Source organism: Sphingobium sp. B11D3B (genome assembly GCF_025961735.1).
Classification (GTDB): Bacteria; Pseudomonadota; Alphaproteobacteria; order Sphingomonadales; family Sphingomonadaceae; genus Sphingobium.
This window is the reverse complement of sequence record NZ_JAOQOF010000001.1, coordinates 1-56416: the sequence shown is the minus strand read 5'-3', so window position 1 is coordinate 56416 and position 56416 is coordinate 1. Positions and strand designations below refer to the sequence as shown.

54 protein-coding genes are annotated in these 56416 nt (G+C 64.9%); 30 read left to right on the top strand and 24 right to left on the bottom strand.

Going from position 1 to position 56416, the window contains the following annotated elements; translation table 11 throughout:
* Positions 1-28: 28 nt before the first annotated feature.
* From M2333_RS00275 to M2333_RS00255, 4 genes are all read right to left on the bottom strand, one after another.
* Positions 29-1039 (bottom strand): alpha/beta hydrolase, encoded by a 1011-nt coding sequence (locus M2333_RS00275; protein WP_264610467.1) that lies wholly within the window; start codon positions 1037-1039, stop codon positions 29-31.
* A gap of 121 nt (positions 1040-1160) precedes the next feature.
* Positions 1161-3302 carry a PQQ-dependent dehydrogenase, methanol/ethanol family gene (locus tag M2333_RS00270; RefSeq protein ID WP_264610466.1) on the bottom strand — a complete coding sequence of 714 codons (2142 nt, stop codon included), beginning with the start codon at positions 3300-3302 and terminating at the stop codon, positions 1161-1163.
* Between the two features lie 114 nt (positions 3303-3416).
* Positions 3417-6557 (bottom strand): TonB-dependent receptor domain-containing protein, encoded by a 3141-nt coding sequence (locus M2333_RS00265; RefSeq protein WP_319801288.1) that lies wholly within the window; start codon positions 6555-6557, stop codon positions 3417-3419.
* A 227-nt stretch (positions 6558-6784) separates the two neighbouring features.
* Positions 6785-7045: a hypothetical protein gene (locus tag M2333_RS00255; protein ID WP_264610465.1), complete on the bottom strand. Its 261-nt coding sequence runs from the start codon at positions 7043-7045 to the stop codon at positions 6785-6787.
* Between M2333_RS00255 and M2333_RS00250 the strand changes: the two genes are divergently transcribed.
* The 3 genes from M2333_RS00250 to M2333_RS00240 all read left to right on the top strand — a co-directional run bounded on the left by M2333_RS00250 (position 7028) and on the right by M2333_RS00240 (position 10365).
* Positions 7028-7501 carry a Fur family transcriptional regulator gene (locus M2333_RS00250; protein ID WP_264610464.1) on the top strand — a complete coding sequence of 158 codons (474 nt, stop codon included), beginning with the start codon at positions 7028-7030 and terminating at the stop codon, positions 7499-7501. The genes M2333_RS00255 and M2333_RS00250 overlap by 18 nt on opposite strands.
* A gap of 132 nt (positions 7502-7633) precedes the next feature.
* The gene (gene dxs / locus M2333_RS00245) at positions 7634-9562 is read left to right on the top strand and encodes a 1-deoxy-D-xylulose-5-phosphate synthase (RefSeq protein ID WP_264610463.1); all 1929 of its coding nucleotides are present in this window, start codon (positions 7634-7636) and stop codon (positions 9560-9562) included.
* The gene (locus tag M2333_RS00240; protein ID WP_264610462.1) at positions 9559-10365 is read left to right on the top strand and encodes a DUF72 domain-containing protein; all 807 of its coding nucleotides are present in this window, start codon (positions 9559-9561) and stop codon (positions 10363-10365) included. Before dxs ends, M2333_RS00240 begins: the two co-directional genes overlap by 4 nt.
* Before the next feature lie 9 nt (positions 10366-10374).
* On the opposite strand, the gene M2333_RS00235 is transcribed toward M2333_RS00240, so the two are convergent.
* From M2333_RS00235 to ileS, 4 genes are all read right to left on the bottom strand, one after another.
* Positions 10375-10848: a pyridoxamine 5'-phosphate oxidase family protein gene (locus M2333_RS00235; protein WP_181560471.1), complete on the bottom strand. Its 474-nt coding sequence runs from the start codon at positions 10846-10848 to the stop codon at positions 10375-10377.
* 99 nt (positions 10849-10947) lie between these two features.
* Entirely contained in the window at positions 10948-11364 is a 417-nt protein-coding gene (locus M2333_RS00230) for a DUF3035 domain-containing protein (protein WP_181560472.1), read from the bottom strand.
* Between the two features lies 1 nt (position 11365).
* Positions 11366-11884 carry a signal peptidase II gene (gene lspA, locus M2333_RS00225; RefSeq protein ID WP_264571159.1) on the bottom strand — a complete coding sequence of 173 codons (519 nt, stop codon included), beginning with the start codon at positions 11882-11884 and terminating at the stop codon, positions 11366-11368.
* Positions 11881-14961 (bottom strand): isoleucine--tRNA ligase, encoded by a 3081-nt coding sequence (gene ileS / locus M2333_RS00220; RefSeq protein WP_264610461.1) that lies wholly within the window; start codon positions 14959-14961, stop codon positions 11881-11883. Before ileS ends, lspA begins: the two co-directional genes overlap by 4 nt.
* A 286-nt stretch (positions 14962-15247) precedes the next feature.
* On the opposite strand from ileS, the gene M2333_RS00215 reads away from it, so the two are divergent.
* The 6 genes from M2333_RS00215 (at position 15248) to M2333_RS00190 (ending at position 21528) form a co-directional block, all read left to right on the top strand.
* Complete coding sequence (locus M2333_RS00215; protein ID WP_181560474.1) at positions 15248-15436, top strand: Thivi_2564 family membrane protein; 189 nt, start codon at positions 15248-15250, stop codon at positions 15434-15436.
* Between the two features lie 78 nt (positions 15437-15514).
* On the top strand, positions 15515-15847 hold the full coding sequence (locus tag M2333_RS00210; protein WP_181560475.1) for an entericidin EcnAB: 333 nt from the start codon (positions 15515-15517) through the stop codon (positions 15845-15847).
* A 215-nt stretch (positions 15848-16062) separates the two neighbouring features.
* A complete protein-coding gene (locus M2333_RS00205; RefSeq protein WP_264610460.1) occupies positions 16063-18507 on the top strand; it encodes a TonB-dependent receptor in 2445 nt (814 codons plus the stop codon).
* Positions 18508-18537: 30 nt separating this feature from the next.
* Entirely contained in the window at positions 18538-19443 is a 906-nt protein-coding gene (locus M2333_RS00200; protein ID WP_264571162.1) for a VOC family protein, read from the top strand.
* Positions 19444-19459: 16 nt separating this feature from the next.
* Entirely contained in the window at positions 19460-20575 is a 1116-nt protein-coding gene (locus tag M2333_RS00195) for an FAD-dependent oxidoreductase (RefSeq protein ID WP_264571163.1), read from the top strand.
* On the top strand, positions 20575-21528 hold the full coding sequence (locus M2333_RS00190) for a fumarylacetoacetate hydrolase family protein (RefSeq protein ID WP_264571164.1): 954 nt from the start codon (positions 20575-20577) through the stop codon (positions 21526-21528). Before M2333_RS00195 ends, M2333_RS00190 begins: the two co-directional genes overlap by 1 nt.
* Here M2333_RS00190 and M2333_RS00185 read toward each other — a convergent pair.
* Positions 21525-22160, bottom strand: a complete 636-nt coding sequence (locus tag M2333_RS00185; protein WP_264587753.1) for a TetR/AcrR family transcriptional regulator — start codon at positions 22158-22160, stop codon at positions 21525-21527. The two genes, M2333_RS00190 and M2333_RS00185, sit on opposite strands and share 4 nt — an antisense overlap.
* Before the next feature lie 97 nt (positions 22161-22257).
* Between M2333_RS00185 and M2333_RS00180 the strand changes: the two genes are divergently transcribed.
* From M2333_RS00180 to M2333_RS00155, 6 genes are all read left to right on the top strand, one after another.
* A complete protein-coding gene (locus tag M2333_RS00180; RefSeq protein WP_264610459.1) occupies positions 22258-23247 on the top strand; it encodes an MBL fold metallo-hydrolase in 990 nt (329 codons plus the stop codon).
* Entirely contained in the window at positions 23219-24529 is a 1311-nt protein-coding gene (locus M2333_RS00175; protein ID WP_264610458.1) for a fumarylacetoacetate hydrolase family protein, read from the top strand. The genes M2333_RS00180 and M2333_RS00175 overlap by 29 nt, the downstream gene beginning before the upstream one ends.
* Positions 24526-25581 carry an amidohydrolase family protein gene (locus M2333_RS00170; protein ID WP_264610457.1) on the top strand — a complete coding sequence of 352 codons (1056 nt, stop codon included), beginning with the start codon at positions 24526-24528 and terminating at the stop codon, positions 25579-25581. Before M2333_RS00175 ends, M2333_RS00170 begins: the two co-directional genes overlap by 4 nt.
* Before the next feature lie 82 nt (positions 25582-25663).
* The gene (locus tag M2333_RS00165; protein WP_264610456.1) at positions 25664-26953 is read left to right on the top strand and encodes a spinster family MFS transporter; all 1290 of its coding nucleotides are present in this window, start codon (positions 25664-25666) and stop codon (positions 26951-26953) included.
* Positions 26950-28140: an MFS transporter gene (locus M2333_RS00160; RefSeq protein WP_181560485.1), complete on the top strand. Its 1191-nt coding sequence runs from the start codon at positions 26950-26952 to the stop codon at positions 28138-28140. Before M2333_RS00165 ends, M2333_RS00160 begins: the two co-directional genes overlap by 4 nt.
* Positions 28141-28267: 127 nt before the next feature.
* A complete protein-coding gene (locus M2333_RS00155; RefSeq protein WP_181560486.1) occupies positions 28268-29083 on the top strand; it encodes a MipA/OmpV family protein in 816 nt (271 codons plus the stop codon).
* 15 nt (positions 29084-29098) lie between these two features.
* On the opposite strand, the gene M2333_RS00150 is transcribed toward M2333_RS00155, so the two are convergent.
* From M2333_RS00150 to purE, 5 genes are all read right to left on the bottom strand, one after another.
* Positions 29099-29695, bottom strand: coding sequence for a GNAT family N-acetyltransferase (locus M2333_RS00150; RefSeq protein ID WP_181560487.1), 597 nt, complete (start codon positions 29693-29695; stop codon positions 29099-29101).
* A gap of 60 nt (positions 29696-29755) precedes the next feature.
* Positions 29756-30682, bottom strand: a complete 927-nt coding sequence (locus M2333_RS00145) for a bifunctional riboflavin kinase/FAD synthetase (protein ID WP_264573490.1) — start codon at positions 30680-30682, stop codon at positions 29756-29758.
* A 68-nt stretch (positions 30683-30750) separates the two neighbouring features.
* The gene (locus tag M2333_RS00140) at positions 30751-31248 is read right to left on the bottom strand and encodes a dihydrofolate reductase (protein ID WP_181560489.1); all 498 of its coding nucleotides are present in this window, start codon (positions 31246-31248) and stop codon (positions 30751-30753) included.
* A 2-nt stretch (positions 31249-31250) separates the two neighbouring features.
* Positions 31251-32339 carry a 5-(carboxyamino)imidazole ribonucleotide synthase gene (locus M2333_RS00135; RefSeq protein ID WP_264610455.1) on the bottom strand — a complete coding sequence of 363 codons (1089 nt, stop codon included), beginning with the start codon at positions 32337-32339 and terminating at the stop codon, positions 31251-31253.
* Positions 32340-32347: 8 nt separating this feature from the next.
* Entirely contained in the window at positions 32348-32824 is a 477-nt protein-coding gene (gene purE / locus M2333_RS00130; RefSeq protein WP_264586054.1) for a 5-(carboxyamino)imidazole ribonucleotide mutase, read from the bottom strand.
* Between the two features lie 225 nt (positions 32825-33049).
* On the opposite strand from purE, the gene M2333_RS00125 reads away from it, so the two are divergent.
* Together M2333_RS00125 and M2333_RS00120 are read left to right on the top strand one after the other, a co-directional pair.
* Complete coding sequence (locus M2333_RS00125; RefSeq protein ID WP_264585657.1) at positions 33050-33670, top strand: GGDEF domain-containing protein; 621 nt, start codon at positions 33050-33052, stop codon at positions 33668-33670.
* Between the two features lie 10 nt (positions 33671-33680).
* Complete coding sequence (locus tag M2333_RS00120) at positions 33681-33959, top strand: GNAT family N-acetyltransferase (RefSeq protein ID WP_264610454.1); 279 nt, start codon at positions 33681-33683, stop codon at positions 33957-33959.
* Between the two features lie 22 nt (positions 33960-33981).
* Here the strand turns inward: M2333_RS00120 and M2333_RS00115 are convergent, their stop codons facing one another.
* Positions 33982-35028 (bottom strand): aromatic ring-hydroxylating dioxygenase subunit alpha, encoded by a 1047-nt coding sequence (locus M2333_RS00115; protein WP_181560494.1) that lies wholly within the window; start codon positions 35026-35028, stop codon positions 33982-33984.
* A gap of 75 nt (positions 35029-35103) precedes the next feature.
* Between M2333_RS00115 and M2333_RS00110 the strand changes: the two genes are divergently transcribed.
* Positions 35104-35646, top strand: coding sequence for a TetR family transcriptional regulator (locus tag M2333_RS00110; protein ID WP_264610453.1), 543 nt, complete (start codon positions 35104-35106; stop codon positions 35644-35646).
* Between the two features lie 82 nt (positions 35647-35728).
* Here M2333_RS00110 and ykgO read toward each other — a convergent pair whose 3' ends face one another.
* The gene (ykgO, locus tag M2333_RS00105) at positions 35729-35854 is read right to left on the bottom strand and encodes a type B 50S ribosomal protein L36 (protein ID WP_008069451.1); all 126 of its coding nucleotides are present in this window, start codon (positions 35852-35854) and stop codon (positions 35729-35731) included.
* A gap of 229 nt (positions 35855-36083) precedes the next feature.
* Between ykgO and M2333_RS00100 the strand changes: the two genes are divergently transcribed.
* On the top strand, positions 36084-36761 hold the full coding sequence (locus tag M2333_RS00100; RefSeq protein WP_264610452.1) for a hypothetical protein: 678 nt from the start codon (positions 36084-36086) through the stop codon (positions 36759-36761).
* The gene (locus M2333_RS00095; protein ID WP_264610451.1) at positions 36758-37915 is read left to right on the top strand and encodes a M14-type cytosolic carboxypeptidase; all 1158 of its coding nucleotides are present in this window, start codon (positions 36758-36760) and stop codon (positions 37913-37915) included. The genes M2333_RS00100 and M2333_RS00095 overlap by 4 nt, the downstream gene beginning before the upstream one ends.
* Positions 37916-38005: 90 nt before the next feature.
* Here M2333_RS00095 and M2333_RS00090 read toward each other — a convergent pair whose 3' ends face one another.
* On the bottom strand, positions 38006-38722 hold the full coding sequence (locus M2333_RS00090) for a dienelactone hydrolase family protein (protein WP_264610450.1): 717 nt from the start codon (positions 38720-38722) through the stop codon (positions 38006-38008).
* 81 nt (positions 38723-38803) lie between these two features.
* On the opposite strand from M2333_RS00090, the gene M2333_RS00085 reads away from it, so the two are divergent.
* Positions 38804-39106 (top strand): hypothetical protein, encoded by a 303-nt coding sequence (locus M2333_RS00085; protein WP_264571182.1) that lies wholly within the window; start codon positions 38804-38806, stop codon positions 39104-39106.
* A 109-nt stretch (positions 39107-39215) separates the two neighbouring features.
* Positions 39216-39902 carry a 2,3-diphosphoglycerate-dependent phosphoglycerate mutase gene (gene gpmA / locus M2333_RS00080; RefSeq protein WP_181560499.1) on the top strand — a complete coding sequence of 229 codons (687 nt, stop codon included), beginning with the start codon at positions 39216-39218 and terminating at the stop codon, positions 39900-39902.
* 15 nt (positions 39903-39917) lie between these two features.
* On the opposite strand, the gene M2333_RS00075 is transcribed toward gpmA, so the two are convergent.
* A complete protein-coding gene (locus M2333_RS00075; protein WP_264610449.1) occupies positions 39918-40493 on the bottom strand; it encodes an FMN-dependent NADH-azoreductase in 576 nt (191 codons plus the stop codon).
* Between the two features lie 126 nt (positions 40494-40619).
* Between M2333_RS00075 and M2333_RS00070 the strand changes: the two genes are divergently transcribed.
* Positions 40620-40997 (top strand): helix-turn-helix domain-containing protein, encoded by a 378-nt coding sequence (locus tag M2333_RS00070; protein WP_319801104.1) that lies wholly within the window; start codon positions 40620-40622, stop codon positions 40995-40997.
* A gap of 107 nt (positions 40998-41104) precedes the next feature.
* On the opposite strand, the gene M2333_RS00065 is transcribed toward M2333_RS00070, so the two are convergent.
* Positions 41105-42424, bottom strand: coding sequence for an MFS transporter (locus tag M2333_RS00065; protein WP_264610448.1), 1320 nt, complete (start codon positions 42422-42424; stop codon positions 41105-41107).
* Between the two features lie 344 nt (positions 42425-42768).
* Here M2333_RS00065 and zwf point away from each other — a divergent pair, with 344 nt between their 5' ends.
* From zwf to eda, 4 genes are read left to right on the top strand one after another with little or no spacing between them, the layout of a single operon-like run.
* Positions 42769-44235: a glucose-6-phosphate dehydrogenase gene (gene zwf, locus M2333_RS00060; protein ID WP_264587768.1), complete on the top strand. Its 1467-nt coding sequence runs from the start codon at positions 42769-42771 to the stop codon at positions 44233-44235.
* Positions 44228-46057 (top strand): phosphogluconate dehydratase, encoded by a 1830-nt coding sequence (gene edd, locus M2333_RS00055; protein ID WP_264610447.1) that lies wholly within the window; start codon positions 44228-44230, stop codon positions 46055-46057. The genes zwf and edd overlap by 8 nt, the downstream gene beginning before the upstream one ends.
* The gene (locus M2333_RS00050) at positions 46054-47025 is read left to right on the top strand and encodes a glucokinase (RefSeq protein WP_264610446.1); all 972 of its coding nucleotides are present in this window, start codon (positions 46054-46056) and stop codon (positions 47023-47025) included. Before edd ends, M2333_RS00050 begins: the two co-directional genes overlap by 4 nt.
* On the top strand, positions 47022-47639 hold the full coding sequence (gene eda, locus M2333_RS00045) for a bifunctional 4-hydroxy-2-oxoglutarate aldolase/2-dehydro-3-deoxy-phosphogluconate aldolase (RefSeq protein ID WP_264575077.1): 618 nt from the start codon (positions 47022-47024) through the stop codon (positions 47637-47639). Before M2333_RS00050 ends, eda begins: the two co-directional genes overlap by 4 nt.
* Before the next feature lie 54 nt (positions 47640-47693).
* Here the strand turns inward: eda and M2333_RS00040 are convergent, their stop codons facing one another.
* Positions 47694-48161 carry an SH3 domain-containing protein gene (locus M2333_RS00040; protein WP_413716033.1) on the bottom strand — a complete coding sequence of 156 codons (468 nt, stop codon included), beginning with the start codon at positions 48159-48161 and terminating at the stop codon, positions 47694-47696.
* A 132-nt stretch (positions 48162-48293) separates the two neighbouring features.
* On the opposite strand from M2333_RS00040, the gene M2333_RS00035 reads away from it, so the two are divergent.
* Positions 48294-49292, top strand: a complete 999-nt coding sequence (locus tag M2333_RS00035) for a 2-hydroxyacid dehydrogenase (RefSeq protein ID WP_264610445.1) — start codon at positions 48294-48296, stop codon at positions 49290-49292.
* A gap of 136 nt (positions 49293-49428) precedes the next feature.
* On the opposite strand, the gene M2333_RS00030 is transcribed toward M2333_RS00035, so the two are convergent.
* The 4 genes from M2333_RS00030 to M2333_RS00015 all read right to left on the bottom strand — a co-directional run bounded on the left by M2333_RS00030 (position 49429) and on the right by M2333_RS00015 (position 53163).
* A complete protein-coding gene (locus M2333_RS00030) occupies positions 49429-49635 on the bottom strand; it encodes a DUF2093 domain-containing protein (RefSeq protein ID WP_264571193.1) in 207 nt (68 codons plus the stop codon).
* Positions 49635-51038: an NAD(P)H-dependent flavin oxidoreductase gene (locus tag M2333_RS00025; RefSeq protein WP_264610444.1), complete on the bottom strand. Its 1404-nt coding sequence runs from the start codon at positions 51036-51038 to the stop codon at positions 49635-49637. Before M2333_RS00025 ends, M2333_RS00030 begins: the two co-directional genes overlap by 1 nt.
* A 98-nt stretch (positions 51039-51136) precedes the next feature.
* On the bottom strand, positions 51137-52300 hold the full coding sequence (locus tag M2333_RS00020) for a glycosyltransferase family 4 protein (protein ID WP_264610443.1): 1164 nt from the start codon (positions 52298-52300) through the stop codon (positions 51137-51139).
* Positions 52297-53163 carry an alpha/beta fold hydrolase gene (locus tag M2333_RS00015; RefSeq protein WP_264610442.1) on the bottom strand — a complete coding sequence of 289 codons (867 nt, stop codon included), beginning with the start codon at positions 53161-53163 and terminating at the stop codon, positions 52297-52299. Before M2333_RS00015 ends, M2333_RS00020 begins: the two co-directional genes overlap by 4 nt.
* A 37-nt stretch (positions 53164-53200) precedes the next feature.
* On the opposite strand from M2333_RS00015, the gene M2333_RS00010 reads away from it, so the two are divergent.
* Together M2333_RS00010 and M2333_RS00005 are read left to right on the top strand one after the other, a co-directional pair.
* Entirely contained in the window at positions 53201-54628 is a 1428-nt protein-coding gene (locus M2333_RS00010) for a protein adenylyltransferase SelO family protein (protein ID WP_264610441.1), read from the top strand.
* A gap of 67 nt (positions 54629-54695) precedes the next feature.
* Positions 54696-56159: a succinylglutamate-semialdehyde dehydrogenase gene (locus M2333_RS00005; protein WP_264610440.1), complete on the top strand. Its 1464-nt coding sequence runs from the start codon at positions 54696-54698 to the stop codon at positions 56157-56159.
* Positions 56160-56416 lie beyond the last annotated feature (257 nt).

Below are 56416 nucleotides of genomic sequence, written 5' to 3'. Positions count from 1 at the left end.
AGCGGTGCCGTGCTCGCCTTTCGCGAGATCAATCCTTGGCGAGATGCTCGGCAAAGAAAGGCAGGACGAAGGCCCGGAAGCGCTCGCGCACGCGATTGCCATGGTCGCCGTCATAGACGGTATAGCTGTGCGCAACGCCCATCCGGTCGAGCAGCTTGGCCATATCGCCATTATCCTTGATCAGCGTGTCCTTGTCCCCCACGTCAATCGCGATGGCCTTGAGGCTCTTGAGCGCCGGCAGATATTGCGGCGCCATGGCGAGCGGTGCATTGGCCGCCCATTGCGCGATGATCTGCGGCTGGACGACGCCCTTTTGCGTGCCAAGGTCGAGATAGAAGGGCGCCTTGTCCGGCGCGGGCGACCATGCCGAGGCTGCCGCGAAGTCGGCCCGCACGCCAAAGTCGCCCTTGAGCGCTTCATCCATGCTCATCGCTTCGAGGCGCTGGCTGCGCTCTGCATCCACCGGGCGGGCGGAGAGGCAGCAGGCGCTCATCGCGTAGATGCTCGAAAACACGCCGGGATATTTCATGGCAATGCGTAGCGTCCCGTAGCCGCCCATTGAGTGGCCGCTCAGGCCGCGCGACTCTTGCTTGGCGAGCGTGCGATAGTGCTTGTCGACATAGGCAACGAGATCCTGCGCAATGAAACGCTCGAAATTGCCCGTGGTCGGTGAGCTGGAATACATCGAGCCGCCATGGCGGGAGTTGGAATCCGGCACGACCAGAATCGCCTGGCGGTTCTTGGCCTCGGCGGTGTTCAGCGCATCGGCAAAGCCGATATATTTGTCATAGCCCTCGGCCGATCCCATGAAGCCGTGCAGGAAATAGACGACCGGATAGCGCTTGGTGCTCGTCGCATAATCCTCCGGGAGGAAGACGATCACGTCCCGGTCGGCGCTGTTTCCTTCCAGATTGCCTTCCACCGCCTGCGAGTGGACCTTGATATGCTCCACCTTCACCTCGGCCCGGCTGGCCGTCAGCGGGAGAAGCATCAGGGACGCCGCCATCAGGCAGCGGGCAAACAGGGATTTGGGCGGCATCACTCTCTCCTCAACGCGCGATCCGCCCTTGCGGGCGGATCGTTAGACCATAGCGTTAGCAGGAGTTGCACGACCGCCGCCGACCGCGCAACGCATTATGCGGTTGCGCGGTCGGGTCTGATCAGCGTGCCTTGGCTTTCTCTTCGGCAAGCAGCGCCTTTGCCTGCTGGTTGAGATAGGCGCGGATGGCCTCGGCTTCCTCGGGCTTGAGATAGGCCGCGAAGCTCGCCATGCCATTCTGCGCCAGCGCGCCGCCGATCACGACCTGCTGCCACAGATCCTTGTCGGCAATCAGCGGCGAGCGCCGCAGGTTCGGGTTGACCGGCCCGCCATGGCAGATTTGGCAGAACTGGAAGAAGCCCTTCTGGCCGGTCGCGATCTGCGCCGCCGTGAAGGTCTCGTTGCTCGGCGTCGGCTCGGGCTGCGGGATCGGCGTGTAGGGCGGCAGCTTGCCGGTGCCCTTGATCTTGAACGCCAGCACGAGGCCGTTGGGCATCTTGTTCTTCATGAACGGCGTGCCGCTTGCCATACCCATCGAGCCGCCATAGCCGGCCATGACGGCAATATACTGCTCGCCATTGACGCGATAGGTGATCGGCCCGGCCAGCACGCCGCGATGGGTCTGGAAGGACCACAGCTTCTTGCCATTGTCCGCGCTGAACGCCTCAAAGTCGCCATGCGGCGTGCCCTGGAAGACGAGGTTGCCAGCGGTCGCCAGCGTGCCGCCATTCCACGGCCAGTCGCGCTCGACTTCCCAGCGCGGCTTCTGCGTCACCGGATCATAAGCGACGAGCTTGCCCTTCACCATGGATTCGAGGGCCTTGCGGCGCCCTTCCACGGTATCGGGCAGACCCGGCATCGCCGGCGGATCGAGGAAGGACACTGCCGTATTCCAGCGCCCCTCATGGATCACGAACGGATCGGCATCGCCATAGACTAGCGGGTGCTCCATCGCCGGAATGTAGACCAGCCCGGTCTTGGGCGAATAGCTCATCGGCATCCAGGCATGGGCGCCGATGCCCGAGGGGATGACCAGCGCCGGCCCATTATCGTAGCGCACGCCGGGCTTCTCGATCGGCCGCCCTGTCTTGAGATCGATGCCCTCGGCCCAGTTCTGCCGCGCATAAGGCTTGGCGGAGATCAGCTTGCCGTTCGTCCGGTCGATCACATAGAAAAATGCGTTCTTCGGCGCCTGCATCAGCACCTTGCGGTCGCGCCCGTCGATCTTCAGGTCCGCGAGCATGATCTGCTGGGTCGCCGTGTAATCCCAGGTTTCGCCGGGATTGATCTGATAGTGCCACTTATAGGCGCCGGTATCCGGGTCGAGCGCGAGAATGGAGGAGAGGAAGAGATTGTCCCCCTTGCCGGCGCTGCGCCATTTGTGGTTCCAGGGCGAGCCATTGCCGACGCCGATGAGAAGCTGGTTCAGCTCCTGATCGTAGACCACGCTGTCCCACACGGTGCCGCCGCCGCCGAGCTTCCAGTAATTCTCGCCATACCAGGTCGGCCGGGCCAGCTTCTCCAGGATCGCGTCGGAGGCAGCGCCATCCGGTCCGTCCTTCGGATTGCCGGGCACCGTATAGAAGCGCCAGACGAGCTTGCCGGTATTGGTATCGTAGGCCGAGACATAGCCGCGCACGCCCAGTTCCGCGCCGCTATTGCCGATGATCACCTTGTCGCGCACCACGCGCGGGGCCATGGTGATGGTGTAGGGCTTCTTCTGGTCGACCGTGATGGTCTCCCAGACCTTCTGGCCGGTCTTGGCGTCGATGGCGATCAGCCGGCCGTCGATGGTGCCGACGAAGACGCGGCCCTTCCACACGGCGACGCCGCGATTGACGACGTCGCAACAGGCGTGCGCGGCCTTGGAGCCTTCATTCTCCGGGTCGAACTGCCAGAGCTGCTTGCCGGTCGCGGCATCGATGGCGACGACCTTGGACCAGGCGGTGGAGGTGTACATCACGCCATCGACCACGATGGGCGTGCCCTCCTGCCCGCGTGCGGTATCGAGCTCCAGCGCCCAGGCGAGGCTCAGCTCGCCGATATTGCCGTCATTGATCTGGGTGAGCCGCGAATAGCGCTGCTCATCATAGGTGCGGCCGTAGGTGAGCCAGTTGTCGTCATCCTTGCCAGCCGCCTCAAGCCGCGCCTGATCGATGGCGGCGGGGCCGAGCGACGTTTCGCTCCCCTCGACGCCGCTGCACGCCGCCAGAAGCATCGTCAGCACCGCAATCGGCACAGGCCGGATCGACCGCAACACCATAATCCACTCTCCTCTTCGCCCGACCCGCTCCGGCCCCGGCCTTGTCCTGATACAAAGATAAGAGGGGAATGCCCGGCAGGCAGTCCCCTCTTTCCCCCTTTTAGTCCGTCATCCTCAGAATTTGAACGACGCGCCGAGGTAGAAGCGGCGGCCATTCATATCATAGAAGTAGGCGTTGAACGGGCTGGCACCCACGCCGTTTCCAAGCGCTGCGCCCGTGTTATATTCGAGCAGCGGCGGCGCCTTGTCGAACAGATTGTCCACACCCCAGCGCAGCGTCGCGTCCCGCGTCACGGCGAACGAACCGTTCAGGTTGAACAGATCGTAAGCGGGCGCCCCGACAAAAGTGGTGGCGTTGTTGGAGGTGTAGGTGATCGACTTCGCGGCAGGCAGGTGCTGCCACTGTACCCCAACCGTGACAGGCCCGACCGCATAGCTGAACGAGTTCAGCATCTTCCAACGGAAGGAACCGGGATTGAGGCCGTTTTCGGCAATCGCCGCGCTGCCTGCCGGGCCCAGCGTGCCTGCATATTCAACCAATTGTCCGGCCGCACCGGCCGATGCCGGCAACGGCGCCGATTTCAGCGAGAGCAGATAGTTGAAGACGGAGTTCACGCTGAATGTGCCCGGACCCACCGGAACCGACCAATCGAGCTGCACATCGATACCCGAGGTGCGGAAACGCCCGTTGTTGAGGTAAGTGACCTGCACATTGCCCAACGCACCATCGCCGGCCACGCGCCCAATCGCCTGACAGGCTGCCGTCGCCGCAGCGGCTGTCGGATTGTTGGCGATCGCCGGATTGAAGACCGGATCGAAGCATTGGCGCTGCGCAGTGTCGAGGGTGAGCGGGCCGATGGCGTCGTCCACCTTGATATTATAATAATCGACCGTCAGTCGCAGGCGACGCAGCAACTCGCTGGTTGCGGTGGACCGCAGCACGGCGCCGAGAGTCCAGGTCTTGGCCTTTTCCGGCTGCACAGACGGGTTGCCGACGAGGGTCGGGAACGCAAAGGCCGGGCCCTGGGCATTGTAGAAAGCCGGGTCCGAGTAGAAAGTGTTAGCCGTGCCCGCAATCGTCTGATCCATCAGGATTCGGCAGACTGCCTGCACATTCGCTGCATTCGAATTCTTCGCCGTATTGGCCGACCATGCTAGGCCGTTATTGAGGCGGCAGACATCGCCGCCACCGGCAGCCGTGAAGGTCTGCTGCGGTGCCAGGAACAATTCGGCGACGTTCGGGGCGCGAACGGCCTTGTTGAAGCCGCCACGAATCGTGAGGAAGTCGGTGACTTCCCAATCGGCCATCGCCTTCCACGTAAAGGCATTGCCCGTCGTGTTGTAGTGCGAGTTACGCGCACCCACGGTCACGTCCAGCTTGCGGATCAGTGGCAGATCGGAAAGCACCGGGACGAGCAACTCGCCGTAGAACTCGTCCACGCGGATGAGCCCCTGCGAGTTGCCGCTCGGGTAGATGCCGATCGCCTGATCCTGGAAGGACGTGCCCTGCGAGGTCAACGTATCATTCTGGAACTCATAGCGATTCTGGCGATGGCTCGCGCCGACCGCCGCACGAACCTGACCGGCTGGCAGGTTGAACAGCCCGCCCTGAGCATTCGCTTCAAACACGCTCTGCTGCATGACCGCGCGGTTCTTGAGATCGGCCCGGATCGCGTCGATACAATCTTGCGAAACCTGCGCATTGGGATCGAACGGATTGAAGCCGCTCGTGCAGGTGGCTGAAGCCGCGCCGAAGCCGCCAAAGGCTGCGTTGCCCTGCGACTTGAAACCGGCGCCCCAGTTCGGTGACTGGATGACAGCGCGGAAGCGGGCGAGCGAGGCCGTCCCCGTGATCAGGGCGTTGGTTTCGGATTCACCTTGGGACGCATAGGCCTCCCAGGTCCAGTCCGTACCGGGGACCTTGCCTTCCAGGCCAGCCACCAGATTGTAGGTAAAGACGTCAGTACGCGCTTCACGATTGGCGTAGTTCAGATAGTAGGTGAGCTGCCACGGCGCCGTGGGGTTCCCGCGAGAAGCCAGCACCTGTGCCAACTCCGTTGGGATTGCTCGCCCATCCACCGGGATCAGCGCGGACCACCCATTCACCGAAGGCGAAGGCTGCTGGACCGTGTGAGTCTGAACGCGCGTGAACGTGCCTTGGGCGAAGGCGCCGATCCAGTCGTTGATTTCGTAATTGCCGCGTGCGTAGAGGTTATAGCGGTTGAGCGGCAGAACCAGCAGTTCGTCCTGGAAGTTCTGGCCGAGCGAGCCATCTCCCTGACGCTTCCATTTGAGACCCGTCAGATCGCCTTTGAAGCGCGACGCGCCGCCAGTGGGGCTTTGGAAGAAGCCGGTGAAGGCCGTGCCGTCGTCATTGAAATAAAGCCGGCTTCCGGCCGCCACATTCGGGACTGTTTGTCCTTGAGTGTTGACGGTGGTTCCGAACCAACTGTTGAGCAGTGCCTGATTGGGGTTGTTGCCGCCAATCGGCTGATAACCCGAAAAGTCCGGGAAGAACTCAGTGCCGGTGAACCGGGGGTCCTGCCAGGCGTTACGGAACCACGGTCGGTCGCGGCGCAGGGCGCTCTCGCGATCGTTCATGGACAGGCCAATGGTGATGTTGCCGCGCCCATCGTCGAAGTTCGCGCCCATGATCCCGCTGATCGAGAATTCACGGCCGTCGCCCCGCTGGGAGATGCCCATCTGGGTATCGAACTGAAGACCCTGGAAGTTCTTCTTGAGGATGAAGTTGACGACACCGCCAACGGCGTCGGCACCATAGGTCGCCGAAGCACCGCCGGTAATGATCTCGACCCGCTCGATAGCCGCGGCCGGGATCGTGTTGATATCCACCACGCCCAAAGCGTTGGCCGGCGTGGCACGGCGGCCATCGACCAGAACGAGGTTGCGGTTGGTGCCCAAGTTACGGAGAGAAACGGTTGCCGCACCCGGCGTGCTGGTTGCCGTCGGCTGAATATCGCTGGCAATTGCCGGCGTCTGCACAGGCGTAAACGCGGGAAGTTTGTTCAGGTTGGTCTCAAGCGCGGCGGTCGAGCTGTTCTGGAGCAGTTCCTGCCCCGCTGTGACGATCGGGCTGCTGGCTTCATAGTCGCGTCGAACGATGCGCGAGCCGGTGACCACGATGGATTGCTCGTCAGCGCCATCGGTCTGCTGCGCGATCGCGCCCGATGGCATGGACAGAACCGTCAGTGCCGTCGTGCACGCCAATGCCGCGCGCACGCAAAACGAGTCCATTTTTACAGACATAGTTTCCTCTCCCTTTTCTCAGCCGCCTCCCGACGGCTGCACTCCCGCCCACTTTCCGGAGCCCGATTCTGGATCGTCAGGTCGCTGACACAGCCTTGTCGGCACACTCTCGTAGTAAGCTAACTAATAGGCTAGGCGACGATCCGGGACAAACTCAAGCGGATAATATCATCGATAACGCAATCGAACGGAGTGTTGCCAATTAGGCACAATTTTCAGAATTTATATTTGTGCTTTAAAAACAGAGCTTTGCAGATCTTTTCAGTCCAAAAATCGCCGATAAACAAGGAGATGCCGCTGGCCAATAAGTGGATGAAGTCAATTTTCACAAAAACGCTTTCGACAATGCTGCCGGATTTCATGCAAATTCCGGGCTGCGATCCCGCGTAGCCTCCGTCGCGCGCCGCACGCGTTCGCCAAGGCTTGTGGCGTCGGCCAGCAGAGCTTAGATTGTGAGCATGGCCACCGCTGACCATCACATTCATACCCATGCCGAGCCGACGGGCATCAAGCTCTCCGCTGCGGCCCGCGCCACGCTCGAAGCCAAGGGCGAGCAGTGGACGGATATGCGCAGCGACATTTTCGATGTGCTCGCGGCCGAGGAAAAGCCGGCGTCTGCCTATGACATCGCAGACAAGGTCTCGCAAAAGCGTGGCAAGCGCGTCGCGCCCAACAGCATCTATCGCATTCTCGACCTGTTCGTGGCGACCAACCTCGCCCAGCGGGTGGAAAGCGCCAATGCCTATATCGCCAACGCCCATCCCGGCTGCCTGCACGACTGCATCTTCCTGGTCTGCAAGGCCTGCGGCGAGGCCACGCATATCGACAATGACAGGCTGACCAGCGAAGTCCGCCGCATTGCCGGAGAAGACGGGTTCGCAACCGAACGTCCCGTTATCGAAGTGCTGGGCACCTGCGCCAAATGCGCCTGACCTGAGGCGCTCATAGGCACTGCGACATAGCGCCCTGCCCCTTAGACCAGTTGCCGCAATATGCGATGAGCGTATCATCACAGGTTGGATGACCGTTCGACAATGGCCGGTTAACGCACTAGATAAGAGCCGATGATGGACCAGCCCGAGACGCCCCTGCTCGATCAGGTGCGCACCCCCGCCGATCTTCGCAAGCTCGCCCCCGAACAACTGCGGCAGTTGGCCGATGAGTTGCGCGCAGAAACGATTTCCGCTGTCGGCACGACCGGCGGCCATCTGGGCTCCGGCCTTGGTGTCGTCGAGCTGACGACCGCCATCCATTATGTGTTCAACACGCCCGACGACAAGTTGGTCTGGGATGTCGGGCATCAATGCTATCCGCACAAGATCCTGACCGACCGGCGCGACCGTATTCGGACGCTGCGCCAGGGCGGTGGCCTGTCCGGCTTCACCAAGCGCGCCGAGAGCGAATATGATCCCTTCGGCGCCGCGCATAGCTCCACGTCGATCAGCGCTGCGCTTGGCTTTGCCATCGCCAACAAGCTGAGCGGCCAGCCCGGCAAGGGCATCGCGGTCATCGGGGATGGCGCCATGTCTGCCGGCATGGCCTATGAGGCGATGAACAATGCGCGCGAGGCCGGCAACCGGCTCGTCGTCATCCTCAACGATAATGACATGTCCATCGCGCCGCCGGTGGGCGGTCTCTCGGCCTATCTGGCGCGGATCGTCTCCAGCCGCGAGTTCCTCTCAGTGCGCGAAGCGCTGCGCAAGCTGGCGCGCAAGCTGCCCCGCCCGCTCCATCAGGCCGCCCGCAAGACGGACGAGTTCGCCCGGGGCATGGCCATGGGCGGCACGCTCTTCGAGGAGCTGGGCTTCTATTATGTCGGCCCCATCGATGGGCACAATCTCGACCAGCTGATCCCCGTGCTGGAGAATGTGCGCGACATGGCCGATGGGCCGGTGCTCGTCCATGTCGTCACGCAAAAGGGCAAGGGCTACGGCCCTGCCGAGGCGGCCGCGGACAAATATCACGGCGTCCAGAAGTTCAATGTCGTCACCGGTGAGCAGGCCAAAGCCCCCGCCGGCCCGCCGAGCTACACCAATGTCTTTGCTCAGGCACTGATGGCCGAGGCCGAGCGCGACGAAAAAATCATCGCGATCACCGCTGCCATGCCCTCGGGCACCGGGCTCGACAAGTTCCAGAAGACCTTCCCGAACCGCTGCTTCGACGTCGGCATTGCCGAGCAGCATGCCGTGACCTTTGCCGCCGGCCTCGCCGCGCAGGGGATGCGCCCGTTCGCGGCGATCTACTCGACCTTCCTGCAGCGTGCCTACGATCAGGTGGTGCACGATGTCGCGATCCAGAACCTGCCGGTGCGCTTCGCCATCGACCGCGCCGGGCTGGTCGGTGCGGATGGCAGCACTCATGCCGGCAGCTTCGACATCACCTATCTCGCCACCCTGCCCAACATGGTGGTAATGGCCGCTGCCGACGAGGCCGAGCTGGTCCACATGGTCCACACCGCCGCCTGTCATGACAGCAGCCCCATCGCGCTGCGTTACCCGCGCGGCAATGGCGTCGGCGTGCCCCTCCCCGCCAAGCCGGAGCGGCTGGAGATCGGCAAGGGCCGCATCGTGCGCGAAGGCAAGCGCGTCGCCATCCTGTCGCTCGGCACGCGGCTCGAGGAAGCGCTCAAGGCCGCCGATGCGCTGGACGCACGCGGCCTCTCCACCACCGTGGCCGACTTGCGCTTCGCCAAGCCCTTGGATGAAGCGCTGATCCGCAAGCTGCTCACCACCCATGATGTGGCGGTGACGGTCGAGGAAGGCAGCATCGGCGGCTTCGGCGCGCATGTGCTTACGCTCGCGAGCGACGATGGCCTCATCGACGCCGGCCTCAAGTTGCGCACCCTGCGCCTGCCGGACGTGTTCCAGGATCAGGACAAGCCGGAAAAGCAGTATGACGACGCCAGGCTGAATGCGCCGCATATCGTCGAGACCGTGCTGACGGCGCTGCGCCACAACAGCACCGGCATCGAGGAGACCGGAGCGCGGGCGTGACCGCCGGCACCATCCGCACCGGGATCGGCGGCTGGACCTATGAGCCGTGGCGCGGCACCTTCTACCCGGCCGATCTGCCCAAGGCGAAGGAACTGGACTACGCCGTCAATCATCTCGCGACGATCGAGATCAACGGCACCTTCTACCGCACCCAATCCCCGGCGACCTTCGCCAAATGGCGCGACGCGGCGCCGGACGGGTTCGTCTATGCGGTCAAGGCGCTGCAATATTGCGTGGCGAAGAAGAAGCTCGCCGAGGCCGGCGAATCGATCGGCAAATTCCTGAATTCAGGCCTGTCCGAATTGGGCGACAAGCTCGGGCCGATCCTCTGGCAGTTCCGCCCGACCCGTCAGTTCGATGCAGACGACATGGCCGCCTTTTTCACCATGCTGCCGAATAAGATCGATGGCGTTCGCACCCGCCACGCCGTCGAGGTGCGTCATCAAAGCTTTGCCTGTCCCGAATTTGTCGCCATCGCCCGGCAGCATGGCGTCGCCATCGTGATCGCCGATCATGACGAGCACCCGCAGATCGCCGATCGGACCGCCGATTTTGTCTATGCCCGCCTGATGAAGAGTGATGAACAGGTCGAGACCGGCTACGCAGCCGCCGATCTCGATAAATGGGCTGCGATCGCCCAATCATGGGCGGCCGGACAGGCGCCAGAAGCGCTGAACTATGTCACGCCGGACAAAGCGCCCGCGCAGCCCCGCGATGTTTTCGCCTACTTCATTTCCGGTGCAAAAGAGCGCAATCCCGCAGCGGCCATGGCGCTCGCCGAGCGCCTGACCGCGCGGGATTGATCCGACGGATCAGACCGGCATCTGCGCGTGATCGCCGGCTTCTTGCGGATCGATGCGGCTGCCGGTCAGCAGCTTGAGGCGGCCCTTGATGCCAAGATCGGCCGTCCAGATTTCGATGTCGCCAAGGTCCATGCGCAGCACCAGCAGCTTGGGGTCATCGCGGCCGTCGAACCACGCTTCGACCGGATTGCTCCAGAAGCGATCGATCAGTCCCTCGTCGGTTTCCTCGACAAGCTCACCTGAAACGCAGGCGAACACATCATGCCCCTTGGACATGAACTGCGCCATGGCCGGCCCGCCGGACGCAAGGCGATTGTCACGCTCGGTAAAGAACCAGACGGCACCGCCATAAGCCGGGCCGAGATCCTTATCGAGGCAGGCATGCATAGGCAGCGCATGCTCGTCGCTGCCGTTGCGGCGGACCATCAGCACCGGGCTGGCGGCCAGCGCCTTCCAGAAATCATCCTTGATATCGTGAGACATGAGTGACTCTCCTTTCCCCCGCTCAACGAGCCGCTGAGCGGAAAGGTTGCAGCGCTGCCCTTCGGGGCGGCGCCGTCACTCATGCTGATAAGCTGCGCCTTATTGCGCGGACGCAACCACGCGCGCGAACTGGCCGTCACCCTCGGGCGCGGCAATGATGTCCTGCGTGACACGGCCCTTTTCGAGCACTTCCGTCTTCGGGTCGCCAACGACCGAACGGATGCCGACCTCGGCCAGCGAGCGGCCGGCTTCGCGCAGCGCGGAGGTCTCCGCGCCGCTGCGCGCAGCGGTACCGCCGAACATCGCTTCCAGCGCCTGCTGGTTGAGATTCTGCTGGCTGGCCGCCGTGCCGGGCGCCGGGGGCGAGAGCGAGAAGTCCGGCGGAATGACCAGCGGAGGCTGGCGGGAGACAGCCATTTCGTCCGGCCGGTCACGGTTGAACAGGCTCGTGCCTCCGCAGGCGGACAGCAGGGTCAGGCCGGCGAGCACAACCGGAAGACGATAAGACAGACGCATGTTAACGGGACTCCTTCGCTGCGGTCTTTTCGCGCAGCAGCAGCGCGCGTGCAAGCAGGATGACGACGCCGATACTGATTGCGGCATCGGCAAGGTTGAAAATGAGGAACGGCCGCCACTCGCCAATGTGGAAATCGGCATAGTCGATGACGTAGCCCAGGCGCACCCGGTCGATGATGTTGCCGATGGCGCCGCCCAGCACGAGGCCGAGCGCCAGCGCGTCATCGCGCTCCTTCTCACGCCAGATCCACCAGAGCACGAAGGCGGAGACGGCCATGGTCATGGCGACCAGCGCCCAGCGCATCACATCCGTCTCGGCGTGGAAGAAGCCCATCGAAATGCCGCGATTCTCGGCATAGGTCAGCTTGAAGAACGGAATCAGCTCGATGCCGACAAGGCCGCGCTCGTGCAGTTCCAGCACCTGCGTGACAAAATATTTGACGAGCTGGTCAAGCGCAGTCACGCCGAGCGCAAGCGCCACCGCCGCCTTGCGCCAAGCCCCGGCAAGCGCCGCGCTCATGCCAGCACCTCCGCGCAACGCCCGCACAGGTCGCCATCCGCGTCCACCTCGGGCAGATGGCGCCAGCAGCGGCCGCATTTGTGTTTGTCCGTCGCGGTGATCGCCGGGGCGGCCAGATCGGCATCCTGCGTCACGCTGGCCACGATGCACATCTCCGCAAAATCCACGTCCTCGGGCACATCGGCCATCCGCACATCCGCCGCGAGGCTGGAGCGAACGACCTTCTCGCGCCGCAGAGGCTCAATGGCTTCGTTCACCTGATCGCGCGATGAACGGATTGCCGCCCAGCGCACGCCGAGCGAGGGATCGCGCCAGAGCCGATCCACCTCGGGCCATTCGAGCAGATGCACGGAGCCATCCTCGCTTGGATAGCGAGCCTGCCAGACTTCCTCGGCCGTGAAGGGGATGATCGGCGCGGCATAGCGCACCAGCGCGTGGAAGAGATGGTCCAGCACGGTGCGATAAGCGCGGCGCTTGTCCGTCTCCGCGCCCGTCGCCGGGTTCACATCGCAATAGAGGCAATCCTTGCGGATATCGAAGAAGAAGGCCGACAGGTCATTGTTGGCGAAGTCGTTGAGCGCGCGGGTATAGCGGCCGAACTCCAGCCAGATGTCCCGCTCCTCGCCCTTGTCGACCACCGCGCGCAGCTCCACGTCCAGCTCGGCGAGGCGATGGAGCATATAGCGCTCCAGCTCCGGCATGGCAGAGGTCGCCACCCGATCCGCCGCCTCGAAGCCGGCGAGAGCGCCCAGCAGATAGCGGAAGGTGTTGCGCAGCTTGCGATAGGCATCCGAGGCGCCGGCCAGCACTTCCTTGCCGATGCGCACATCATCGAAATAGTCGGTGGAGGCCGCCCACATGCGCAAGATGTCGGCGCCGCTCTCGTCCATCACCTTGAGCGGATCGACCGTGTTGCCCAGGCTCTTGGACATCTTGCGGCCCTGCCCGTCCAGCGCGAAGCCGTGGGTGAGCACCGCGCCATAAGGCGCATGACCGCGCGTACCGCAGCTTTCCAGCAGCGAGGACTGGAACCAGCCGCGATGCTGGTCCGATCCTTCGAGATACAGGTCGGCGCGGGCACCCTCGCCATAGCGCGCCTCGACCACGAAGGCGTGAGTCGAGCCGCTGTCGAACCACACGTCGAGAATGTCGTTGACGACCTCATAGTCCGCCAGCGCATAGTCCGGGCCGAGCAGCGCCTGATGATCCGCGCCGAACCATGCATCCGCCCCGCCCTGCTTGAACGCCTCGACAATGCGGGCATTGACGGCGGGATCGTTGAGATACTGGCCGGTCTGGCGGTTCACATAGAGCGCAATGGGCACGCCCCAGGCGCGCTGGCGCGAGATCACCCAGTCCGGGCGGTCGCTGACCATGGCGTGGATGCGGTTGCGTGAGCGGGCCGGCACCCAGCGCGTCGCCTCGATGGCATCGAGCGCCACTTCGCGCAGCGTCGGGCCGTTGCTGAGCGGCGCAGCGGCGTTGACGCCCAGCGCGATGCCCGCACCGATGCCAGCGAGCGGCGCGATCTCGACGTCGGACGCGGTGCTCGCCTTGTCCATCGGAATGAACCATTGCGGCGTGCAGCGATAGATGATCCGCGCCTTGGAGCGCCAGCTATGCGGATAGCTGTGCTGGAAATCGCCGGCGGACAGCAGCGCCCCGGCCTCACGCAGATCGGTGAGGATCGGCCCATCGGGACCGTTGAACTTCGTATTGATGACACTGCCCTGCCCACCGAGCCACGCCCAGTCGTCACGGTAGCGGCCGTCGTCGGTGACGGCGAACACGGGATCGATGCCGACCGCCTTGCAGGCGATGAAATCTTCCTCGCCATGATCCGGCGCCATGTGGACGAGGCCGGTGCCGGCATCGGTGGTAACATGATCGGCCGCGATGAACGGGCGGGGACGGTCGAAGAAACCGACCTTGCCACTTCCAGCACCCCCGTCACCCCGGACTTGATCCGGGGTCCAGCTGCCTTCGGCGCCGGTTGAAGAAGAAGCGGGATCCCCGCTTTCGCGGGGATGACGAAGGAGATTGGCCATCGGGTGGCGCGCGATGGCGCCGGCTAGGTCTTTGCCGGTGCCAGTCCAAAGCGGCTTGAAAAGGTAGTCGGGAACAAAGCCCGTGCGTCCTCGGAACTCATCGAAGAGGCGCGCCGCCACTAGCACCACGCCTTCCCAGACCGTCTTTAAATTATTGTCGGTTGAAGGAATCGACTTATCGATGAATTCCTGCTGCCGCCCGCGATGAGCAACATATTCAATATCCTCCCCATAAGCGATCCCTTGGTTCACAGGGATCGTCCACGGGGTCGTCGTCCAGATCACGGCACTGACCTTTTCGCCAGCGTCAATCAGCTTCTGGATTTCCGGCGCATTCGGCGCCGCGACAATCTCGAACGCCAGATCGATCTGCGTCGAGGTGACATCCTCATATTCCACCTCGGCCTCGGCCAGCGCGGTCTTTTCGACCGGGGACCACATCACCGGCTTGGCGCCGCGATAGAGCTGGCCGCTCTCGGCGAACTTCAAAAGCTCGCCGACAATCGCTGCCTCGGCCTCGAACTTCATAGTGAGATAGGGGTCTTCCCAATCGCCCATGATGCCGAGGCGCTTGAACTGCTCCTTCTGCACGCCCACCCACTTGTCCGCATAAGCGCGGCACTGGGCGCGGAATTCCTGCGGGGGAACCTCGTCCTTGTTCAGCTTCTTCTTGCGATATTCCTCCTCGATCTTCCACTCGATGGGGAGACCGTGGCAATCCCAGCCGGGCACATAGGGCGCATCCTTGCCGAGCAGGCTCTGGCTGCGCACGATGATATCCTTCAACACCTTGTTCATCGCATGGCCCATGTGAATGTCCCCATTCGCATAAGGCGGGCCATCATGGAGGATGAAGCGGGTGCGGCCCTTCCGCTCCGCGCGCAGCTTGCCGTAGAGATCCTGCGCCTGCCAGCGCGCGAGGATGCCCGGCTCCTTCTGGGCGAGACCGGCCTTCATCGGAAAGTCGGTCTGCGGCAGGAAGACGGTGCTCTTGAAGTCTTCGCTCTTCTGGCTTGGCTGGTCAGTCATGGGCTTCCGGCAATCGCTATGGCGTCCGCATCGGGCGAGGCGCGGCGTCCGCCCCTGGCTGCCCTGCGCAGACGAACAGGAAATCAGCGCCCGCCCCTACGCGAGGGCGCGCGCTGGCGCAAGCGACGGGCGGCTCCACCGGCGCCGGCAAGGGCACATCGCGCCGCCCGCCGTGGAACTACACGCCGGGCCGGACGTTCCTTTGAGCAGCATCTGGGATGCGCGCGCGGGACACAGCCTGGGAGATCGCTGTCGTCCAGCCGTTTAAAAAGACCGGGAGGGTTGCATGTCGCTTCTCAACATCATCATCATCTTGATCGTCGTCGGCGTGTTGCTGTGGCTCATCAACACGTACATTCCTATGGACGGCAAGATCAAAAGTATCCTCAACATCGTCGTGGTGATCGCGGTGGTGCTCTGGCTGCTGCAGGCCTTTGGCGTGCTCGGCTCGCTTGGCGGCGTCCACGTCAACTAGCTGACGTCGATCAGCCCTATCAAATCCCCATTTCAGCGGCGCGCAAGTCGGCCGCGCAATAATCGAACGAGGTTGTCCATGAAACTTCCCGCCACTCTCGCCAGCCTGGCCCTCATCTCGCTGCCCATCGCAGCCTGCAGTGAGAAAGCGCAGCAGGAAACCAGCGAAGCGGCCGACGCCGTCGGCAACGATGTCGAGCATGCCGGTGACCATGCCGCGCAGGAATCCCGCGAGGCAAGCCGCGAGGCCGGCGCCGCCGCCGACCGCATCGGCGACGACATCCAGCAGGGCGCGCGTGAAGCCGGCGCCGCGGCGGATCGCGTGGGCGACGACATCAGCCGTGGCGCGGACGCCGCTGCCGACCGCACCGGCGCCGCGCTGGAAAACACCGGACGCGCAATTCGCGACTAAATCTGAGGGGTAGCGCCTCCCGGCGCTACTCCGCGTATATCAAGGAAGGGCGGCTCGGTTTACGGGCCGCCCTTTTTGCGTCTGGGCAGCACAGCCCACATTCTCATGCTTTATCAAGATGATCGACGCGCTCTTAGAAGATCGCTTGTCACGCGATCCATAATTCCTTACATCAGGAATTAACGGTCGCTGAGAGCCGTCTTGGGAGAGTGAACATGAGAGCTTTGTTGTTGTGCACCGTCGCGTGCGCCGCCTTCATCCCCACCGCTGTCGCTGCGCAGGGCGCCGCGGTTTCGCCGGCGGATACGACCAGTGATGGTGGCCTGGTCGACATCATCGTCACGGCCCAGCGCGTGGAAGAGAACAGCCAGCGCACCCCCCTCGCCGTCGACGTGATTCGGCCCGAGGAACTGACCCGCCAGAATGTTGTGCGCGCAGAAGACCTCTCGCGCATCTCCCCGTCCCTGTCCGCATCCGGCGGTGGCGGGCCGACGACGGTGTTCTTCGTGCGCGGCGTGGGCAACTCCACCGTCAATGCCTATTCGGACCCGGCGATCTCGTTCAACTATGACGGGGTCTACATCGGTCGTCCCACCTCGACGTCAGGCGTGTTCTACGACCTGCAGCGCGTCGAAGTGCTCAAGGGACCGCAGGGCACGCTCTATGGGCGCAACGCCACGGCGGGCGCCATCAATGTCATCCCCAATCGGCCCAAGCTGGGCGAGACATCCGGCAGCGCGACCCTGGGTTATGGCAATTATAACTGGTTCACGGGCCAGGCAGCCCTGAACGTGCCGCTCGGCGAAACTGTCGCGCTGCGTGCCGCCGGCACGTTCTCGCACCGCGATGCCTTCCAGACCGACGGCACGGGCAACCAGCGCGAACATGGCGGCCGCCTGCAGATCTATGCCGAGCCGACGCCGGACCTCTCGTTTCGTGTCGCTGCCGATTATGCCCATCAGGGCGGCGCGAGCAGCAGCGGCTATTATCTGGGCGCGGTCAACCCGACCTTCGGCCCGAACGGCCCCTCGGGCTACCAGTTCGTGCCCAGCAACTTCTCGACCCAACAGGGCCTGCTCGATCCAGCCTCAAACGCCTATCTGGCCCCGCGCTTCTTCACGCAGGTCGGCCGAGCCGGCGCGGTCGTGGATGGCGTGCCGTTCAACGACAATGATTATTGGGGCATCACCGCCGAGCTGAACTACACCACGCCCGCCGGCACGCTGACGGTCCAGCCCGCCTATCGTGAGGCGGACCTCGAATATGCCTTCAACGGCGTGTTCCGCCAGGGTTACACCAAGGAAAAGGACAAGCAGACCAGCGTCGAAGCCCGCTGGACGGGGGACTTCGGCCCCTCGATAGATTATCTTATCGGCGCGATGTACTTCGACGAGGAAATCGCAGCAGTCGCCCGCTATAACCAGCAGAGCCTCTCGCCCTATCAGAACTTCCGGACGAAAACGGAAAGCTGGGCAGGCTTCGGCAAGCTAACCGTGCGCCCAGTCGAACAGCTGAGCCTGACGGCCGGCGCCCGTTATACCTCAGACAAGAAGCGGTTCGACGGCACCTCGAATGTCTACATCCTGTTCTGCGGCAATCCCGCGCCGCCGCAGGATATCTGCCCCACCCTGCCGTTCATCCCGTTGGCAGAGACGGAAGCCGATTTGCAGGCCTTCTATGGCCAGCGCGGTATCCCGATCACGCCGGTCCCGCTCTTTGCGCTGCCGCCGATCGCCGGCGGTTCTCAGACCGCACCTTTTGTCCTGCGCTCGCAAATCCCGATCAATTCCGGCCTGACGAACAACAAGTTCACCTATCGCCTGGCCGCGCAATATGATTTCTCGCCGCGCAACATGGTCTATGCCAGCTTCGAGACGGGCTATCATGCCGGCGGCTTCAACTTCGCACGCGGCCTTGAAACCTATCGGCCGGAAACGATCGACGCCTACACCATCGGCACCAAGAATCGGTTCCTCGACAACCGCCTGCAGGTGAACCTCGAGGGCTTCTTGTGGAAGTACAAGGACCAGCAGTTCAGCCAGTTCGGCTATGATCTCGGCACGCCGCCCTCGACCGTGTTCCTGACGCGCAACATCGGCAACAGCACGATCAAGGGGCTGGATCTCGACGTGGAATTCATGGCCACGCCGAACACCCTGCTCTCGGCGAATGTGCAGTATCTCGACACGAAATATGACAGCTTCGTCTACTTCGCGCCGAACCAGGGCCTACCGGCCAACACCACCTGCGCCTCGACGCCCCAGCAGCAGGTGACGCCGGGCGGCACAATCAACGTGTTCCGCATCGATTGCTCCGGCAACCAGGCGTTCAACTCGCCTAAATGGTCGTTCAATCTCGACGCGCAGCAGACCATTCCGCTCGGCACATACAAGGCTGTGCTGCAGGGCGGGACGCGCTATCGTGGATCGAGCTATTCTACGGCGGACTATCTGCCCTATCTCCGGTCGGAAGCGGCGTTCGTGAGCTATGCGTCGCTAACGCTCGCAACGGAGGATGACCGGGTCTTCGTCACGGCGTACATCAACAATATCGAGAACAATCAGCGCCTCATTACGGGCAACATCACATCGGCCTCGCTGGTCACGGCCAGCGCAGAACAGCCCCGGACCTACGGTCTGCGTGTCGGCGGCAAGTTCTGAGCAAGGTCAGGCTCATCCAGGGAGTTATGCATGGTTAGCGTTACCGATCTTCATTATGTCGCCATGGCCGTGCCGGACCTTGCCAAGGAACGCGAGTTCTACGGCAAGACCTGGGGGCTGATTGAGGTCGCGGAGCAGGACGGCCGCGTCTACTTCGCCGCCGAAGGCATGCCCCACCCCTATGTGATCGTGCTGCGGGAAGACGCGGAGAAGAAGACTGATCTCGTCGGCTTCTCCGCCGCCTCCAAGGAGGACGTGCTGGCGATCTTCGAACAGGTGAAGGCATCCGGCGCAAAGATCATCAGCGAGCCCGCTCCGGCCAGCGGCCCGGCCGGGGGCTTCGCCTTCCGCTTCTTCGATCCGGACGGGCGGGCGATGGAAGTGATCTGCGACAGCACCCCGCGTGAGTTCCGCAAGCTCGACAAGGGCGAGGCCATCCCCATCGGTATCAGCCATGTGGTGTTCCACTCGCCCGACCATGTCGCGCTCGCAGACTTCTACCAGAAGGCGCTGGGCTTCCGCCTGTCCGACTGGATCGGCAAGTTCATGGTCTTCCTGCGCTGCAACTCGGCGCACCACCGCCTCGCGATCCTCCCCGGACCGCCGGCACTCAACCACATCGCGTTCGACGTGAGTTCGGTGGACGAGCTGATGCGCGGCCTCGCACGGATGCATGAGAGCGGTATCAAGCTGAGCTGGGGGCCGGGGCGGCACACTGCGGGCAACAACACCTTCAGCTACTTCGTCACGCCCAACGGCAATGCCGTCGAGTACACTTCCGACCTTGAGGAAGTGAACGAGGACAGCTGGCAGGTCACGCATTATGAGCCAGGGCCAAACACCATCGATCAATGGGGCACCGGTCGCATCATCACCGGCAATGTGCCCCATGCCGAAATGCAGCCCGACAAGGGCCTGTGGCAGGTTCCGGCCTAAGAAAGGCGCTTACAGCATGATCCGTACAGCATTGGTCGTCGGCGGCGGCGTCGGTGGCATGAGCGCGAGCCTGTCTCTCGCCAAACGCGGCGTCGCCGTGGAATTGATCGATATCGACCCGCAATGGCGCGCTTATGGCGCTGGCATCAGCGTTACCGGGCTGTCCTTGCGGGCGTTCGATGACCTCGGCATTCTGGATGAAATCCGCGAGCAGGGCTTTGTCGGCACCGGCTTTCGCCTGCGCACGCCCGACGGCGCGGTGGTGATGGAAACGCCGCGCCATGCCGGGCTCGCTCCCATCGATTCGAGCGGCGGCATCATGCGCCCGGTGCTTCATGCCATCTTGCAGAAGCATGTTCGCAAGGCCGATGTCACCGTGACGCTGGGCGTCGAGCCGCGCGGGTTCAGGGAAAGCGGGGACGGGGTGACCGTCGCCCTGTCCGATGGCACGGAGCGCACCGTCGATCTGGTCGTCGCGGCCGATGGCATCCAGTCCAAGACGCGCAAGACCCTGTTCCCCGATGCCCCGGCTCCGCAGTTCACCGGACAGGGCTGCTGGCGTATCGTCGCCGACCGCCCCGAGGGTCTCAACGGCGCCGAAATGTACATCGGCGGCCCGGTCAAGCTCGGCCTCAATCCGATCTCACAAGACAAGCTCTACGCATTCATCCTCGAGCATGTGCCGGACAATCCCTGGTATGCCGATGAGGACATGCTGCCACGCGTCGCCGAGCTGCTCGCGCCCTATGGCGGCGACATCGTCAAAATCCGGGAAAGCCTCGGCGAAGACTCGCTGGTCAATTACCGCCCGCTCGAATGGCAGCTCCTGCCCCTGCCCTGGCACAAGGGGCGCGTGGTGGTGATCGGCGATGCCGCCCATGCCACCACGCCGCATATGGCCTCGGGCGCCGGCCTCGCTGCCGAGGATGGCCTCGTACTCGCCGATGAGCTGGCGAAGACCGACGATGTCGAAGCCGCACTGACCGCCTTTGGCCTGCGCCGGTTCGAGCGCGCGCGGATGGTGGTAGAAAACTCGGTGCGGATCGGCGAGATCGAGATGGCCGGCGGCAATCAGGTGGATGCCAACAAGATGCTCGGCGGAACGATGCAGAAACTCAAGGAGCCCTATTGATGACGGTTGGTTTGGCGACAGTGGGCACGGCTGCCGTGCTCGTCCGCGACGATCGCTTCGTCCCGCTGGCCCATTGGGGCGAGCAGCGCGACCTGCCCGGCCTTCTGGCGGCGTGGGACGAGATCCTGCCGCAGATCGAGCGCTGGGCCGCTGACGAGGCGGCCTTTGCCGGTGCGCAGAGCTTTGCCGAGGCCGATGTGCGGGCGCCCTATCGCCCCGGGCAGGTGTTCTGCACCGGCGCCAACTACAAGAAGCATGTCGTCGGCCTTGTCATGGGCGACCCCTCGATGCGCACGGCCCATGCCGAGGCGATGAGCGACGACGAGCGCCGCCGCAAAGTCGAGGAGATGATGGACGCCCGCGCGCAGGCGGAACCCTATTGCTTCATCAAGCTGCCCTCCTGCGTGGTCGGTCCGCGCGACGCCGTGGTGCTGCCGCGCAACGTGATCAAGCCGGACTGGGAACTGGAACTGGGCGTGGTGATCGGCAAGCCGGCCCGCCACGTCTCCGCCGCGCAGGCGATGGACCATGTCGCCGGCTTCGTGGTGGTGAACGACGTCACCGCGCGCGAGCAGATTTTTCGCCGCGATGCCGGCGGGCTGGGCGCGGACTGGCTCTCGGGCAAATGCTTCCCGACCTTCCTGCCCTTCGGCCCGATGATCGTGCCCCGGCAGTATGTCGCCGATCCCTATGATCTGACGATCACCCTGTCGGTCAACGGCAAGGTCTATCAGAACGAGTCGACACGCGACATGATGGTCAGCATCGAGCGGCAGATCGCCTATCTCTCCGATCGCGTGGAGTTGATGCCGGGCGACGTGATCTGCACCGGCTCGCCTTATGGCAATGGCTCCGCCTTTGGCGTGTTTCTGCAGCCGGACGACGAGATGGAAGGCATGATCACTGGCCTCGGCACCCAGCGCAACCGCTGCGTGGCGGAAGGCGCCAGCTAGGTGCGGGGCCGCAGGCCGTTCATCAGCAGGTCGACGACGAATTCCTCATATCGGCTGATCAGCTCCTCGGCAGCGATATCTGCCGGGAAGAGCTGCCTGACCACGGGCTCGGCAGTCGCAAAGAAGTCGAACAGTCCGAGGACCGCGACGTGAAGCAGGGCAGGATCGACGTCCCTGATCGAACTGGAGTCCCGCGCGAGCACTTCGCCCAGCCAGGCGACAGCCTCGCGGTTCATCTCGCCGAGGCGCTCGCCCACGTCGGACGATTTCGCGTCCGCCAGCTCGTCGACCATCAGCCGGTGGATATGGCGGTTGGAGCGGGTGAACCGCGCCGTGCGGCGAATATTATCTTCCACCACTTCATGCGCCGGGCGCGGATCGCGGGCGCTATAGGGCACCCGATCCATCATCGAAGTCGCAACCGCCAGCAGCAGGTTGCTGCGGTCCTTGAAGTAATAGCGCACCAGCGCCGGGTCCACGCCCGCTTCCCGCGCGATCATGGCAATCGAGATGCGCTCGGGCGGATGCTCCTTCACAAGCCGTTCCGCCGTTTGCAGTACGACCTCGCGCCCAACCCCATTTTCGGCCGGCCGGCCCTGCCCCCGTTTGCGCGGTTTTTTCGCTTCACCCATGATGCTACGCTTGGCGCGAAAAATATATTCCTGCAAATAGGAATTGCTGGACCGCGCGCAATCGCTAAGCTTTGACGGATATCGACAGGAGAGACGGATGGCCAACTGGCCTTTCACCCAAGGCATTCATGACATCGGCAATGGCCTCTATGGCTATGTTCAGCCGGACGGCACATGGGGCTGGTCCAATGCGGGCCTGATCGCCAGCGACGGCGAGACATTGCTGGTCGATACGCTGATGAGCGTGCCGCTGACGCGCGAGATGCTGGACCGGTTCAAGGCGAAGGTGCCGGAAGCCGCGAAGATCGACCGGCTGGTCAACACCCATGCCAACCCCGATCATTTCTTCGGCAATGGCTTGGTGGCGGATGCGGAGATCATCGGCACCAACGAAGCCAAGAAGGAAATGGCCGGCTTCAACCCGAAGATGCTCGCCAACCTGAAGAACGTCTACACCGAGATGGGCGATACCGGCGCGTTTCTTTATGAAACGATGGGTCGCAAGTTCGATTTCTCCGGCGTGGATGAGCTGACGCTGCCCAACCGCACGTTCGACGGGCGGCTCGATCTCAATGTCGGCTCCAAGGCGGTCTCGCTGATCGACCTCGGCCCGGCACACACGGATTCCGACACGATCGTGTGGGTGCCGGAGGATCGCGTGGTGTTCACCGGCGACCTGCTGTTCAACGAGGGGCACCCGATCATGTGGGCCGGTCCGGTCGAGAACTGGATCGCCGCCTGCCAATATATCGTCGACCTCGATCCGCAGGTGGTGGTGCCCGGCCACGGCCCGATCACGGACACGACGGCCGTCCGCAACATGCAGGCTTATTTCGAATATGTCCGCGATGAATCGCGCGAGCGGTTCGAGGCTGGCCTGTCCTATGAGGACGCCGCGCGCGACATCAACATGCAGGAGTTCCGCGGCTGGAGCGACCCCGAGCGGATCGTCGCCAACGTCTTCTCGCTCTACAAGCAGTGGGGCGCGCAGTTCACGCCGGAGCAGCAGCGCGATTTGTTCGGCGCGATGGGCCGCTATCGTCACGAAATGCAAAGCCATGCAGAAGGGTGCGACCATGCCCATTGAGATCAACGCGACGCACGACCCGCAGCGCAAGAGCTGGGTCGAAAGCGCAAACGCAGCTGACAGCGATTTCCCGATCCAGAATTTGCCCTTTGGCCTGTTCCGTCACCGGGGGGTGGCGCGCGGCGGTGTGGCGCTGGGTGCGTACATCATCGATGTACCCCAGCTCCACGCCGCCGCCCTGCTGGATGGCGACGTGGCAGAGGCTGCGGCGGCCATGGGCGGCCCATCGCTCGCGCCCCTGTTGGCCGCCAGCCCGGCATCAGTCAGCGCCCTGCGCGCCCGCCTCTCCGACCTGTTCCGGGTAGATGGACCAGGCGACCGGCAGCAGCTCGAAGCCATGCTGGTCCCGCAGGCCGAAGCTGAGCTGCTGATGCCGCTCAAGCCCACGGCGTTCACGGATTTCTGCACATCCTACGATCATATCGCGCGGATGGCACAGAAGGCGCCGCCGCTGGCCGCGCTCTCGCTGCCGGTTGCCTATAACGGCCGCGCCAGTTCCGTGCGGGAAGACGGCACGCCGGTCGTCCGGCCGCAGGGCCAGTTTGAAGCCCCACTCGGCAGCGGCAACGTCCAGTTCGCGCCGGAACCGATGCTCGATTTCGAGCTGGAATTCGGCGTGTGGCTGCGCGGCGGCAATCCGCTCGGGCAGCGCATCAGCGTGGCGCAGGCGGAAGACCTCATGTTCGGCTGCTGTCTCGTCAACGACTGGTCGGCGCGCGGCATCCAGTTCTTCGAATCCATTCTGGGGCCGCATCTGGGCAAGAGCTTCCTCACCACGATCAGCCCGTGGATCGTGACCATGGAAGCGCTCGCGCCCTTCCGCGTCGCCGCGCGCGGTCGGCCGGGCGACGAGCCGGCGGTCGCCGCCCATCTGCTCGACGCGCAGGATCGCGCGGCGGGCGGCATCAACATCGAACTCACCGCCGACTTCGCCAATGCGGCGGGATCGAGCGCGCGCATCGTGCGCAGCAATCTCGCCGAACTCTATTGGACGCTGGCGCAGATGGTCGCGCATCAGGCCTCCAACGGCGCACCGCTGGAAGCGGGCGACCTGATCGCGACCGGCACTGTTTCCGGCGCCGCGCAGGAAGCGCGCGGCTGCCTTGCCGAGATCGTGCTGCGCGATGGCGAGACCATCGACCTGCCCGACGGCACGACGCGCCGCTGGCTGGAAGATGGCGACACCCTCACCCTCAATGGCCGCGCGGTGGCGGAGGGCTATGTGCCGATCGGCTTCGGTCCGTGCAGCGGCACCATCCATCCGGCAGGAGCAAGCGCATGACCATCACCACCTGTGGCGACCGCCAGCCGATCAAGGTCGCCGCGCGCGGCAAGCATCTGGTGGTGGACATCCATTGCCACCTCGGCATTCCCGCTGCCGACGCCATCGTGCAGGCGCGCCACCCCGGCCCGCCGCCCGGCATCAACGATTTCACCAGTGCCAAGACGAGTGAGGTCAACCGCGCCCAGTTCGCCACGATGGGCCGCACGCTCAACACGCTCGACCAGCGGCTGGCCGACATGGATCGGCTCGGCATCGACGTGCAGGCGATCAGCCCCAGCCCCGGCCAGTATTTTTACTATGCCGATGCCGATGTCGCACGGGAGACCGCACGCACCGTCAATGACGGCATGGCCGCTGCCGTCGCCCAGCACCCCGACCGGCTGGTCGGCATGGGCACCGTGCCGTTGCAGGATGTCGGCCTTGCCGTCGAAGAAATGCGCCGCTGCGTGCGCGAACTCGATCTGCGCGGCATCGAGATCAGCTCCAACGTCAACGGCCGCGACTTTCATGCCGAGGAGTTTCGGCCGTTCTTCGCGGCCGCCGAAGAACTGGGCATCCTGCTCTTCATCCACCCGCTGGGCTTCACCCATGCCAACCGGATGAGCGAATATTATTTCAACAACCTCATCGGCAATCCGCTGGAATCGACGCTGGCCGTGGGTCATCTGATCTTCGGTGGGGTGCTGGATCGCTATCCGGGGCTGCGCATCTGCGTGGCGCATGGCGGCGGCTATATGCCCGGCTATTGGGGCCGGATGGACCATGGCTGGCGCGCGCGTGGCGATTGCAGCGAGCATTGCCAGCACGAGCCCTCCAGCTATCTGCGCAAGCTGTGGCTGGATACGCTGGTGTTCGATCAGGACCAGCTCGACAGCCTCGTGCGCACCCATGGCGCCGACAAGCTGTGCCTGGGGAGCGACTATCCCTTCGACATGTCCGAGCCCGATCCGGTGGGCTTCCACGCCCGCCTGAGCGACGAAGAGCAGCGCAAAATCCTCGGCCTCAACGCCGCTGAACTGCTTGGACTGGAGACTGCCGACAAGAGCTGACCCAGCCATACACGACCACCACCAAGGCCGCCGCACCAAGCAGACCTCCCATAAGAGGCAGGGCCGATCAGGAGAGAAGACGGTGACGAAGACGCAGCACGGCGGGGCCTGGGTGCCCGGCTATACTCTGTTCCTGCTCTTCGTGAGCAATGTGTTCAATTATGCCGACCGGGCGCTGCTCGGCATCGTCGTCGATCCGGTGAAGGCCGACCTTCAGCTGAGCGACACGGCCATGAGCCTTGTCTCCGGCACGGCCTTCGTGCTGTTCAACCTGATCGTCGGCATCTTCATCGCCCGCTGGGTCGATCATGGCAATCGCAAGAAAATCCTGCTGCTCGGCGTCGCCATCTGGTCCGGCGCCACGGCGCTGACGGGCCTTGCGGAAGGCTTTGTGTCGCTGGCGCTCACCCGGGTTCTGGTCGGTGTCGGCGAGGCGACGGCCTTTCCGGTCGCCATCTCCGTCATTGCGGACCTGTATCCCAAGGATCGGCGGCCGCGCGCGCTGGGCATCTATCAGTCGAGCGCCTTCGTCGGCATCGTCGGCGGGTCGATCGCGGCGGGGATATTGGCCGCGATATTCGGCTGGCGGACGATGTTCTTCATCTGCGGCGGCGCGGGCCTCGCCTTCGTGCTGCTGCTCGCGCTGACCATGAAGGAGCCACAGCGTGGCATGCATGACGAGCCGGATGCGGCGGATATGGGCATGCGCAACCTGCCCCAATCCATCCGCTTCCTGCTCGATGTGCCGGGCTTCCGCATGCTCGCGGTCGGCATGGGGATCTCGGCGATGGGCGCGGGCGTGCTGCCGGTGTGGGCGCCGGCGTTCCTGCTGCGCAGCCATGGCGTGAGCCTTGCCGAGGTGGGCGCACTGATCGCGCCCTCGGTCGGCCTTGGCGGCATCGCCGGCGCCATTGCATCCGGTTTTATGGCCAGCTACTTCACCAAGAAGCACGGGCGGGAGATCGACAGCCTCATGGTGCCCCTGATTGCACTGCCCCTGTCCATCCCCTTCTTCATAGCCTTCTGCTTCGCGCCGTCGCTGGCCCTGACGCTGGGCGCAGCGGCGATCATGAACTTCCTGCTCTCCAGCGGCATCACCCCCTGCTTCTCCGCAGCCATGGGGCTGGCCACGCCGCAGACCCGCGCGGTTGCATCGATGTTGTTGCTCGCTTCGTCGGGCATCATCGGCTCGGCGCTGGCGCCGCTCGTGGTCGGCGCAGCCAGTGATGCGCTGACGCCCAAGTTCGGCACCGAATCGCTGCGCTATGCCATGTCTGCCGTGACGGTCGCGCCACTGCTGGGCTGCGTCTTCCTCTGGCTCGCCTATCGCCGCGCTCGCGCGACCACCATGGCCGAGACAGCCACCGCGTGAGCACGCCGGCATCCCCGTCCGAGTTCCGCCAGGGCTGGCCGGTGGTCCTCGCCGCCGCTTGCGGCTCGGGACTGGGGATTGCCGGATTGCTGACCTACTCGGCGGGCATCTTCGCGAAAGATCTCGAGAGCGCGATCGACCTCAGCCGCACGACGCTGGGCGCCGCCTTCTTCCTGGCGACGGTGGCGCTGGCGATCGCTCTGCCCATCGCCGGCTGGCTGATCGACCGCGTCGGCCCGCGCTGGCCTGCTGTCGCCGGCTCACTGGCGCTGAGCGGCGGATTTGCGCTCCTCGGGACCGTCGTCCATTCGGTCGCGGGCTATATGAGCGTGATGGCAGGTATAGGCCTGCTGGCCGCCTGTTCGTCACCCGTTGCCTACACGCGCGCGGTCAATGCCGTCTTCGATCGGGCCCGCGGACTGGCGCTCGGCCTTACGCAGGTGGGCATCGGCATTTCCGCCGCCGTCGTGCCGCCTGTTCTGGCCATCATTGTGGCAGAACGGGGTTGGCAGGCCGGCTATCTGGCGCTCGCCGCCATTGCCGCGATAGGCGTCATCCCGGCGCTCAGCCTGCGCAACCTCCGCAGCCCCCGGACGCCCGATTGCGCGGGCGGCATGGCCCGCGCCCAGATGCGCTCGCCCCTCTACCTGATGGTGCTGGCATCCTTCGGCATGATGGCGCTCTCCTTTGCCGGCTTGCTGCCCCATTTCGTGCCGATGCTGCGGGAATCCGGCCTGGATGCCCGCACCGCCGGATCGCTGGCGGGACTCATCGGCGGCTCCGTCATCGTCAGCCGGATCGTTGTCGGCTGGCTGGCGGATCGGGTGCCGGCGCCACGCATTGCGGCGGCCTGCTGCGCCTTGTGCGCGCTGGGGTGCATCGCGCTGGCGACCGGCGGCGCAACCCTCGCATGGGTCGGCGCCATCGCGCTTGGCACGGCCATGGGCGCGGAAGCCGACCTCATCGGCTATCTGACCGCCCGCTACTTTGGCATCACCCATTATGGTGCGCTGTACGCCGTGCAATATGCCAGCTTCATGCTGCTGGCGGGGCTTGGCCCACTCTGGGTCGGCGCGCTGGCCGACGCCACTGGCGGATATAATGCCCCGCTCTGGGTGGCCGCTGCCGGCCTTGGCGTTTCCATCCTGCTGTTCCTGCGCTTGCCCAACCCGCAGACGAGCCGCTAGAGGCTGTCACGAGGCAGGCCGCAACCAAACGACCGCCGCGACCATTCACCCGAGGTCGAAACGGCTTTCATCCGGCGCATGGCCGGGCCAGACTGACCGTCACCCCAACACCGGAGGCCTGCGCCCGATGCCTTTCTGCCCGCCATCTGCTCCCTTCGCCCGTCCTGTCGCACTGGCGCTGACCCTCGGCCTCACGCTCGGCGCCTTCGCGTCGACCGCCTCCGCAAAGGAGAAGGAACCGCGCCGCGTGCGCATCGCCATCGGGCCGGAAATCCAGCCCAGCTTCCCCGGTTCCGACAGCCTGTCCGTCCGGCCCTTTCTGGAAGGCGACATTGCGCGCGGGAATGAACCTTTCGAGTTCGAGGCACCGGACGAGAGCTTCGGCATTACGGTCGTGAGTGTGGGCCGTTTTGAGGTCGGCCCATCCATGGCCGTTGAAGGCAAGCGAAAGGCGGACGAGGTCCCCGGCTTCGTCAAGGTCAACCGCTCGCTGGAACTTGGCGGGTTCGTGCAGGTCTTTCCTACCCCGTCCTTCCGCCTGCGCGCCGATCTGCGCCAGGGCGTGACCGGCCATGAGGCGCTCGTCGGATCGGTCAGCGCCGACTGGATCGTGCGCGACGGCGACCGTTGGCTGGCGTCGGTCGGCCCGCGCGTGACGCTCGGCAGCGGCAAGCACCAGCGCACATGGTTCGGCGTGTCGCCCGCGCAAGCCACGGCCTCGGGCTTGCCGGTGTTCGAGGCGAATGGCGGCGTTCAGTCCGTCGGTGCCGCTGCCGGCCTGATCCGCCAGCTCGATGCGCGCTGGAGCCTCCACGGCTATGCCCGTTACGACCGGCTTGTCGGCGATGCCGCCGATTCGCCGGTCGTGCGGGCCTATGGCGCGCGCGACCAGTTTTCCGGCGGATTGGCGCTGGGCTACACCTTCTGGTGGGGCAAACGCTAAGCCGCGCGGGGCGCCCTATCGCCCCTCCAGCCGCGCGTAGGCAGGCGAGTGGGTAAAAGCCTCCCAGCGCGTGCACCATTGGCGCACCGGCTTGGCCTCGGGCCAGAAGGGTGTCCAGATCTCGCCCGGCTCGGCGCCCAGGGCCTGGGCGACCTTCTGGCTCGGCACATTGTCATCGGCGATCATGTGCAGCGTCTCACTCTGGCCAAGGGCCTCGTGCGACCAGCGGAAGGCGGCGGCTGCCGCCTCCGCTGCATAGCCCTTGCCCTGCGCGGACGGAAAGATGCACCAGCCGATCTCGAACGCCGGCCAGCCCGGCGGGTTCATCGGCCCGACATGACCGAGGAACGCCCCGCTCGCTTTCTCTTCCACCGCGAAATTGCCATAACCGCGCGCCACCCAATGGCCGGCGAGACTGCAGAAGCGTTGCCAGCTTTCGCCATAGGTGAGGCCGCGCCCTTCCTTGGTGATGAACCGCGCGAAGTCATCTTCCGCCATGGCCGCGCACAAGGGCTCGGCATCGGCCGCACGGAACGCTCGCAGGATCAGCCTGGGCGTTTCGATAGTCGGTGCGCGGTCGATGGTCGGGGCAGTGCTGTTCTGTTGGGTCATCCGTGGCCTCTCCTTGTCAGCGCAAGTCTTGCCGGAGACCTGCGCGGTGACAAGGCATGATTAGGCCCCGAGGATGATCCGCGCCCGCACGACATCGGCGCTCATCTGCTCGACCAGCGCATCCAGGCTGTCGAACTTGCGCTCGCCCCGCAGCCGTTCGATGAGGGCGATCTCCAGCGTCTGGCCGTAAAGGCTGCCGGAGAAATCGAACAAATAGGTCTCCAGCAGCTCGCGCGGCGGCACGAAGGTCGGGCGGATGCCGAGATTGGCCGCGCCGCAGACGATTCGCCCATCGGGCAGCCGTGCGCGCACGGCATAGATGCCATAAGCCGGGCGCAGATAGTGGCCCATCTCCATATTGGCGGTGGGGAAGCCGATGGTGCGGCCGCGCTTGTCCCCATCGATGACTTCGCCGGCAATCGCGAAAGGACGCGTGAGGAGGCCCGTCGCCGTGGCGCAGTCACCGGCCAGCAAGGCCTCGCGCACGCGGCTGGAGGAGATGATCTCGCCCTGCTCGTCGCGCACCGGCGCCACGGCCTCGGCCGCCAGGCCATGCACCGCGCCAAGCGTGCGCAAGGCGGTGACGTTGCCCGAGCGCCCGCGCCCGAAGGTGAAGTCCTCGCCGGTCACCACCCCCGCCGCGCCAAGTTCCGTCGCCAGCATGGCCACGAAGTCCTCCGCGCTGTGCGAGGCCAGCTCAGCCGTGAAGTGGAAGACCAGCATGGCATCCGCGCCCGCCTCGCCGAACAGGCGCTCGCGCTGATCGAGCGTGGTCAGGCGGAAGAAGGGCGCATCCGGCCGGAACAGCCGCATAGGATGCGGATCGAAGGTCGCGACAATGGCCGGACGGCCCTGCGCACGGGCCAGCTCCACGGCCCGGCCGACCACGGCCTGGTGGCCGCGGTGAAAACCGTCGAAATTGCCGAGGGCAATGATGGCACCGCGCAAATGTGCCGGTATCGGCTGATCGCTGCTGATCCGTTCCATGGCGGGCGCCTATAGGGGGAGCGACGCGCGGGCGCCAGCCCCGATGGCGGCTCGCATGCGCACCGCGATCAGGCTCCGCGCCGCAGGAATGTGCGGTAGCTGAAGGCAGCGACTGCGCCCTCCGCCGGGTGATCCTCGCGCATCGTCTCTTCCCACCGAGCGGGATCGGGCGCATCGATGCGCGCGTCGCCCGGCGGCGAGAGATGTACCTGCGTGATCTCCAGCCGATCGGCCAGCGGTTCGAACAGCCGATAGACTTCCGCACCGCCAATCACCGACAGCACCGGCGCCTGCGCGGCCGCAAGGGCTTCATCGACACTGTGGACCACCTCTGCGCCTTCCGCCTGCCACGCGGTGTCGCGGGTGAGCACGATGTGGCGGCGACCCGGCAGGAGCCCGGGCAGGCTGTCGAAGGTCTTGCGGCCCATCAGCATGGGCGTGCCCATGGTCATGGCCTTGAAGCGCTTGAGATCGCCGGGGATCCGCCAGGGAATGTCGCCCTCGCTGCCAATCACGCCATTGTCGGCGCGGGCGAGCAGCAGCACGATTTCTGGACGCGCATCCATCGTCATGCCGCGCTATCGCTTGTATGCACGCGCGTCACATGGCCCATCTTGCGGCCGGGGCGTGCTTCGTTCTTGCCGTAGAGATGGAGATGCGCGGTCTCGTCGGCCAGAATCGCCTGCCACTCATTGGCCTCGTCTCCGATCAGGTTCTGCATCGAGACGGCCGGCGCGGCGAGCGCCGTCGATCCGAGCGGCAGGCCGCAGATGGCGCGGACGTGATTCTCGAACTGGCTGGTGACAGCGCCTTCGATAGTCCAGTGCCCGCTATTGTGGACACGCGGCGCCATCTCGTTGAAGATCGGCCCGGCGGCCCCGGCAAAGAACTCCAGCGTAAGCACGCCAACATATTCCAGAGCCTGGGCGACGCGCGCGGCAATGGCCCGCGCTTCGGGCACCTGCGCCAGCACGACCGCCGGAGCCGGCAGCGTGGATGTCGCGAGAATGCCGTCGACATGCACATTATGCGGCGAATCCCAGAAGCGCACGGTGCCATCCTGTCCGCGCACGAGCACCACCGAAAACTCGTGGTCGAAGGTGACGAACCCTTCCAGCACCGCCGGATTGCAGCCGATTGCGTTCCAGGCGCTGTCCAGTGTCTCGGGCGCCGCATTCATCAGGCGGACCTGGCCCTTTCCGTCATAGCCAAAGCGCGTCGTCTTGAGGATGGCGGGCGCGCCGATCCGCGCGATTGCATCCTGCAGCACCGCGCCACTGGAGACGGGCGCATAGGGCGCCGTCCGTCCGCCAAGGCCGGCGACGAAGCTCTTTTCCAGCAACCTGTCCTGCGCGACCGCCAGTGCGCGGGCATTGGGCCGGACGTGCCCGAGCTTGGGGAGCAAGGCGACGGCGTTGCTCGGCACATTCTCGAATTCATAGGTGATGATATCGACCGCGTCTGCAAAGGCCGTGAGCGCGGCATCGTCCTCATAGGGCGCCTGCGTCCACGCACTTGCAATGTCCGACGCGGGGCCGCTCTCTTCGGGCGCGAAAATATGGACCCGATAGCCAAGCTGGATCGCGGCCATGCCGATCATCCGGCCAAGCTGGCCGCCGCCGACGATGCCGATGGTCGACCCGGGCGCAATCGTCATGGGGGAGGTCATTGCGGGCTGCCTGCCACCGAATCCGTTTGCGCCGCGCGCCATGCATCCAGTCGATCGGCGAGCGCTGCGTCGCTGTTCGCTAATATTGCAGCTGCGAGCAGACCCGCGTTCTTGGCGCCTGCTTTGCCGATGGCCAGCGTACCGACCGGGATGCCCCCCGGCATCTGCACGATCGAAAGCAGGCTATCGAGGCCGGAGAGGGTCGCCGACTGCACCGGAACCCCTAGCACCGGCACGCGAGTCATGGCCGCGACCATCCCCGGCAAATGGGCCGCTCCGCCGGCTCCGGCGATGATGACGTGCAGACCTCGGCCGGCTGCCGTCTTGGCATAATCGACGAGTCGATCCGGTGTGCGGTGAGCCGAAACAATCCGCGTTTCACATTCAATTTCAAGGTCTTGCAGAACATCGACGGCATGGCGCATCGTGTCCCAGTCGGACTGCGAGCCCATGATCACACCGATTTTCGCCATTCTTTGCCGCCCCGTCCTCGTGCTGCCTGGCGTCAACGGGAACGCCGGCCGGAAACTTCTCTTTAAGTCTCAGCCCATAGACACCAGCGCCATGGCGCACAACCGGTCAAAACGCTCTGATCATACGGCGGAACGCGGGTTCCGCAGTGCACAAAGGCAAAGCTTGGAACTATACCCAGCTCACAGGGTTACATGCTGCGGTCGCGCACAGGAGATAGAGCTTTGATGGAAGCCACTGCGCGGACGGTCGCACTCGATCTTCCCGCACCTGACATTTCAGCGCTTGAGCAGGAGTTGGATATACTCCGCCGGGAGCTGTCCCTTCTTAAAACCGCCAACAAGGAACTTGAACGACTCGTCATTCGCGATACGCTCACCCCGCTCTACAATCGGCGGCATTTCATGAACTGCCTTCGGGATCGGTTGGACCGGCTCGAACGGCATGAAGGCAAATGCGCACTGGTGTTCATCGATGTGAACTCGATGAAGCGGATCAACGATCGCTTTGGCCATGGCGCCGGCGATGCCGCTCTGGTGCATATGGCGCGCCTTCTCGCGAATGGACTGCGGTCCACCGACGTCGCGGCCCGCATGGGCGGCGATGAGTTCGCGTTGTTGCTGGACGATCTTGACCCTGAGGCCGTGGAGGAAACCACCCGGCGGCTCCAGCGCATGATCGCGGAATCGGCCTGCTTGCACGAGGGCGTGATGCTGCCGCTGTCTATTTCCGTCGGCTGGACGGCCCTCGAACAAGGTGACACGGAGTTTTCCGCCCTTACTCGCGCGGATATGGCGATGTATGCTGCCAAAAGACCCGGCAGCACCTTTGCCGAGGCAGCAGAATAAGGAGCAGGTCATGGCCCACGCGGTTCAGGACAATGCCCAGCGCAACCGATACGAGATCATAGTGGACGGCGAGATCGCTTTCGCTACCTATGAGCGCGATGGCGACACGCTGGCGATCACGCACACCTTCACCCCACCGGCTTTGCGGGGGAAGGGCGTCGCGGCCGATCTGGTCGCCGGGCTGCTTGACGATGCGCGCGCACGCAGCCTCAAGATCCGGCCGGTGTGCAGCTACGTCGTCACCTATTTCGAGCGCCACCCCGATCAGCGCGACCTGCTCGCCGCCTGACACGCGCGCCGTCCGCTCACGGTTAGGCTCCCTCTAGCTCGGCCTTCTCGCGGTCCATCATCGCCTGGAGGATACGCCGCCCCTGCACCGCCGTTCCGTCGCTTTTGAGCATCAGCTCGGGCGGGAGGACGTCCAGCGTGGAAATGATCTTCTCGATTTCCTCGGTCGCGAACTTGTCCTCATCCAGCACCGGCTCGAGACGGCGGCGAGCGTCGTCCACCCGCGCCTGTGACGGCGCGCTCATCGCAAAGAAGTAGTTGCAGCTGGTCTTCTTCGCCGGGGTGACGGCATGCCAGACCCGGCTGGTGTGGAGCACCTCGCCGGCCTTCTCATGACCCTGCGGATAGCGGGATTCACCAATCCCCGCGTGAAAGCCGGGGAAGAAGAAATCCATGCCGGAAATGCGATCGACCAGCCCGTCATGCACGCTGCGATCATGATAAGGCGGCATCGGCGTATCGCGCATGATCCGCCGGCTCGACAGGCGACGGTCATTGAGGTCGCGCACTTCGGGCGTCGCGGCATCATCGGGCGTGCCGATCGATGTAGCATGGAGATAGCCAAGATGGCTCAGGTCCAGCAGGTTATCGTTGAGCAGTTGATAGCGCCCATCGACATGCATGGAATAAAAGGCATCCGGGATCATGCCGGGAATGTTGAAACCGATCTCGTCCAGCGTCGGGATGAGCGACTCATCCGCCTTGTCGGGATCGCCAGGCCAGATCCACGCCCATAGCCCGCGCTCGACCAACGGGTAGCTCTTGATCCTGTAGACACCGGGAATGGTGCTCTGGCTCGGCACCATCGTGCAGGCCCCCGAAGAATCGAAGGTGATGCCGTGATAGCCGCACTGGATCGCATCGCCGACGCGCTTGCTCGCGCCCAGGGGATAATGCCGGTGCGGACAGCGCCCCTCCACCGCCACGGCCGTGCCATCTTCCTTGCGGTAGAGAACGACCGGCTCGTTGAGGATCCACCGGCTGAGCAAATCCTCGCCGATTTCGCGCACAAATGCGGCGACGTACCAGCCGTTGCGCGGCGCGTAGCTGCCAGGGGTGAAAGGATACATAGGGTCCGCTCCTAATCGAACATCGTTCGTTTAGCGATTGATGCTTTTTCACCGGCAAACTGTCAAGGGAGCAGCATGTCATTCGCGAAGCTGGATCAGGACGGGATCGTCGAAGAAGCCATTGCGCTGCTGAAGGAAGAAGGGCTGGGGGCAGTCAGCCTGCGGAAGATCGCCACCCGGCTCAGCGTCAGCGTCTCATCGCTTTACTGGCATGTGGAGGACAAGCAGGCCCTCCACGCACTCATGTCCATCTCCATTTTCAAGGCCTGCCTCGACTCGGTGCCGCCGGCAGAAAGCTGGTGGGCATGGCTGCATGATTTCGGCATCGCCTTGTGGGACGCGCAGACTTCCATACGCGATGCGCGTCAGCTCATTGCCGTCACCCGCGCGCAGAGGGGGGCTGGCAACCATCTGATCGGGCAGATCGTGAAGGAGTTGACCGCGCTCGGCCTGAACGCAGAGAGGGCCGCCGTCGCGCAGCGGTCCGTCCAGGCGCTCGTCACGGGCTGGACGACGCTGCGCGCGGTTCAGGTCGCGGCGGACCGGGACAGCTTCATCCTGGCGCTGGATGTTCTCATCGACGGCTGGCGAACACGCGCAGGTGCGGATCAGCCGTGACGGACACGCCAAAACGCCCGGCCAGCAACTGACCGGGCGCCTGATCGGCAGAGGCAGGGCGAAAGCGCCCCGCCACGCGTCTTCAGCCCTGGCGGGCCTTGAAGCGACGCTGCGTCTTGTTGATGACGTAGGTGCGCCCACGACGGCGGATCACGCGGTTGTCCCGGTGACGGTCCTTGAGCGACTTGAGCGAGTTGCGGATCTTCATGATCGGGTCCAAATGATTCTTGCGTGACGGAAAATTCGAAGCCGCGCCTCTATGGGTCAGTCCCCGGAAAGTCAAGGCGGCGGTGCAAGTTTTGCGCAGCCCCCGTCCCCTCATGTCGGCAACCGCTTTCCTGAACAACCGTTAAGCCATCATGCAGCATTTCCGGTGCAAACTCGACCGATGAGAGGCCATTTCAGAGAGATGGCCAGATGATAAGGGATGCAAGGCCATGACGAGCAGTTTTTCCATGCCGCCGCTCCATGGGCGGGCGACTCCCCACATCGAGGGTCGTCGGCGATTCGCCTCACGCAAGGCCGGCGTCGCGGCCATTGTGCTCGGCGCGCTCGCCCTGGGTGGCTGCGCGACATCCACCGGGCCGGTCGACGTCACCCGATTTCATCAGCCGGACGTCGCCCGGCAGGGAAGCGTGCTCATCGTGCCCGGCAATCCGGACGATAGCGCCAGCCTCGAATTCCGCACCGCCGCCAACGCCGTGAGCGCGACGCTGGCGCGGACGGGCTTCTCTCCCCTCCAGCCCGGCGCATCCGGTGCAGGGGCAGCGCAATATGAGGCGGTTGTGGACATGGGGCGGGAAACGATCGCGCCCCTGCCCGCACGCTCCCCGGTGAGCGTCGGCGTGGGCGGATCGACCGGTTCTTATGGCAGCGGCGTCGGCCTTGGCATCGGCATCAATCTCTCCGGTAAACCCAAGCCGGTGGTGGTGAACCGGATGCGCGTGCAGTTGCGCCGCGCGGGCGACAAGGTGGTTGTGTGGGAAGGTCGCGCTGAGACGCAGGCCAAGGAAGGCACGCCGGCCGCCCAGCCCGGCCTCGTGGTCGGTCGCCTTGCCGATGCGCTGTTCAAGGGCTTTCCCGGCACGTCCGGCGAGACTATCACGGTGCCATGACCGCACAGCAGACAGGCAGCACTCCGCCCCTTCGCATCAACAGCAGCTTCGATAGCGGCAACATCCGCGTCGAAGCCATCGACGGCACCACCGCGACTCTCTCCATCCACAAGGATCATGAGAGCGATTTCTTCCAGTGGTTCCACTTTCGCGCTGCCGCGCCGGCGGGCACGCGCCTGACCTTGCGCATCACCGGCCTTGCACAATCCTCCTATCCCGATGGCTGGCCCGGCTATGCCGCCTGCGTATCGGAAGATCGCGAGCGCTGGGACCGTGCCGCCAGCCGCTACGATCCCGGCGTCGATGGCGGCACCCTCACCATCGACTACACACTCGTCGGCGATGCCGCATGGTTCGCTTATTTCGCGCCTTACTCACAGGAGCGGCATCACGATCTCGTGGCGCAGGCGGCAGCCTGCGAGGGCGTAACGGTGCGCCAGTTGGGCGAGAGTCTGGACGGGCGCCCGATCGATTGCCTGGAATTGGGGAGCGGCGACAAGCCCGTCTGGCTGATCGCGCGCCAGCATCCCGGCGAAACGATGGCGGAATGGTGGATGGAAGGGGCGCTCGACATGCTGACCGACCCCACCAACGCCCATGCCCGCGCCTTGCGTGCCGCCTGCCGCTTCTACATCGTGCCGAACATGAACCCCGATGGCGCCTTTCGCGGCCATCTGCGCACCAATGCCCGGGGTATCAATCTCAATCGCGAATGGCACGAGCCGCAGGCCGACCGCGCGCCGGAAGTGCTTTGCGTACGCAATCGCATGGACGAAACCGGCGTCGCCTTCGCCATGGACGTGCATGGTGACGAGGCGATCCCCGCCGTCTTCCTTGCCGGGTTTGAGGGCATCCCCTCGATCAAGGACGCGCAGCTTGCGCTGTTCCGGCGGTATCGCGATACGCTGGCCATCCGCACGCCCGACTTCCAGACTCGCCTTGGCTATCCCGAGGCGCGGCCGGGCAAGGCCAATCTCTCCATGGCAACCGCCCAGATCGCAGAGCGCTACGGCGCGGTGGCGATGACGCTGGAAATGCCGTTCAAGGACAATGACGACCTGCCGGACACCGCCCAGGGCTGGAGCCCGGAGCGCTCCATGCAACTCGCGCGCGACTGCCTCGCCACGCTGGCGGAGATGGTCGGGGATATTTGAGAACGGTCGACACGAGGCAACCGACTAATGCCGTCACCCCGGGCTTGACCCGAGGTGACGGATGCCGGGCGTGAGGAGCTGCCGCTCACTTCACCCCAGTTCATCGTCCAAAAAGTCCATCGCCGCGCGCCAGCTGCGCCGGTTGGTCTCGGGCTCGAAGCCGAAGCTGCGGTCCGCATTCAGCGGCACATCGTCTGCCGTGAAGGCGTGGCCGGTGCGGCTGTAGGTGGTGAACTGGAAGTCCACGTCCGCGGCCGCCAGCTCCTTGCACAGGGCCAGCTTGGCATCGGGCGGGCAGAGATTGTCGTTCCAACCGTCGCAGATCATCAGCTTGGCGGTGATCGGCGCGTTGGGGAATGGCGGCGCGTCGTAGACGCCGTGGAAGGAGACGCCGGCCTTGATGTCCGCCCCGGCGCGCGCAAGATCGAGCACGCATTTGCCGCCCGCGCAAAAGCCGATGGCGCCAATCCGGCTGGTATCCACGCCCGGCAACGCACGAAGCTCCGCAAGGGCATCGAGCAGCCGGGTCTTCACCGCCTGCCGATCCGCCATGAAATCATGCAGCAGCTTGCCAGCACTCTCCATGTCCGTGCCGCGCTTGCCCTGGCCGTAATAGTCGACGACCAGCACCTTGTAGCCCTGTGCCGCCACCGTCTCCGCCTTGGCGAAATCCCATTCCTTGGTGCCCATGAAGTTAGGGAACAGCAGCACGCCCGGCTGATCGCCTGCATCCGCATCGCCGACGAACATCGATTCAAAGGGACCGCCGGGGCCTTCATGAAGGTGGACAGTGCGGGTGATCGCCATGGTTCCTGCTCCTTTGCTGCAATGGGATGATGCGCTCATCCATGGCGAATTGTGCTCGGGCGGACAAGGGCGCTTGCGGCAGTGATCCCGGCCGAAAAGACAGCCCGCGCCGGTGGTTTCTCAACATTTAACGCAGCCGGTCGCTTTTGCCGGAACCAACCGGCCCCGGCGCAGTTTTCTGCCAGCAATATGGGAGTTTACGAGATGAAGACGTTGTGGGATCCGGGCTTTCTCCAGAGCCAGATCCAGCAATTCGAAGCGCAGGCCACAACGGCGATGCACCCGGATGAGAAAGCCGCCTATCAGAGCTATGTGCAGCATTATCAGACGATGCTGAAAGCGCTTCAAGCGCGTGGCCACGCCGCGACGCTCGAGCACGCCTGAAGCCTCTCTGCGCGTCTTCAAGACCCGCCCGAACGGATTGCGCTCACACCAAATCCCGCTATCAGGCCCGATAACGGTAAAACCGCCGAAGATCGGGAGATAAGACCTCATGCCCACCCTCGTCCTCATCCGCCATGGCCAGTCGGCCTGGAACCTGGAGAACCGCTTCACCGGCTGGTGGGATGTCGACGTGACCGAGAAAGGCGCTGCCGAAGCCAAGGCTGCCGGCGCGCTGATGCGGGACAAGGGCCTCGATTTCGACCAGTGCTTCACCTCGCTGCAGACCCGCGCGATCAAGACGCTCAATCTGGCGCTCGAGGAAATGCAGCGGCTCTGGCTGCCGGTGGAAAAGGACTGGCGGCTCAACGAGCGGCATTATGGTGGCCTGACGGGCCTCGACAAGGCCGAGACGGCAGCCAAGCATGGCGATGAGCAGGTGAAGATCTGGCGCCGCAGCTTCGACGTGCCGCCGCCGCCACTGGAGGCCGGCAGCGAATTCGACCTGAGCAAGGACCGGCGCTATGCCGGCATCGCCATCCCGGCGACGGAGAGCCTCAAGGATACCATCGCGCGCGTGCTGCCCTATTGGGAGGGCCGGATCGCCCCCGAACTGAAGGCCGGCAAGCGCGTGCTCATTTCAGCGCATGGCAATTCACTGCGCGCGCTGGTCAAGCACCTCTCGAACATCCCCGACGACGAGATTACGGGCCTCGAAATCCCGACCGGCCAGCCCATTATCTATGAGCTGGCCGACGATCTTTCCGCGAAGGACCGTTATTATCTGTCTGAGCGGTAAGGGTTAGGCGGCCGGTCAGGCCGCCACCTTCACCTCAAGCTGATCGACGGCGGCCAGCGCCGCCTCGATACCGGCCGCGCGATGTTCGGGGCCGACGGCAGCGCCTTCCGCCACGATGAATTCGGGCACAATACCGATGAAGCCGAAGACGGCGCGCAGATAGCTCTCCGCATGTTCGACAGCGGCGGCAGGCGTGCCCGCGCCGTAAAAACCGCCACGCGAGAGGGCGACGATCACGCGCTTGTCACCCGCCAGGCCGATGGCATTGCCGCTTTCGTCATAGCGGAAGGTCTTGCCGGCCACCGCGATATGGTCGATCCACGCCTTGAGCTGGGTGGAAATGGTGAAATTGTACATCGGTGCGCCGATCACGACCGTGTCCGCAGCCAGGAATTCCGCCAGCACGGCCGCCGCCTCGTCCGTGCCGAAGCCGGGCAGCGTCAGGTGGGGCAGCGGCTGGGCGGCGAGATCGCGATAGCGCACGTCCGCTCCGGACTGCTCCGCCGTGAGGCGCTCGACGATGGCTGCCGAAATCTGGCGGGTGATGGAGTTTTCGCCCTGAATGCTGGAATCGATATGCAACACGGTCATGGTCGGCCCTTTCGTAAAATTGCTGTTGAGAGACGGATCGGGAAGATCAGTTTCTGTTTGCAACCAGCTAGGGTGGACCTCTAGAACCAACAAGAACGCATTTTTTCGAGACCTAGTCACATGGATATGACCACCACCCGCCTCACCGTGACGTCGCACAAGGAGTGCATGCGGATCACGCAGACCCTCGCGCGCTTCGGCGACCGGTGGACATTGCCGGTGGTGGCAGCACTGGGTGATGGCACGATGCGCTTCAACCAGATCCGGCGGGAGGTGAGCAGTATCTCGCAGCAGATGCTCACCCGCACGCTGCGCGCGCTGGAGCGGGATGGCATGGTCAATCGCACCGTCCATCCGACCACCCCGCCGCAGGTGGATTACGCCCTCACCCCGCTCGGCCATTCGCTGGCCCGCGAGGCGATCCGCCTCGGCAAATGGGCGCAGATGCATCGCGAAGAGATCGACGCCCATCGGGAGCGGTTCGATCGCCTGCAGGAGGGCTGAGGCGCTCTACATCATACAAAGTGCTCCTGCGAAGGCAGGAGCCTCGGGCGGCAAGGCCCGGCATCTGAGCCATGGGCTCCTGCCTTCGGAGGAGCACTGTGGTGGTCCTATGCCTTGCTGCGGACGAACGCCACGGCGATCCCCGCGACGAACAGCGGCAGCCCGAAGGCCAGCGCCACGCCGAACGGTCCAACACCCTGCGCCAGCAGCCAGCCCCCGGTCGCCGGCCCGATGATCGCCAGCAGTCGCCCCGCCCCGGCCGTCCAGCCAAGCGCCGTGGAGCGGATCTGCGTGGGATAGGCCGCGGAGATGAAAGCATAGAGCCCGCTGATCGAGCCGACCACGAAGGCGCCGAAGGCAATCGCCATGAAGGCGGCCAGTGCCGGCGTGAACGGCTGGACCATGTAGACGAGCATCGAAATGCCGCCCGCGAAATAGCAGAAGAGCAGGGTGCGCTTGACGCCGATCCAGCCGACCAGCGCGATCATGATGAACGGCCACACGATCGCGCCGACGGAGGAAAGGGCAAACAACGCTGCCGCATCCGCCATCGGAAAGCCGGCTTGCATGTGCCAGAAGGTCGGCGCCCAGGAGGCCACGGCATTGCCGACGAACATCATCATGCCGCCCGCCAGCATGAACAAGAGCGTCATGGCGAGCCGCCCCTCGGCAAAGACGGACTTGAGTGACGCCCGCCCGGCTGGCGGCTCATCAAGAAAATAATGGGCCGTGTCGCTGACGTGGCGCGTGATGTGCCGCAGGACGCGGTTGACCTGTGCAGTGCTGCGCCCGGCGGTGACAAGAAAGCGGGGAGATTCAGGCAGGGTGAAGATCAGCACTGGCAGGAGCAGCAGCGGTGCGGCGCCACCCGCCAGAAACGCGCCCCACCAATCGAGCCGATGAACAATGAGAGGCGCAAGCGCGCTGCCCATCGCCGAACCGAATGCGAAGCAGGCGGTGACCAGAATGATCTGGCGAGGACGGATGTGGCGCGGCGAAATCTCCGCCACCATTGCGATGATGTTGGGCGTGATGCCGCCGAAAAACGCAAAAGCGACCAGCCGCAGAAGCGAGACCGCCGTCAGGGTCGATGCCAGGGCCGTGACAAGCGTGACGAGGCCGAAGCCGAGCACGCACAGAATGACGATCGGCTTGCGTCCAACCCGATCTGCCAGCGGTGCGATGAAGGCGTAGCCCAGGGCCAGGCCGATGCCCTGCGCCACGAACACGGCGGAAATCGCGGCCGGCTCGACAGCAAGACCCGCAGCAAGAGCCGGCACGATGGCCCCGAGCATGTACATGTCGAAGCCCTCCATCGCCATGGCGATGCCGCAGAGCGCAAAGATGTACCAGCGCCAGGCCCCGTAAGGTCGGTCCAGAATGGTCTCGATGTCGATCCGCTGCCCGTCTGCATGGGACTGCGCCATGTATCTCTCCCCCGAAGGCTGGTCGGTCTGTCTTCGAGGGTCGAATGATGAGAACCGCCCCCGCCGCATGTGCGCTCCTGCGGAACCGCTGCCCGTCTGGCAAGCCGGAATTCACCGTGACCAACCGCGCGCGAGGTAAGATTTTGCGCCGGCGAACAATGCCTTGCGGCTGCCTCCCATAGAGCCGGCCGAGGGAATTCCGGCCCTGCGCGAGCACGGAAGGATGGAGCGGCCCCCTGCGCTTTCATCGAAAACGGGTCCGATTGTGCGGTTGCACCAAAGTCGTGCGCCTGTAATGTCCCGCTCAGGTGCGCAATTCATCAGGCCACGAAGGGTCCCCAGTCTTGTTCGAAAAGTCCGCGACACTCATCCTGTTCGGCGCCACCGGCGATCTGGCGCACCGGATGCTGTTTCCTTCGCTCTATCATCTGCTGTGCGACGGGCTGCTGCCCGAGCCGTTCAACATCCTCGCCTCCGGCCGGTCCGAGATGGATGACGCGGCCTTTCGTGACACCATCCGCAAGGCGCTGGCGACCTATCTCGCCGATGAGCATCATGATGAGGCGCGCGTTACCGCCTTTCTTGAAAAGATCAGCTATTGCGCCGTGTCCGCCGGCGAACAGGCGCATTTCGATGCGCTGGCGAAACGGGCGAAGGCGCTCGGCGATGGCCCCATCGCGGTCTATCTGTCCACCCCGCCCTCGCTCTTTGCGCCCACCGCTCAGGGCCTCGCAGCCGCTGGTCTGGTCGATGCGCACACCCGCATCGCCATGGAAAAGCCCATCGGCAAGGATCTCGCCTCGTCCAAGGTGGTGAACGACGCCATTGGCGACCTGTTCGATGAAGAGCAGATTTTCCGCGTCGACCATTATCTGGGCAAGGAAACGGTGCAGAACCTGATGGCGCTGCGCTTTGGCAACCGCCTGTTCGAGCCGCTGTGGAACGGGGGCGCCATCGATCATGTCCAGATCACCGTCGCCGAGACGGTGGGGCTGGAGGGCCGCGTCTCTTATTATGACGGCGTCGGCGCGCTCAAGGACATGGTGCAAAACCACATGCTCCAAATCCTCTCGATCATCGCCATGGAGCCGCCCGCGCGGATGGATTCCACCTCGGTGCGCGACGAGAAGGTGAAGGCGCTGCGCTCGCTGCGGCCGATGACGCCCGAAACGGTCCGCACCCACAGCGTGCGCGGCCAGTATCGGGACGGCGCGGTGAAGGGCAAGATCATCGCCGGCTATGCAGAGGAATTGGGCAAGGAGAGCGATACCGAGACCTTCGTGGCGTTGAAGGCCCATATCGACAATTGGCGCTGGACGGGCGTGCCGTTCTACCTGCGCACCGGCAAGTGTATGCCCAACCGCCAGTCGGAAATTCTCATCCAGTTCAAGCCGGTGACGCACAGCATTTTCCGCCGCAACGGCTATGATCGCGCGCTGGAGCCCAATTCGCTGATCATCCGCCTGCAGCCGGACGAGAACATCCGCCTGTGCATCATGGCCAAGCGGCCGGGGCTCGACCGGGATGGCGTGAAGCTGCAGGAAGTCGGCCTCGACGTCTCGCTCACACACGCCTTTGCCGGTGAGCGCCGACGGATCGCCTATGAGCGGCTGCTGTTGGATCTGCTGGAAGGCGACACCACATTGTTCGTGCGCCGCGACGAGGTGGAAGCGCAGTGGACCTGGATCGATTCCATCACCCAAAGCTGGCAGGAATCCGGCCAGCAGGTCGTGCATTATGCTGCCGGCACATGGGGGCCCTCGGCTGGCATTGCCTTGATCGAGCGCGATGGAGCAAGCTGGTATGACTGATCTCAATTCCACCGTCGCCGCCGTCACGCAGCGCATCGTCCAGCGCAGCGCGGTCAGCCGCCGCAAATATCTCGACCTCATCGAGCGCGGGCGCGATGCCGGCACCAACCGCGATCGGCTCTCCTGCGGCAACCTCGCCCATGGCTTTGCCGCGAGCGGTGAGGACAAGCCGGCGATCCGCGCCGGCAATGCCATGAACATCGGCATCGTCACGGCGTACAACGACATGCTCTCGGCACATCAGCCCTATGGCCGCTACCCCGAGGCGATCAAGATCGCGGCGCGGGAAGTGGGCGCCACGGCGCAGGTCGCGGGCGGCGTGCCCGCTATGTGCGACGGCGTGACGCAGGGCCTCGCCGGCATGGAGCTCTCGCTGTTTTCGCGGGACACCATCGCGCTCGCAACCGCCGTGGCGCTCAGCCATGCGATGTTCGAGGGCGCGCTGATGCTCGGCATCTGCGACAAGATCGTGCCCGGCCTGCTGATGGGCGCGCTGCGCTTTGGCCACCTGCCTACGATCTTCGTCCCCGCCGGACCGATGCCTTCGGGCCTCGCCAACAAGGAGAAGCAGCGCATCCGCCAGCTCTATGCCGAGGGCAAGGTGGGGCGCGAGGAACTGCTGGAGAGCGAGAGCGCCAGCTATCATGGCGCGGGCACCTGCACCTTCTACGGCACGGCCAACACCAACCAGATGATGATGGAAGTAATGGGACTGCACATGCCCGGCGCTGCCTTCGTCAATCCCGGCACCAAGCTGCGCAGCGAGCTGACCCGCGCCGCTGTGCATCGTGTCGCCTCCATAGGGTGGGATGGCGATGATTATCGCCCGCTCGGCAAGTGCATCGATGAAAAGGCGATCGTGAATGCCGCCGTGGGCCTGCTGGCGACCGGCGGATCGACCAATCATGCCATCCACCTGCCCGCCATCGCGCGGGCCGCGGGGATCGTCATCGACTGGACGGATCTCGCCGATCTCTCCGCCGCGGTGCCCTTGCTGGCGCGCGTCTACCCCAATGGCGCGGATGACGTAAACAACTTCCACGCCGCAGGCGGCATGGCCTGGATCATCACCGAACTGCTGCGCGGCGGCCTGCTGCACCGGGACGTGATGACCGTCGCCCGCGCCGACCTCACCGATTACGGCCGGATGCCGACGCTGGAAAATGACGCGCTCGTCTGGGACGAGCCGCCGACTGCGCCGGGCAACGAGGCCATCCTGCGCCCGCTCTCCAATCCGTTCAGCGCGGATGGCGGGATGCGGCTGCTCGCCGGCAATCTCGGCCGCTGCATCATGAAGACCAGCGCCGTGGACCGCGAACGCTGGACCATCGAGGCGCCGTGCCGTGTGTTCTCCGATCAGGATCAGGTCATGGCCGCATTCAAGGCGGGCGAGCTGGATCGGGACGTCGTGGTTGTCGTGCGCTTCCAGGGGCCGCGCGCCAATGGAATGCCAGAGCTGCACAAGCTCACCCCGCCGCTGGGCGTGTTGCAGGACAAGGGCTTCAAGGTCGCTCTGGTGACCGACGGGCGCATGTCCGGCGCGAGCGGCAAGGTGCCGGCGGCCATTCACCTCTCGCCCGAGGCGCTGGGCGGTGGCCCCATCGGCAAGCTGCGCGATGGCGACATCGTCCGAGTCTGCGCCGAGAGCGGCACGCTGGAAGCAAAGGTGGATGCCGCGGAATGGGATGCGCGCGATCAGGCCGATGCGCCACCGCCGCCCTATGACACCGGTCGGGAACTGTTCGCCCTGTTCCGCCATAATAGCGATCTGGCGGAAGCCGGCGCCTCGCCGCTGCTGGCAGCCATGGATGCGGAACTATGACCGATCTTGTCGCCGCCGACATTGGCGGCACCAATGCCCGCTTCGCCCGTGCCACGCTCGATGCGCGCGGCGTGCCCACGCTGGGCACCGTGCGCAAGTACAAGGTCTCGGATCATGCCAGCCTGCAAAGCTGCTGGCAGGCCTTTCTGGCCGATGACGATGCGCCAGCACCGGAGAGGGTCTCCATCGCCTTCGCCACGGCCATCGGGCGGGAGGTCATCAAGCTCACCAACTCAAGCTGGATCATCCGTCCCGCCCAGCTGGCCGATGATCTCGGCGTTGCGGCGGTGCGGCTGGTCAATGACTTCGAGGCGGTGGCCCACGCCATTGCGCGGCTGCCGCTCAGCGATCTGCCGCTGCTGTTCGGACCGGACGAGGCTTTTCCTGAAAATGGCTCGGTGACCATTCTTGGCCCCGGCACCGGTCTTGGCGTGGCGATGATCGCCTTTGACGAGGGCATGCCGCATATCGTCGCGACCGAGGGCGGCCATGTGGATTTTGCCCCGCTCGACGCGCTGGAGGGCCGCATTCTCGCACAATTGCGCACCGATCTCGTGCGGGTCTCGACGGAGCGGATCGTCTCCGGACCGGGGCTCAATACACTCTACCGGGCGCTGGCGACGATCAGCCAGGCGCCGGTCACGCTGATGAACGACGCGGACCTGTGGGCCGCCGCGCTGGAGGGCAGCAACCCCCTCGCCCGCACGGCGCTGGAGCGCCTGTGCATGAGCTATGGCGCCACGGCCGGCGACCTCGCACTGGCGCAAGGGCCGCATCATGTGGTGCTGGCCGGCGGACTGACGCAACGGATGCGCGACTTCCTCGTGAACAAGAGTGCCTTCCATGATCGTTTCACCGCAAAGGGTCGCTTTGAAGCCCTGATGAGAACCGTTCCGGTTCGCTTGGCAACCCATCCTGAAATTGGCCTTTATGGCGCCGCCGCTGCATGGCGGGAGAAGAAAGCATGAGCATGACTGTCGATGATGTAATGGCGCTGGCGCCGGTGATTCCGGTGCTGATCGTGGAGTCCGTGGCCGATGCCGTCCCGCTGGCGCAGGCGCTGGTCGCCGGGGGCCTGCCGGCCCTCGAGGTCACCATGCGCACCCCAGTCGCGCTCGAGGTGATGCGCGAAATGGCGCAGGTCCCCGGCGCCGTGGTCGGGGCCGGCACCGTGCTCAACCCCCGGCAGCTCGATCAGGCGCTGGAGGCGGGCGCGCAGTTCATCGTGTCGCCCGGCCTCACCGAGCCGCTCGGCAAGGCCGCGATCGCCAATGGGGCCACCCTGCTCCCCGGCGTCGCTACGGCGGCGGACATCATGCGCGGACTGGATCTCGGGCTTGAGCGCTTCAAATTCTTCCCGGCCTCGACCAGCGGCGGCCTGCCCGCGCTCAAAGCCTTGGCGGCGCCGTTCGGCGGCGTGCGCTTCTGCCCGACCGGCGGCATCACCGCGGCCAATGCGCCGGAATGGCTGGCTCAATCCTTCGTCGGCTGCGTGGGCGGAAGCTGGGTTGTGCCCAAGGGGCCGCTCGATCCCGCAGCCATAGAAGCGCTGGCGAGGGAAGCTGCGACGCTTCCGCGATAATCGGAGAGGCGCCGCTGGCGTGCCTTGATGGGCACGCCCACGCCGAGGTGTCCGTCAGTCCAGCGCGCCCCACAGGCTCGCGGCCTGCACATAACCGCGCCGGCCGTTCACCTCCATGGCGCACCAGCCGTCCGAGCAGCCGGAGAGCCGCCCCACGACGCCCGGCGCCAGGCGGAACAGCAGGCGGGCGCTCTCGGAGGGGCCGTCGCGCATCTGGGCAATGCCATCTTTCACGATCGCGGTCGCTTCATCCTTGAGCAGCCGCACATGCATCCAGCCCTGCGTGCCGTCCGGATCCTCGATCTTTCGCCAATTGGTATAGACCTCGACCACCTTCACCGGCAGGTCGCGCTGGCGGTAGATCCAGCTCGCCGGATAGTCCGCGCTTGGCCCCACGCGCATCTTGGCCTCCCCCTTGGAGAGTGAGGCCCAATAGGGTGTCGGGCGACCGGTTTGCGCCTGCGCGCCGGCAGCACCCAAGGCCAGCGCCGCAAAAGCCATCAACAGCCCGCGCGCGTTCATGCCATCGATCTCCCGGAAAATGCCCACACCATAAGGTCCGCTTCTGCCACGGCCACCGCATGGCATCAACCGGAAGCAGCCTTGCGCGAATTGCCGCTTGCCTTTCCGCGCTCGCCTGAGCATTCCCGCCACATGTCCAGGCGTCCCCGGCCCGCTTCGCCCCGCGTGATCGTGACACGGCGTCTGCCGCAAGCGGTGGAAGCCCGGCTGGGCGAACTGTTCGACGCCCGCTTCAATGTCGACGATCATCCTATGACCCGCGCCGAGTTGCATGAGGCCATGCAGCAGTGCGACGTGCTGGTGCCCACGGTGACGGACGATCTCGATGCCGATCTGATCGCGTGCGCAGGCGATGCTCTGCAGCTGATCGCCAATTATGGCGCCGGCGTGAACCATATCGCCCTGCCCGCCGCCCGCGCGAAGAATATCATCGTCACCAATACGCCCGGCGTGCTGACCGAGGACACGGCGGACATGACCATGGCGCTCATCGTCTCGGTGCCGCGCCGCCTGGCCGAGGGCGAGAAGCTGGTGCGCTCCGGCGAGTGGACCGGCTGGAGCCCCAGCAACATGCTCGGTCACCGCATCGGCGGCAAGGCGCTCGGCATCGTCGGCATGGGCCGCATCGGCCGCGCCGTCGCCCGCCGCGCCCGCGCCTTCGGCCTCTCCATCCACTACCATAATCGCCAGCGCCTGCCCGAGGTGGCGGAGCAGGAAGTGGATGCGATCTGGCACCCCGACCTCGACGAGATGCTGCGCAGCATCGACATCCTGACGATCCACACGCCGCGCAATGCGCAGAGCGAGAACCTCATCGACCGGCGCCGCATCGGGCTATTGCGTCCCCATGTCTACCTCATCAACGCCTCGCGCGGTGGCGTCGTGGATGAAGAGGCACTGATCGAAGCGCTGGAAGCCGGGCAGCTTGCCGGCGCCGGCCTCGATGTGTGGGAGTTCGAGCCACAGATCGACCCGCGCCTGCTCGCTCTGCCCAATGTGGTGATGACCCCGCATATGGGCTCGGCGACCTTCGAGGGCCGCATCGCCTCGGGCGAACGGGTGATCGCCAACATCCGCATGTGGGTCGGCGGCGACCGGCCGCCGGATCAGATTCTCGAAGGCTGGGTTTGAGCGAACAGCGCGCTCCTCACCTCACGTCATCCCGGACTTGATCCGGGATCCCGCTTCTTCTTCGCTCACCCCAAAAGGCAGCGAGGCCCCGGATCAAGTCCGGGGCGACGAGAATTCAAGCGGCAATTGAACCGGATTAACCCGCAAGCGCCTTCGTCGCCTCGATCGCGCTGCGATAGGCTTCCTGCCGCGCTTCGCTCCAGTAAGCGAGTTCGCCGAGCGGAATCTCCACCCCGCTCACCGCGCAGATCACGAAGCGGCCCGAGCGGACCACCTGATAATCCGCCGCGCGATATTTGAGGATGGCGAGGCCCGGCATGTCCGGCGTGCGCATCATGCTCATCAATCCCCGGTGAGGATGCGGTCGACCAGTTGCTTCACGGTCGGCACGAACCCGTTGGAGTAGAAGGGGTCCTGCTTGAAGCGATAGGCGCCATGGCCGGCGAACAGCAGGTTCTTGTCGACATCGCCGCCATGCACTGCGTCCTGCAGGGTCTTCTGGATGCAGAAGCTGCGCGGATCGGCAAGGCGACCGGTCGAATAATCGTCATGGTCCTTCCACGACGAGAAACCGCAATGCGAGAGGCAGCCCATGCAATCGGCCTGATCCTTGCGGATCACGGCGCGGTCCTCGTCGGTCACGAAGACCAGCGTGTTGTCGGGCGTCTTGAGCGCAGTCTCATAGCCCTGCAGCACCCACTCACGGGCGCGCAGCAGATCGTTGCGAGTCACCCAGTAATTGCGGCCCTTGATGCCGACATCGAGCTGATGGTTGTGGTCGCCCGCTTCCTCCATGGAGAAGGCAATCTGCCGCTCCGAGCGCGCTTCGAGATCGCGGAGGAAGGGATTGCGGATCGCGGAGGAATAGAAGCCGGTCGGCGAGAAGCGGTGGAGGAGGATGTCGCCTTCCTCCAGCGTCATCAGCTTCTCCTTCCAGGCCTGCGGAATGGGGCTTTCCTGGGTGAGCAGCGGACGGGTGCCGAACTGGAAGGCAATCGCCCCCAGCTCCCGATTGTCGATCCAGTCGCTCCAGTCCCGCAGATACCAGACGCCACCGGCCATCACGATCGGCACTTCGTCGCTGATGCCGCCCTCGCGCATCGTGTCGCGCAGCGCCTTCACGCGGGGATAGGGATCTTCCGGCTTGGTCGGGTCTTCCGCATTGGAAAGGCCATTATGGCCACCGGCCAGCCACGGATCTTCATAGACAACCGCGCCCAGCCATTCCGCAGCCTTGTGATAGGCCCGCTTCCACAGCGCGCGGAAAGCGCGACCGGAGCTGACGATCGGCAGGTAGCTGACCTGATGCTGCGCAGCAATTTCGCTGAGCTTGTAGGGCATGCCGGCCCCGCACGTCACGCCTGCGACCATGCCCTTGGTGCGCTCCAGCACGCCTTGCAGCACGGCCTGCGCGCCGCCCATTTCCCAGAGCACGTTGATGTTGATGGCGCCCTTGCCGCCGGCCATCTCATAAGCGCGCTTCACCTGCTCCACACCACCTTCGATGGCGTAGGCGATCAGCTCTTCATGGCGCTGCTGGCGCGTGCGGCCATGGTAGATTTGCGGGATGACATTGCCGTCGGCATCATAGCTGTCCGCATTCACGGCCGACACGGTGCCGATGCCGCCAGCGGCAGCCCATGCCCCGGAGCTCATGTGATTGGAGACCGCAACGCCCTTGCCGCCTTCGATAACCGGCCACACCTCGCGACCGCCATAGACGATCGGCTTCAAGCCCTTGAACAAATGAAACTCCTCAGTGCCCCATCGGCCAGCTTCGCAAGCCAGCCACGAGCGCCTTTACCAGCATTTTCCTCAAACCAAGTGCTAAAATGCCACAAAACTCAAAATAACGCCAGTTCGTTACCGACCGCCTCACCATAGAGCCGGGCGTAGAGCTGGATCATCACGGCTTCATCGAAACAGCGCCTCGCTCTGTCGCGATTGGCTGCGCCGATGGTCCGACGCAGATCGGCATCCCCGGCCAGTTCTGCAAGGGCAGCCTGAAAATCATCGGTCGCATCCGGGGCCACGATGAAGGGCCGGTTGTCCGGCGCGACCATGCCGAGCGTATCGCCGACGTCGGTCGCCACCACCGGCAGGCCGGCCGCCATCGCCTCCATCAGGGCAGTGGGGAACTGCTCGCTATCGGAGGACAATGCGAAAATATCAAAGGCGCCGACATAATCCTGCGGGCGCGGCAGGGCTCCGGGCATCAGCAGATCGTGCATGCCCTGACGCTCCGCCTCCGCAAGGATCGCCTCCCGCTCCTCCCCGTCACCGACGATGACCAGGCGCAGCCGGTCGCGCAGCGGCGCCACCGCCCGGACGAGCCGGGGCAGGTTCTTGACCGCACGCAGATTGGCGACGGTGCCCACGATCAGCCGCCCGTCCGGTACCAGCCCGGGAATCGCAGTGACCGGCCGGGTGCCCTCATAGGCGGCGACATCCAGCCCGTTGGGGATCTGGTGGACTTTCTCGGCGGGCTGCCGCCACTCCGCCTGAGCGATATGCGCCAGCTGCGCCGACGGGACGACGAGCGCCCGCGCGCCTTGCAAGGCGATCTGGCGATAGCGGTTGCGAGCGGCCTGGCGGACGAACGCCTCGTCCACATCAAAGCCCTCTTCGTGATGGATCAGCGGCGGCAGGCAGCGCAGCCGCCGGAAGAGACGGTGCGCCATGACGCCGTCGATCGCACCCCAATTGAAGCTCAGGATGAGGTCATAGCCGCGCATCGCCTTGGCCAGCGCGTTGAACCGGCCGAAGGTCGCGGGCCCCTCCAGCGCGGGCGAATCGAGAAAGCGCACCTTCAGCGTGGGGTCGAGCAAGGCTTGCGCGGTAGTGGCGCCCGGCGCGCCCAGCAGGATGTCGTGCTGCATCCGCGCGCCCCAATGATTCATCAGCCGGGCAAGGCGCACTTCCTTGCCGCCCAGATCGAAGCTGCGGTGAATTTGCAGCACGCGCAGCGGCTCGCGGGAGAGATCGCACCGGGCCGCCCGCCGCGTCATGGCTTCCCACTGATCCGGTCGAGCAGCCTGTCGAGCGCCGCCACCGCTTCTGGCTCTTCCAGCGTGGGTGCATGGCCCACCCGCGGCACGGTCACCAGATCGAGCTGCGGCAGGCGCGCTTGCATCGCCTGCGCCGTCTGGACGGTCAGCAGATCGCTGAGCGCGCCGCGCACCAAGGTGAGCGGGATGTCGCCGATCGCCTCGAACGCCGGCCACAGGTCGACGCCCGCCGCACCGCCGGGCGCCCGAAACGGCTCGGCGAGGCGCTGGTCATAATCCAGCACGATGCGCCCCTGGCTCGTCAGTCGATATAGCCGCTTGGCGATGCGCAGCCAGTCGGTCAGCTTGTAATCGGGGTAGATCACCCCCTGCACATCCGCCACCGCCCGCGCCGCGTGAACCCAGGTAGGCTGCGCGCTACCGGTACCCACCCCTTGCCGGATGCGCTCCAGCCCTTCCTCGGCAATCTCCGGCCCGATATCGTTGAGCAGCGCGCCCGCAAGGCTCCCGCGCCGGGTCGCCGCGATCAGCATCAGCATGATCCCGCCGAGCGACGTACCGACTCCCACGAAGCGCGGCAGGGCCAGCTCATCGATCAGCTTGAGCAGATCCTGCAGATAGATCAGCGGCACATAGCTCATCGGGTCCTTGGCGTAAGCGCTCTCGCCGCGTCCGCGCAGTTCCACCACGATAACGCGCCACTCGCCGGCCAGCCGCTCCGCCACCGGCTCGAAGTCACGGACGTTGCGCGTCAGGCCTGGCAGGCACAGGATCGGCGGCCGATCCTCCCGGCCCGGATAGTCCCGGTAATGCAGCCGTAAATTGTCCTGCGACCACCAATATTTGTCTTCATAGCCCGACAAGCTTGATCCTTTCCCGGGGCGCCCCCCATATCAGAGCATGGACGCAGCGCTTAAGACAGACATATTTCATCCGGAACGCGCAATAGCTTCAATTGCGGATTTTCTGGCCGACCCCGTGCAGCCGGCGGATTTCCCGCAGACGATCCTGCGCTTCCGCAATGATCGCGCGGCCAGCACGGTGGGGCTGGCGGCGCTCGACGATGCGCAATGGATCAGCCATTTCGGCTGCTTCACGCCCCTGTCCGGCGCGCAGCCGGAGCCACTGGCCCTGCGCTATCACGGTCACCAGTTCCGCACTTACAATCCCGATCTCGGCGATGGGCGCGGCTTTCTGTTCGCCCAGATGCGGGAGGCCGCGCCTGCAGGCGGCCGATTGTTGGATCTGGGCACCAAGGGCTCGGGCCGCACGCCCTGGAGCCGCACGGCGGACGGCCGCCTGACCCTCAAGGGTGGCATGCGCGAAATCCTCGCGACCGAAATGCTGGAAGCGCTGGGCGTCACCACCTCGCGCACCTTCTCGATCGTCGAAACCGGCGAGCCGCTGGTGCGCGGCGACGAGCCTTCCCCCACCCGCTCGGCGGTAATGGTGCGGCTCAGCCACGGCCACATCCGCATCGGCAGCTTCCAGCGGCTCGCCTATCTCGGCCAGCGCGAGGAGAGCGCACGGCTGATCGACTACTGCCTGCGCCATCTGCTGGCGGTGGAGCCGGGCGAGGTGCCCGCGCTCACGCTGCTGGAGGCGGTCGTCACGCGCACGGCCGATCTCGCCGCGAGCTATATGGTCGCCGGCTTCGTCCATGGCGTCCTCAACAGCGACAACATCGCGGTCACGGGCGAGAGCTTCGACTATGGGCCATGGCGCTTCACCCCGCGCTGGGAGCCGGGCTTTACCGCCGCCTATTTCGACCAGACCGGCCTCTATGCCTTCGCCCGCCAGGCTGAGGCTATCCACTGGGATGTCGCGCAACTGGCGCAATCGCTCGTGGAGCATGCGGAGACGGAGGCGCTGGTCGAGGTGCTTCGGCGTTTCCCGGCCATTTATGAGAATCGCCTGATCGAGCGGTTCCTTTGGCGGCTGGGCCTGACCGCGCCAGACGCGCAGGCCGGCCGCGCCTTCGTAGTCGCCGCTGTCGAGGCGCTGCGCGGCAGCGATGTACTCATCGACCGCTTCTTCTTCGATTGGCGACGTGGCGACCATGCCGAATCGCGTTATTCGGGCGCAGCGTGGGACGAGGTGCGGGCCGCGCGCGAATCCCTCACCCTACGGCCCGGCGCCGGTGACCACCCGTATTGGCACGGCGATGCGCCCTGCTCGATGCACATCGAGGAAGTCGAGGCCCTCTGGGCGTCCATCGCCGAGCGCGATGACTGGGCCCCGCTTTACGCCGAGATCGAGGCAATCCGCGCCATGGGGGCGGCGCACGGCCCAGTGCCCGGTCAGCCACTCGCCTCGCGCAGCGCGTAAGCCGATGCGCGCTCCGGCGCGCGCGTCGTAAATCCGCTGGAAACTAATTGCGCCGCATAGCCGCTGCATGTTGCACGCCCCGCTTCATGCCACCGAGGCTCCCCACGAGCCTGCCGTCCTCGAATCGCTCGATCCGGCGACGGGCGAGGTCGTCTGGCAGGGGCAGGAGGCCGACCCCGCCGCGCAGATCGCGCTGGTGGCGCACCAATGGACCGCATGGGCAGGCCTCTCCTCCGCTGTCCGTATAGAGACCATGCGCCGCTTCGCCAATGCCGTGCGCGCCAGTGAGGAGGCCTTCGCGACCCTGATCTCGCGCGAAACCGGGCGACCGCTCTGGTCCACGCGGCAAGAGGTGATCAGCCTTTTCGAGCGGGTCGAGAAGGCCGTGCAAGCTTATTCCGAACGCACGGGCCAGCGGCAAAGCGAAGGCGCGATGGGCGCCCGCACGGCCCTGCGCCACAAGCCCCATGGCTTGCTCGCCATCATCACCCCGCACTGCCTGCCCGCGCGCATTCCGGTCGATCATATCGTGCCGGCGTTGCTTGCAGGCAATGGTGTGCTCTTCAAGCCCTCGGAGAAGGTGCCCGCCACCGGCGAAATGCTGGTGCGCCTGCTGCATGAGGCCGGTGTGCCGCACGATCAGGTGCAATGCGTGATTGGTGGCCCGGCGATCGGCGAAGCGCTGGCCGCCGCGCCGGACGTTCACGGCGTGCTCTTCACCGGATCGACCCGCACCGGCCGCGCCATCAACCGCGCCTGTGCCGACCAGCCCGGCAAGCTGCTGGCCCTGGAAATGAGCGGCAACAATCCGATCATCGCCTGGGACACGCCGGACATCGCCAGCGCCGCCGCGCTCATCGTCCAGTCCGCCTTCGACATGAGCGGGCAGCATTGCCTGTCCGCCCGCCGCCTCATCGTGCGCGATACCCTCGCCGAGCCGCTGCTCGACGCGGTGAAGGCGCTGACGGATCGCCTGATCGTCGGCCCGCCGACCGGCGATCCACTCCCCTTCATGGGGCCGGTGATCGACATGGAGGCCGCCGACGGCCTCACGGAGAGCTTCCTTTATCTGATGAGCCATGGCGGCCGCCCGATCCGGCACATGCAGCGCCCGGTCGAAGGCCTGCCCTTCGTCACGCCCGGCATCATCGACGTGACGGCCATGGCACCGCGCAGCGACGTGGAACTGTTCGGCCCGATCTTGCAGGTCATATGCGTCGCCAGCTTCGACGCGGCGATCATCGAAGCCAACAGCACCCGCCACGGCCTGTCCGCGACGCTGATCGGCGGTGGCCCCGAACATTATGATCGCTTCTGGGCCAACAGCCGCGCCGGCATCGTCAACTGGAACCGACCCACTTATGCGCTCGCGCCCAACGCACCGGTCGGCGGTACCGGCCTGTCAGGCAATCACCGCCCCGGCGGCCATTATATGGCCGACCACTGCGCCTACCCCGTCGCCTCATCCGAAATGCCCCAGCCCCGCGCGACAATCGGCGTAGGTCTGCGCGCGATTGTGGCGGATCGGTGAAGTGAAGGCTCTCTGATAATTGGCCTGCATGGTTGCGGAAAGCAGCCTTTGCCCCCCTCTGAAGAGGACGGGAGACGTCTCCGCCAAATTTGAACGCCCGGACATCCTTCTCAACCGCTCAGATACAGCGTGTGCATGGCAAGCATGGTACGGCAAACCCTCCCCCCCCCCAACCCTCACCGTTCGTGCTGAGTAGGGTCTGAGTAGCGCCGCAGGCGCATATCGAAGAGCCGTATCGAAGCACTGCAGCCCGAGGG

What these genes read in the sequence shown, in the direction of transcription:
- M2333_RS00010 (WP_264610441.1), top strand. Translation starts at nt 53,201, where the DNA reads ATGGACGCAGCGCTTAAGACAGACATATTTCATCCGGAACGCGCAATA.
- M2333_RS00115 (WP_181560494.1), bottom strand. Translation starts at nt 35,028, where the DNA reads ATGTATCCTTTCACCCCTGGCAGCTACGCGCCGCGCAACGGCTGGTAC.
- M2333_RS00170 (WP_264610457.1), top strand. Translation starts at nt 24,526, where the DNA reads ATGACCATCACCACCTGTGGCGACCGCCAGCCGATCAAGGTCGCCGCG.
- M2333_RS00230 (WP_181560472.1), bottom strand. Translation starts at nt 11,364, where the DNA reads ATGCGTCTGTCTTATCGTCTTCCGGTTGTGCTCGCCGGCCTGACCCTG.
- M2333_RS00035 (WP_264610445.1), top strand. Translation starts at nt 48,294, where the DNA reads ATGTCCAGGCGTCCCCGGCCCGCTTCGCCCCGCGTGATCGTGACACGG.
- M2333_RS00195 (WP_264571163.1), top strand. Translation starts at nt 19,460, where the DNA reads ATGATCCGTACAGCATTGGTCGTCGGCGGCGGCGTCGGTGGCATGAGC.
- M2333_RS00210 (WP_181560475.1), top strand. Translation starts at nt 15,515, where the DNA reads ATGAAACTTCCCGCCACTCTCGCCAGCCTGGCCCTCATCTCGCTGCCC.
- M2333_RS00190 (WP_264571164.1), top strand. Translation starts at nt 20,575, where the DNA reads ATGACGGTTGGTTTGGCGACAGTGGGCACGGCTGCCGTGCTCGTCCGC.
- M2333_RS00215 (WP_181560474.1), top strand. Translation starts at nt 15,248, where the DNA reads ATGTCGCTTCTCAACATCATCATCATCTTGATCGTCGTCGGCGTGTTG.
- M2333_RS00255 (WP_264610465.1), bottom strand. Translation starts at nt 7,045, where the DNA reads ATGGTCAGCGGTGGCCATGCTCACAATCTAAGCTCTGCTGGCCGACGC.
- M2333_RS00020 (WP_264610443.1), bottom strand. Translation starts at nt 52,300, where the DNA reads ATGACGCGGCGGGCGGCCCGGTGCGATCTCTCCCGCGAGCCGCTGCGC.
- M2333_RS00275 (WP_264610467.1), bottom strand. Translation starts at nt 1,039, where the DNA reads ATGCCGCCCAAATCCCTGTTTGCCCGCTGCCTGATGGCGGCGTCCCTG.
- M2333_RS00140 (WP_181560489.1), bottom strand. Translation starts at nt 31,248, where the DNA reads ATGGATGCGCGTCCAGAAATCGTGCTGCTGCTCGCCCGCGCCGACAAT.
- M2333_RS00175 (WP_264610458.1), top strand. Translation starts at nt 23,219, where the DNA reads ATGCAGAAGGGTGCGACCATGCCCATTGAGATCAACGCGACGCACGAC.
- M2333_RS00265 (WP_319801288.1), bottom strand. Translation starts at nt 6,557, where the DNA reads ATGGACTCGTTTTGCGTGCGCGCGGCATTGGCGTGCACGACGGCACTG.
- M2333_RS00125 (WP_264585657.1), top strand. Translation starts at nt 33,050, where the DNA reads ATGGAAGCCACTGCGCGGACGGTCGCACTCGATCTTCCCGCACCTGAC.
- M2333_RS00155 (WP_181560486.1), top strand. Translation starts at nt 28,268, where the DNA reads ATGCCTTTCTGCCCGCCATCTGCTCCCTTCGCCCGTCCTGTCGCACTG.
- M2333_RS00100 (WP_264610452.1), top strand. Translation starts at nt 36,084, where the DNA reads ATGACGAGCAGTTTTTCCATGCCGCCGCTCCATGGGCGGGCGACTCCC.
- M2333_RS00145 (WP_264573490.1), bottom strand. Translation starts at nt 30,682, where the DNA reads ATGGAACGGATCAGCAGCGATCAGCCGATACCGGCACATTTGCGCGGT.
- M2333_RS00135 (WP_264610455.1), bottom strand. Translation starts at nt 32,339, where the DNA reads ATGACGATTGCGCCCGGGTCGACCATCGGCATCGTCGGCGGCGGCCAG.
- gpmA (WP_181560499.1), top strand. Translation starts at nt 39,216, where the DNA reads ATGCCCACCCTCGTCCTCATCCGCCATGGCCAGTCGGCCTGGAACCTG.
- M2333_RS00205 (WP_264610460.1), top strand. Translation starts at nt 16,063, where the DNA reads ATGAGAGCTTTGTTGTTGTGCACCGTCGCGTGCGCCGCCTTCATCCCC.
- M2333_RS00150 (WP_181560487.1), bottom strand. Translation starts at nt 29,695, where the DNA reads ATGACCCAACAGAACAGCACTGCCCCGACCATCGACCGCGCACCGACT.
- M2333_RS00070 (WP_319801104.1), top strand. Translation starts at nt 40,620, where the DNA reads ATGACCACCACCCGCCTCACCGTGACGTCGCACAAGGAGTGCATGCGG.
- lspA (WP_264571159.1), bottom strand. Translation starts at nt 11,884, where the DNA reads ATGAGCGCGGCGCTTGCCGGGGCTTGGCGCAAGGCGGCGGTGGCGCTT.
- purE (WP_264586054.1), bottom strand. Translation starts at nt 32,824, where the DNA reads ATGGCGAAAATCGGTGTGATCATGGGCTCGCAGTCCGACTGGGACACG.
- M2333_RS00270 (WP_264610466.1), bottom strand. Translation starts at nt 3,302, where the DNA reads ATGGTGTTGCGGTCGATCCGGCCTGTGCCGATTGCGGTGCTGACGATG.
- M2333_RS00185 (WP_264587753.1), bottom strand. Translation starts at nt 22,160, where the DNA reads ATGGGTGAAGCGAAAAAACCGCGCAAACGGGGGCAGGGCCGGCCGGCC.
- edd (WP_264610447.1), top strand. Translation starts at nt 44,228, where the DNA reads ATGACTGATCTCAATTCCACCGTCGCCGCCGTCACGCAGCGCATCGTC.
- M2333_RS00040 (WP_413716033.1), bottom strand. Translation starts at nt 48,161, where the DNA reads ATGAACGCGCGCGGGCTGTTGATGGCTTTTGCGGCGCTGGCCTTGGGT.
- M2333_RS00180 (WP_264610459.1), top strand. Translation starts at nt 22,258, where the DNA reads ATGGCCAACTGGCCTTTCACCCAAGGCATTCATGACATCGGCAATGGC.
- M2333_RS00200 (WP_264571162.1), top strand. Translation starts at nt 18,538, where the DNA reads ATGGTTAGCGTTACCGATCTTCATTATGTCGCCATGGCCGTGCCGGAC.
- M2333_RS00120 (WP_264610454.1), top strand. Translation starts at nt 33,681, where the DNA reads ATGGCCCACGCGGTTCAGGACAATGCCCAGCGCAACCGATACGAGATC.
- M2333_RS00090 (WP_264610450.1), bottom strand. Translation starts at nt 38,722, where the DNA reads ATGGCGATCACCCGCACTGTCCACCTTCATGAAGGCCCCGGCGGTCCC.
- M2333_RS00005 (WP_264610440.1), top strand. Translation starts at nt 54,696, where the DNA reads ATGTTGCACGCCCCGCTTCATGCCACCGAGGCTCCCCACGAGCCTGCC.
- eda (WP_264575077.1), top strand. Translation starts at nt 47,022, where the DNA reads ATGAGCATGACTGTCGATGATGTAATGGCGCTGGCGCCGGTGATTCCG.
- M2333_RS00075 (WP_264610449.1), bottom strand. Translation starts at nt 40,493, where the DNA reads ATGACCGTGTTGCATATCGATTCCAGCATTCAGGGCGAAAACTCCATC.
- ileS (WP_264610461.1), bottom strand. Translation starts at nt 14,961, where the DNA reads ATGACTGACCAGCCAAGCCAGAAGAGCGAAGACTTCAAGAGCACCGTC.
- ykgO (WP_008069451.1), bottom strand. Translation starts at nt 35,854, where the DNA reads ATGAAGATCCGCAACTCGCTCAAGTCGCTCAAGGACCGTCACCGGGAC.
- M2333_RS00095 (WP_264610451.1), top strand. Translation starts at nt 36,758, where the DNA reads ATGACCGCACAGCAGACAGGCAGCACTCCGCCCCTTCGCATCAACAGC.
- M2333_RS00250 (WP_264610464.1), top strand. Translation starts at nt 7,028, where the DNA reads ATGGCCACCGCTGACCATCACATTCATACCCATGCCGAGCCGACGGGC.
- M2333_RS00065 (WP_264610448.1), bottom strand. Translation starts at nt 42,424, where the DNA reads ATGGCGCAGTCCCATGCAGACGGGCAGCGGATCGACATCGAGACCATT.
- M2333_RS00030 (WP_264571193.1), bottom strand. Translation starts at nt 49,635, where the DNA reads ATGAGCATGATGCGCACGCCGGACATGCCGGGCCTCGCCATCCTCAAA.
- M2333_RS00110 (WP_264610453.1), top strand. Translation starts at nt 35,104, where the DNA reads ATGTCATTCGCGAAGCTGGATCAGGACGGGATCGTCGAAGAAGCCATT.
- M2333_RS00050 (WP_264610446.1), top strand. Translation starts at nt 46,054, where the DNA reads ATGACCGATCTTGTCGCCGCCGACATTGGCGGCACCAATGCCCGCTTC.
- dxs (WP_264610463.1), top strand. Translation starts at nt 7,634, where the DNA reads ATGATGGACCAGCCCGAGACGCCCCTGCTCGATCAGGTGCGCACCCCC.
- M2333_RS00235 (WP_181560471.1), bottom strand. Translation starts at nt 10,848, where the DNA reads ATGTCTCACGATATCAAGGATGATTTCTGGAAGGCGCTGGCCGCCAGC.